Here is a 57671-nt window from a genome sequence, read left to right as displayed (position 1 = left end):
ATTTATACTAATTTGTTGGTATATAGAATAAAAGATAATAATAATGTCATATTTAGAAATCAAAATTAAAAATAGCTTATTCACATTTTTAGTAACTATAGTTGGTATTACTTTGATGAATGCGCAGCGAACTACCAGTGAAGAGAGTAAGCATGCTACTTATGGTACCGCAACTATCAAAAGTTTTTATGATGAAAATGATGTGCTAACACAAAAAATGATTTATACTAAAGACACACTTTTAACTAAAGGAAATGAAGAAATAGGCGAAGTAATCTACTATTACGAAAATGGTAATATACAAGCAAAAGGAAATTTTATCGGAGTAAATAAAGCTAGATTCTTTGGAGCGAGTCTTTCTAGAGATAAATATGGAGCGTGGTCATTTTTTAATAAAGAAGGTACTCTGGCAGGAACTATTAACTATCAGGATGATAGAGAAGAGGGAGCGTATACATATTATCATGCAAATGGAAAAATATCTCATTCCGGGAACAATACAAAAGGCAATAATGATGGAGTAGAAAAAGCCTTTTTTTATAATGGACAATTACACAGGTCTGTCAAATATATAAAAGGTAAAGTAGATAATGTATTATCTTTTTATGACATACATGGTAATAAAATAGATCATGGTACACTAAAAGATGGTCAGGGTACATTAAACGTATTCGATTTAGAAACTGGTAAGCTAAAGAAAACTAGTACTATAGAGAATGGAGTGGTGCATAATATAGAAATCAGTATACAAAAAACTGATAATGGCGATATTATTGAAAAAAAGTACAGATATAATGATACGATAGTTGAAAAAATTGTCCGAATGCGTAATGATACCCTAGAGGGATTACAAGAATTTTTTAATACTGAAGGAATCCTAATTGAATCTGTAAATTATAAAAAAGGTTTAAAAAACGGTAAGCATATTAAGCTTGATGAGGATGGATTACTATTTTATGAATACACTTATAAAAATGATAAAAAAAATGGTCCTTATAAATATACACCAGAAGGGTTTAAGGATACATTTTATGTATTAGAGGAAGGTACTTATGATGAAAATCAAAAGCTAACTGGTGATTTTAAACAATACTTACAGGATAAAAAAAAGGTATTAACTCTTGGAAAAATGGATGGGAGTAAAATACTTATTAAATCGGGAACATATAATCAGGGAAGAAAGATTGGTGTTTGGCAAATTTTTGATAGCAAGGGTATACTGGTAGAAAAAACTGATTATTCTGAGCAGAAAGAAGGATTGTATGTCAATAAAGAGTTTTTTGAAAATTCAAAAAAAGTATCATCTATTATCGAATATGATAAAAAAACTTCTACTGGATTTGAAAAGACATTTTATATTAATGGTCAATTGAAATCTTTGACAAATTTTAAAGAAGAGATTGCAGATGGACCTTATGAAGAATATTACCAAAACGGACAACTAAAAACGATTGGACAGCGAAAAAACGGAGATAAAATTGGTAATTGGAAAGAATTTAAGAAAAATGGTTTGATTTTACACGATCATATGTATTCTGGAGGATGTTGTTTTCCATCAAAAAGAATAGATTATTACTATAATAAACAAGGAGGAAAATTATCTTCAATCATTATACAGGATCATAAAAAAAAGAATCCTTTAAATGAGAATGAATCTTATTTTGAAACTACTATAACAAAAGATTTCTGGGACAATGGTGAGTTAAGGGAGCTTCAAACAAAAAGGAAATATAATTACAAGTCGTACAATGTAAAAGAAGGGCCATATCAACGTTTTGATAGAGATGGTCATACAGAGGTTGAAGGTGTTTATAAAAATGATAAAGAAGAAGGAATCTGGAAATACTACGATTACTACCATAGGCTAAGAGATAAAAAAACGTATGTTTCTGGAAATAAAAGAGGACCTTTTGAAGAATATAAATATTATGATGATACAACTGTAGTTGAAAAAAAGTATGAGGGAGTTGCTTACGAAGATAAAATGGAGCAAACAATTACCTATTTCTATAATACGGGTAATATAAAACAGACAGGAAAGTATATTCACACTTATAAAGAACAATTTAGAGGAAGAATAGGCCTGTGGAAAGCCTTTTATGAAAATGGTAAACTTAAAGAAGAAGGTATGTATGAAAAAGGTAAGAAAGTAGGAGTCTGGAAACAGTATAACAAGAAAGGTAGGATCTCTGATAGAACAAAATATTAAACAGTATCCATAATTTTCTGTAAATAGAATTTAGACGGTTCTTATATGTTTTCTTTCAAATAAAAGTAGTTCTAACTTATATTTTACTCATTTATCATTAAGAATAAACTCATCAAATAACTGTTGTTCAACCTGCATATTTTCTGGCATGTCGAGTAGCTTTCGATCGCTCATTCCTCGAGGAGAATAGAAATAGGTTTTCCAAATTGGTCTATGTTTGATAAAAATATGAGTTGAGAAAAATTCATCGTGTTCATATAATCCCACCCAAAATTTAGTAAAAATGAGGAATACAATTGTTAATGCTATAGTCGTTGTTTTTTTCAATCCTTCTATTGTTAAACATTAATAGATAGTATCAAATTGTTCTGATTTTTCATACTGTTGTATTCCATTTACATAGATGGCAGAAGTTCCTGCACCAGTACCAAAATTGTAATCTACTCTAATGACCTCTTCGGTCATTGAATTATAGGTGATTGTACCAAATGAAGTTAATGCTCTTCCTGCAGAGTTACTATACACTAATTCATACGTTTGTGTATCTTTCTTGATTTCAACATTATAATATGGATACGTTCCAAAATATAAACCATTATCATCTTCGCTATAATTAAATGCTACCTGTTCTAAATGATACTCATCATTTTCGTATATAAATTTTCGGGATACACTGATAGGAACCTCTATATCAGAATAGTATTTCTTTACTTTATCCAGGAACTCCTTTTCAGATTTATTTAAGGAACCGTCTTCATTCTTTATACAAGTTATACCTATTTGTGGTTTCTCTATTGATGCTACTATTTTCAGGCTATCAATAACTTTCATTTTTTGATATTTCTCAGTTAATTCTTGTATTACTATGGCTGATTCTTCTTCACTTTTACTTTGATAATAAGCTTTACTAAGTGACCAACTGCAAATAAATGAAATGAGTATGCCAGTAATTACAAGTAGGTTTTTCATGCGTTGCGAATTATTTAATAATAGTATTAGACAGTTCTGTATTCCAGTTTTCTCCTAATGTATTTCCAAGATTTCTGATTGTAATTTCATTATATACTCTTCTTACTAACCAGTATCCTTCTACATTTTTAAATAAATAATAATCCGAGTAAGGGGTGTTATCAATACTACATTGACCTCTATATCCTGTAAAAGTGCCTAGCAGCTCTATATCCTTACTTTTAATAATTTTTCTATGATCAAGATATAGATAATTAGCATCTTTTGTAAAACCATTAAAATTTTCAATTGTATTACTATCTATTCCTTCTATTATACTAAACCCTTTTGTTTGATCGATCATGTATACATGATTAAGATCCTTATAATTACGTCCGATTGGACTAAAGGTAGAGGCATCAGCAATGGTTTTTCTTTGTTTCCAGTATATTATATTTGCCATCAGGGTTACTCCATTAGAGTATTTTTTTTCTATAGGTGCTATATGACCATAGAGTTTATTTTCTTTAGCCAGTTGTATTTGTTCATTAGTTAGGTTAAGATATAAAATTTCTTTAGAGAAGTCATAGACTTGGTTTTCATAAATGATATAGCTGGTTTTTTCTGGTATAATTGTGTTTTCTAGATGGACGGTATTTTTATAATGAAAAGGTATTTTTTTATGGATAACATCAGCTATTTCCTTATCCCATTTTCTATAGTATACTCCGTTTTTATCAAAGTAATAATTGTCAGAGTTCGCGAACATTCCAAAAGTTGTTGCATCTAATTCATTTTGTATGTTTCCATCTTTATAATAGATATGTTGTCCATCAGACAAAAAGGCGTCGTTTGTCTTTTCCCAGATTTTTATATTTTTTAAGTATTCACGTTTTACTGGCAGAACAGTATCCAGGTAATACACGTGATTTTTGTCTATAGCATAAGACTTTGATAAACTCTTTAAGGTTGCAGCATCAGCATTTTTATATAAGATAAAATCATTATTTCTTCTTGTTAATACGTGTGTGGAAGTTTTGTAAAATGTATTATTAACAGGTGTAATTCTTTTATTTTCATAAGTTATAATTTCTCCTTTTAGATATGAGTTATTTTTATCAAAAGTAAAGTTTTTTATAGGTGTATGAACAGTTATGCCATCAGAGCCTTCTATTTTTTTATCAAAGTAATAAACAAAAAAGTCATCTCTAAAATAGTCATCCCAAAATGCCCCAGTAGCTTGAAAAGTTTTTACATGAGCCACCTTTATTTTTTTAGTATTCTTATAAACGGCGTTTTTTGTTTTCCATAAAAAATCATTACCTCCTCTATGATACTTTTCTCCTATTATTTGAAAGCCAGTAGTGTCCGTTTTGATTTTTACACCTCTAAAATATATTGCTTCTTTATCTAAGGCAAATGGTATTCTAATTTTATTGTCAGTAGAAAAACTACGAAAAGAAGGTATATCTGGATAAAAAACAGTGCGATTATTACAGTCTTGATAGATTACCGATGTTTTGTTGAGAATAAAAAACGGAGAATCACAATACTTACATTCACTGAGTGAAGTTACCTTCATGAGGCTATCCATAGTAGGCTCTACTATCTTGATAACAGGAGTTATAATTTCTTGTGAAATTATAGTAATTGGTACTAAGAGTATCCATACAATATATTTGATCATTTAGTATAACTTTATAAGGATTTTATTAATCATTTAAGTTTAAAATCAAGGAGTTCCGTTTTCCAGTCAGTATCCAGTGTATCTCCTAAACGTCGGATTATAATTTCACTTACTAGTTTTTTTACTAACCAGTATCCCTCTACATTTTTAAACAAATAAAAATCAGAAGATGGATTGTTGGACTGACTACTATATTCTTTATTTCCAGTAAAAATTCCTAATAATTCTATATCCTTGCTTTTGATGATTTTTCTATTCGCTGTATATAGATAGTTGGTATCTTTTATAAAACCATGAAATTCTTCTATGGTATGGCTATCAATTCCTTTTATGCTGGAGAATCCTTTTATTTTATCAATGATATAAACGTGATTAGCATCTTTAAAACTACCCTCAATAAGAGGACTAAAAGTTGTAGCATCTGCAGCTGTTACCGTCTGATCCCAATATATTTTATTTTTGATTTTATAAACTCCATCGCCAAACCCTTGGTCTATTGGTAACAACTGCGGAGAAAGCTTATGTTCTTTAGCTAGTTGTATTTGCTCCTTTGTTAAGTTAAGAGTAATAGTTTTATCCCATGTATGATACAATTGATTTTTATAAAGTACATACCAGCGGTATTCAGTTTTAATGATGTCTTTTTGACTTATGGGAGTGTTATAAAGGAAAGGAATCTTTTGATGTATGACTTCCATGGTATCAAAATCATATTCTCCATAATAGATTCCGTTTTTATCAAAATATAATTCACAAATTTCTTCTGTATTTTCCAGACGCTCAAAAGTTTTTACATCAAGATCTTTTTGAAGAGTTCCTTTTTCGTAATACAGATATTCTCCATCAGAAAAAAAGGAATTAATTCCTATTTCCCATACTTTTAGGTTCTGTAGCTGATCTGATGTTAGCGGTAATGCATAATTCATATAGTATGCATTGTTTTTGTCTATTGCATAATAGGAGGATAAGCTTTTTAAACTTGGAGCATCGATATTTTCAATAACGGTAAATTCATCATCGCTTTTTGTTAATACATGAGTAGTAGTTTTATATAACGTATTATTAACGGGGATTATTTTTTCATTTTCATACTTAATGATTTCTCCATTGAGATATGAGTTATTTTTGTCAAAAGCGAAGTTTTTACTAAGATTAGCAGTTTCTATGGTTGCAACATCGGCTACTTCAATTTTTTTGTCAATATAATAAACAAAAAAACTATCTTTAAAATAATTACTATTGTAAGAGCCTATTTGTTCAAAGGAGGCTACATCAGTTACTTCGATTTTCTCCGTGTTTTTATAGACGGCATCTTTTGTTTTCCAAATGTGATCATTACTATCTCCATAGTAACTTCCTCTTAGTACTTGTAAGTCAGTAGTATCAGTTTTAATTTTGGTTCCCATAAAGTAAACTGCATCTTTATCTACAGCAAACATATTTTCTCCATATCTATTATAAGTGCGAAAAGAGGCTATATCCGGATAAAAAATAGTGTGATTATTGCAGTCTTGGTAGATAACATATTCTTTATTGATTATAAAACCAATATTATCACGATAATCGCATTCGCGACCTGAACCGATTTTCAGGTCAGGATCAATTGTAGGTTCTATTATATGAATAGCTGGAGTTTTAATTTCTTGTGAATATATAGAGTATGGTATGAATAGCATCCATATAATATATCTGATCTTGTATTGTAATTTTTGATATAATATTCTTATCATATGCGAAAACCCTTATGGGATCTTTTATTTAATTAATAGCTATTTGTTTTCGAAAAGTAAAATAACTGTAGCTAATGTAAGTTCATTTTTTGATTTTTTTTTACAGACTAAAATTCAAAAGATTCTTTTAAGTCAACCTCCTCCTGATCAATAAAATCATCTGTACCTTCTTTAAATAGAGTAAATAATGTTGCTACCCAAAACATCTGCCCAAACCCTTCTTTAGTTAAGCGGTAATACTTATCAATAATTTTATCATATAATGCTTGAGAATTTTCTTTATATGTAGCTAAGTGTTTCTCTATAAAATCTCCAATACCATATATAGGTTCTTCATCTTCAGCTTTTGCCCATGGAGTGTCCGTAGGTTTCTTATAAAGTACAGTATCAAAAGTAATGGATAGTATGTCTTCTGAAAATGATTTACCTGTTACAGCATCTATATTTCCTCCTAATAACTTAATTCTATCTAAAATTTCTTTTTGCATAAATTTTCTGATATTGAGATGTTTAAAAAAGGTGCTTTTAATTTTCGTCTATTTGTAAAGGAATATTTTGTCTTAAATCGAATACTTCTGTAATCACTTTTTCTGTCATAATTATGGCAGTTTTTACATCAGTTTTCAAGTTTTTATTAAATACACTGAATTCTCTAATTACCTCTTTTTTATTTGGATCATTTGACTTAACAACTTCAAACTGTACATCATATGGTAATAATGCTTTTTTAGCTTTGTTTATTTGTAAGGTATTCAATTGAATTGTAGGAAAGTCAAAAAATAATTCACTGTTTTTATCTAATGCAAACTGGATATAGTTATCTGAGGATAAAATATTTATAATTACATACGCATCAGCATTTTTTCTTTTTAGAAGAGCACGTAACGCCGTATTAATTTCTTCTTTTTGTTCTAATGAAAGTCCCATGGTTTTTTTAGTTTTTTGTAAAATAGGTATAGCAGTAGATTCTTTTTGTTCTGAATGATTTGTACTGTTAACCATAGTACAAGAAGTTATAATTGTCCAGGTGATTAAATAGATAATTTTTCTCATAAATTGTAACTTTTCTGTATACTAAACTTCTTGTCAAATACATCTACTGAAATCTGCAATCCAAATGTATATCTGTGTAAACTATGTATTTTATTTCGTCGAAAGACATCTGTATTAAATACCTTAACAATAATTTAACTTTTTAGAGAAAACTACTACTATTGCTTATAATGCAAAGACTCTTAAAGACCTTATTGGGTTAATTTTTGCATATAGTCTGACAGGAATCTGAATTAAAAACGTCCTAATAAGAGCAACACTAAAATTATTACACTATGAAAACAATTATAACTTTATGTATTATACTAGGTTTTAGTCTTACAATATCTAGTCAGGAAAAGTTTGATCATACCAGTTGGGATACTGCCTTATTACTGAACGTTTATGAAGATGGTAGTGTTAATTATGCTGGTTTTATGCAAGACAGTTCTTATTTATACAAATATTTTAAGGAGCTATCACAAAACAGACCAGATGCTAGTTGGTCTCGCAATGAGCAAATGGCATATTGGATTAACGCTTATAATGCCTATACCATCAAATTAGTTATTGATAGTTACCCTATAGAGAGTATTAAGGATCTGAAAAAACCTTGGGATAAGAAATTTATTAAAATAGATGGTGAATGGCTTAGTCTTAATGATATAGAACACAACATCTTGAGGAAATTCGGAGATGCAAGAATACATTTTGCCATTAATTGTGCTTCGATCTCTTGTCCTGTTATATCCAATAGAGCATATACTGCAGAAAACCTATATGAATTATTAGATATTCAAGCAGAAAGATTTATTAATGATCCAACCCGAAATACAATTACAGCTTCTCATATTAGTCTTTCAAAAATATTTTCCTGGTATAGAAAAGATTTTAAGGAAAATGGAGAAGACCTTGTAGGGTTTGTAAACCGATATTCTAGAATACCAATAACCAATCAAGATGATCTTGGACCTAAGGATTATAATTGGAGCCTTAATGAAGTAGAGCAATCTGTAAAAGGTTTTGCCTATGATTAAACCAATTGTAGTTCTTAGTATAAAGTTTACGGGTTAATTATAAACCGCATACGTATTATCTTGTACTCCGTCCCTAATTATCCTATTTTTACGAAGTATAAAATAGTATTGTGACGATAACAACCCAATTAGATTCGCGTTTTGAAGCATTGAATTGTTGTGTTTTAATTCCTACTTATAACAACCAGAAAACACTGGATGCTATTATTCAAGGGGTTTTAGAATACACAGATCGGATACTGATTATTAATGATGGTGCTACAGATACTACTGCTACTATTTTAGTACCTTATGAAAGTCAATTAGAAATCATAACTTTTCCTGAGAATAGAGGTAAAGGGATGGCATTACGTGAGGGTTTTAAGGCAGCAAATAGATTGGGATATGATTATGCACTCACCATAGACAGTGACGGACAACATTTCCCATCAGATCTACCTGTTTTTCTTAATGAATTAGAGCAACAAAATCCTGAAATACCACTTTTATTAATTGGTGCTCGTAATATGAAGGATCCATCTGTACCGGGCAAAAGTAGCTTTGGTAATAGGTTTTCTAATTTTTGGTATCATATAGAAACCGGAATTAAGTTAGAGGATACACAATCCGGTTTTAGACTCTATCCAATTAAAGAAATTAATAAATTACGCCTTTTTACAACTAAATTCGAACTAGAGATAGAAGTGATTGTAAAATTAGCTTGGCGTGGTGTCCAGGTTCGTAATATTCCGATTAAGGTTTTATATGATGAGAAAGAACGCGTATCTCATTTTAGACCTTTTCAGGATTTTACCAGAATCAGTCTGCTCAATACATGGCTGGTACTCCTTACGTTATTATTTTATCTTCCTAAGAGATTAGTACTCGGAGCAAAAAAAAAAGGGTTTAAAAAAATATGGAAAGAAGATATCCTGAAGAGTGATGAAGCTCCGTTACAAAAGGCAAAAGCTATTATGTTAGGGCTTTTTATAGGTATTGTTCCCTTGTGGGGATTTCAAACAGTTTTAGTAATCACCATGGCAAGTGTTTTTAAACTAAATAAAGCTATTGCCTTTCTTTTTTCTAATATCAGTCTGCCTCCAGTAATTCCATTTATTATTTACATCAGTTATCAGTTAGGAGCAATTGTTTTAGGTAAAAAAATAGATGCCACATTAAATATCGAAGATATACAATCAAGTACCGACGTCTTTACAGGATTGAGTCAATATATAATAGGTAGTGTAGTGCTGGCAATTGTCGTAGCATTGATTTCTGGAATCGTTGCGTATTTGTATTTTAGCATTCGCAATTCTAAACGTAATACAATTGATGCCTAACCTTTTTTTATCTGTATATCAACACATCAGACAATATAAATTAATTGCATGGCCAACAATTATCGCAGTTTTTGCAGTTTTTGCATTTCTGGCAAATCAAATTGATTTTAAAGAAGATATTACGGATTTAATTCCTGTCAATGATAAGTCAGAGACTATTAAAAAAGTACTACAACAGGTTTCTTTTTCGGATAAAATTGTAGTAAACATTAGTGTAAAAGAAGCAAACCCTGAAAAGCTGACAGAATATGCTGATCAATATATAGATTCCTTGCAGCGCCAGCTTCCTGATTATATAGATAAGATTCAAGGTAAAGTAGCAGATGATACAGTAATGGAATTATATGATTTTGTATACCAACATCTTCCTTTTTTTCTTACTGAATCTGATTATAAGTTAATTGCAAAAAAAATTAATTCTGATTCCATTACCAATATTTTAAACACGAACTATAAAACTCTGATTTCACCAGCGGGATTAGTGACTAAAAAGTTCATTGTTAAAGATCCATTGGCATTGACTCCGATCGGTTTACAAAAATTGGCACAATTACAGTTAGGAGATAACTTTGACCTTTATAACGGATATTTAATTACTAAGGACCAAAAAAACATATTACTCTTCATTACACCAGCATTATCGGCTAATGAAACCAGAGAGAATACTTTTTTTGTGGATGGATTAGAAAGCATTACTACTATATTAAACACAGCATATAACAATGAAATAAAAGCCACTTTGTTCGGATCTACTTTATATGCAGTTGCAAATGCTAAGCAAATAAAAAAAGATATACAGCTTACCATCAGCATAGCATTGACCATTTTGTTGCTGATTTTGATTGCGTTCTACAGAAAAATTACAGTACCACTCATTATTTTTACACCCACTGTTTTTGGAGCCATTATAGCCATTGCTATGCTATATTTAATAAAAGGGCAAATATCGGCGATCTCTCTTGGGATAGGATCAGTTTTATTGGGGATCACACTGGATTATTCACTACATATCCTTACACATTTTAGAAATAATAGAGATGTCACAGAGCTATATCGTGATGTGGCAATGCCAGTTTTGATGAGCAGTGCTACCACAGCAGTTGCTTTTTTATGCTTAATTTTTGTAAAATCTGAAGCATTACAGGATTTAGGGATTTTTGCAGCAATCAGTGTAGTAAGTGCATCTGTATTTGCATTGATTTTTATTCCACAAGTATATCGTTCATCTACAAAAGAAATAACTGAAAAGAAGACATTCTTAGATATCGTATCAAAAATTGGTTTTCATCAGTATAAAGTGCTGGTTGCTGCAGTGGTTATTATGTGTTGTATAGGACTGTTTTTATTTCATAAAGTAGAGTTTGATACAGATCTTAGTGCTATGAATTACCAACCTGATGGATTGGTAGAAGCAGAAACTGATCTTGATCGGATTAATAATACTACTGCTTCACAATCGATATATCTGGTTACTTATGGAACTTCTTTGAATGAGGCATTGAATACCAATAATACAGTGTATACCTTGCTACACAAAAAAAAGGAACAGGATGCACTGATGAATTATAGCTCGATTGGAGGTATTGTTTTATCTCAGGAAAAGCAGCAAGAAAAAATACGAATCTGGAATGAGTTCTGGACAAAGCAACGTACGGATACGATTATCAAACTATTAAAAGAGAAAGGAGTAGTATTGGGTTTTAAAACAAAAACATTTACACCGTTTTACGAGGTCTTACAATCTGATCATAAGACTATAGGTTTTGATCAATATAGAAAAGTCAAAGAATTATATTTAGATGAATTCGTTAGTAAAGAAGATGCATTTTCAACCGTAGTTTCTGCTATAAAAGTACATCCTGATCATGCAGATGTATTGACGAAGGAATTGAGTGGTATTCCTAATATGGTAGTGATTGATCGTAAGCAGCTCAATGAAGATTTATTAGGAAACTTAAAAAATGATTTCAATACATTGATAGGCTATTCTTTAATTGCAGTGGTGTTCCTATTACTGCTTTTTTATAAGGATACTATGCTTACCCTTATTACGGTACTTCCTATAGCAATTACCTGGATAATCACATTGGGAGTAATGCAGTTGCTTGGTATTAAGTTTACTATTTTTAATGTAATTATATCTACATTCGTATTTGGATTGGGAATAGATTATAGTATTTTTATTACCAATGGGTTGATAAAAGAGTATACTTACGGATCAAAAGAATTACCAACCTATAAAACCTCGATTCTTCTATCTGTCATTACAACAATATTAGGTGTTGGGGTTTTAATTTTTGCAAAACATCCTGCACTCAGATCTATTGCTGTCGTTTCTCTCATAGGTATTTTGGCAGCAGTTTTAGTAGCATTTACAATACAGCCATTGTTGTTTCATATACTGATTACCAATCGGTCAAAAAAAGGATTAGCTCCTTTGCAAGTATGGCAAACGTTTTGGTCCTTAGTAGGCTTTGGGTATTTTATCAGTGTAGGCTTTGTAGTATCTACGGTCTGTAGTTTGATAATTCCTTGGTTTCCCATAGCTACGAAAAAGAAAATGAGCTGGTATCACAAGCTAACTGCCAGATTAATGGCTTCTGTTCTTTACACCAATCCATATCTAAAGAAAAAAATAATAAATAGTAACAATGAGGACTTTAGCAACCCCAGTATTATTATTGCTAATCATACCTCATTCTTAGATATTCTTGCTATTGGAAGATTACATCCTAAGCTTATTTTTCTGGTCAAAGATTGGGTTTATAAAAATCCTGTTTTTGGCAAAGCAGCAAAACTCGCTGGTTTTTATCCCGTCTCTTCTGGGGTAGAAGATGGGATTACACACTTAAAAGAAAAGATAGCGCAAGGATACTCATTAGTTGTATTTCCTGAAGGTTCCAGAGCAGATAGAGCTAAGATGAGTAGGTTTCATAAAGGTGCTTTTTATATCGCTGAAGAATTAAACTTGGATATAATACCTGTGATACTTCATGGAAATTCCCAGATTTCGCCAAAAGGAGATTTTATAATCCGAGAAGGAACAATATGCGTGAAGATTTTACCCAGAGTTACCCCTGAGAATATAGACTTTGGAAGTAGCTATACAGAAAGAACAAAAAAAATGAGTCGCTATTCTAAAGAGCAATATATTGAGTTGCAAGGAGAAATTGAAGGAGTAGATTATTATAAAAAAGCATTTTTAAACAATTATCGTTATAAGACTTGTTTTACTGAAATGAAGAATGAATTTAGAAAGCAAAAAAATGTATATTACAGAGCTGCTACCTTTATTCAACCATCTGATAAAGTAGGTATGTATTCGGATGCGTATGGACAGTTCTTACTATACCTTAGTTATAAGAAACCGTACGCTAAATTAAAAGGAATACTTACCAATCCAGCGTATCTATCTGTAGCACAACATTGTTATGCTACACATAGACATAAAATTAATTTTGTATCTGATCAGGATAAAAATAGTACTGAATTTGATGTACTTTTGTTACAAACAGCCTCACCGGTTGCTATGGAACACTTAGAGAATTTAATAACTCCAAATACAAAACGAATTATTGTATTCTCAGAAGAAAGAGAATTAGTAGTGCGTATACCCCAGAATTTTAAGGTGGAGGTAGAAGAGTTAGGAATCACCGTTTTGAACAAGGCATAATCCATGCAGAAAAAATATGATTTTATAATAATTGGTAGTGGATTAGGAGGATTAGTAACAGCTACAATTCTTGCTAAAGAAGGCAAGCGTGTTTGTGTTTTAGAGAAAAACAATCAGTTTGGAGGTAATTTACAGACGTTTGTAAGAGATAAAAGTATTTTTGACACTGGTGTTCATTATATAGGTGGTCTGGATAGAGGGCAAAACCTGTATAAGTATTTTCAATATCTGGATATCATGGATGATCTTAAGATCAAACGTATGGATATGGATGGATATGATATAGTTACTTTTGGTGGAGATCCGATAGCATATCCACACGCGCAGGGGTATGATAATTTTATAAAGCAATTAGCCAGGCTTTTTCCCGAAGAAGAAACAGGGATTAAAGCATATATACAGAAAGTTAAAGATACCTGTTATGCCTTTCCTCTCTATAACCTGTCACCGGAGGAATTGAATTATGAAGATACAAGTCTAACTCTTAATGCAAAGGACTATATCGATAGCATTATCAAAAATGATAAGTTGAAGGCAATTTTATGGGGATCTAATTTGTTATATGCAGGGGACCCTAATAAAACTCCCTTTTACGTACATGCACTATCTGTTAATTCGTATATAGAAAGCGCCTGGAGATGTATTCAGGGAGGGAGTCAGATTGCTAAATTATTAATTAAACGTTTTAGAAATTTAGGGGGTGTTATTCATAAATATCAAGAAGTAAACGCTTTTAATTTTGAAGAAGATCAATTAGTATCGGTATCTACAAAACAAGGAGATACCTTTTATGGAGAAACTTTTATATCCAATATAGATCCCAAGCTAACGCTGAAAATTATTGGGAAAAATCGTTTTAGAAAACTATATTACAATAGAATCCAGCGAACAGAAAGTGTGATTTCTTCCTTTAGTTTATATATAGTGTTTAAGAAAGGAACATTTCCATATCAGAACAAAAATTATTACCATCATTCATCATTAAATGAAGTATGGTCTACACAGCAATATAAAGAGAAAGATTGGCCCAATTATTATTGGCTTTCTATGAATGAAGATCTTAAGAATCCGGGATATGCAGAGAATTTAACATCGATCGCTTACATGCGGTTTGATGAAACCGAAGCATGGGCGAATACATTTAACACAGTAGCATCCAAAAATAATCGAGGAGAAAATTATGAAGCTTTTAAACAGCGTAAAATAGAGGTGTATTTAAAAGAAATAGAAAAGAAATTTCCAGAGATTCGATCTTGTATTCAATCGGTACACGCATCTACACCGCTATCATATAGGGATTATATAGGGTGTCATGAAGGAGGAATGTATGGTTTTGTTAAAGATGCTAAAAGTCCAATGCGATCATTTTTGTCACCAAGGACTAAGGTTCCAAATCTTTTATTTACAGGACAGGGATTGAATATGCATGGGATTCTGGGGGTGACAATTAGTGCAGTAGTAACTTGCGGAGAAATACTAGGAAAAAAATACTTATTACAACGTATCAAAGAGTTATTGGAAGAAAAAGAAAGATTAAATAGTGTATGAAACAATTTTTACAACATATAGTAATATTGTCATTACTGATCCTGATTTCTTCTTGTGGGGTCAAGAAATCGCTTACTGATATACCAGATATTTCAGGAATACAACAGATTGATACCACTAGAATTATTCATAATGAGAATTTCTATACACTAAATAATAATCAGCTTCACAAAAATAAACACGGTCTGTGGGAATTATATCTCGAAGGAACACCCTTAGCAAGAGGAATTGCTGCAGGTAGCCTTACTCGAGAATTGATGAAATTACAAGAAGATGCTTTTCTGGGTAAAATAGAAGAATTGGTGCCTTCTGAGAGATATCGCAATTTTTTAAGTAAAATTATCGCTTGGTATAATAGAAAACTATATCTCCATGTACCCGAAGAATATAAAAAAGAGATTTATGGAGTTTCACGCTATGCATCTGATGATTATAATAATTTTGCAACACCCTATGTACGAATGTTGTATGCACATGGAGCACACGATATAGGACACGCATTACAGGATTTGATGTTGGTAGGTTGTACTTCGTTTGCTACGTGGGGCAAAAAAACGACAGACGGGCAACTGCTGATTGGTCGTAATTTTGATTTTTATGCAGGAGATGAATTTGCAAAAGAAAAACTAATCATGTTTGTAAATCCGGATCGGGGATATAAATTTATGTCCTATGGATGGGCAGGAATGATGGGTGTGCTGTCAGGTATGAATACAGAAGGGATCACCGTCACGATCAATGCGAGTGCTTCTAAGGTCCCTACAATCGCAAAAACACCAATTTCTCTCCTTAGCCGTGAGATTTTGCAATACGCGTCTACGATAGAGGAAGCGATTGATATTGCAAAAAAAAGGGATGTTTTTGTTTCAGAATCTATTATGATTGGGAGTGCAAAAGATAAAAAAGCGGTTTTGATCGAAGTAGCTCCAGATAATTTTGGAGTTTATGAGGTTGCTAATTCGAACCAATTAGTATGTGCAAATCATTTTCAAAGTGAATCATATCATCGTGATAAACGAAATCTAAAAGCTATAAAAGAAGGGCATTCTTTATATAGATACCAGCGAATGACAGAATTAGTATCAGAAAATAATCAATTAGACCCTGAGAAAGCAGTCGCAATATTAAGGAATCGAGAAGGATTAGAAGATAAAAATATAGGCTACGGTAATGAGAAAGCTTTAAACCAGTTATTAGCCCATCACGGAATCGTTTTTAAACCAGAAGAATTAAAAGTATGGGTTTCTACCAATCCATACCAGATGGGAACATTTGTAGCATATGATCTAAATACTGTCTTTAAAAAATTGGAGATTACTCAGAAAGAGGTAGTAATTGCCTCAGAAGCACTAAATATTCCAGAAGATCCATTTATTCATACTAAAGAATATACCAACTATGAAAAGTTCAGAATGATTCGTAGCAAGATCAAAGAAGCTTCAAAAACCAGACAAATCATACCAGATGATGAGCTAAAGGAGTTTAAAACTTTAAATCCGGACTATTGGGCAACGTATTTTGTATTGGGTGAATATCACTATACTCAAAAGGAGTATGAGAAAGCATTCTCTGCTTTTGTGGAAGGAGAGAAAAAAGAAATTACTACAATACCAGATCAGGAGAAATTAAAAAAGTATATTAGAAAATGTAAACGAAAGATGTAGATTTTTTCACGTAATATCGAAGGTAGTAGCTCTTCTATTTACTGAATTTGTTGCAATGAAATCAAAACTTAAGAAAATTGCTCAGGACTGAAACCAAATTAAATTATGTATGAAAAAATATATATTTATTGCTATTCTGTTTTTGTGTTTTAAACCCTTTACGACAGGTCCTTCTTCGATAAGTTCTAAAATAAGACCTATTTCAATACACGAAAATGGTGATATTTTATGTAGAACACGTTTTACAAAAAATGATATGGGATCACATTCTTATACAGAAATAGAGTACGGATATTGCATTATATCTAAAGGAAAGATGATCCCTTACATATCAAAAAGAATAAATCCTCATAGTATGGACTATGATAGAGCAATAAAAAACATTAAATATTGGGATGCTCTTTTTGAGAGTTGTTACGCTCCGGAAAATTTATGCAAAGTGGGAAGAATGATTCAGAGCAAATACAATTTTACTTCTTGTAATGCTCAGGCTTATAGAGTGGATAAAATAATGAGTATATCAGAGTTTGAGAAAAAAACTAACATCCAACTTCATAAAACTTCTCAAACAGCATTAAAAGGAGCATCAAGTACAACCTACTATCCTGAGAAAAAAGTACATGTGTTATTTGATTTTGGGAAGGTCTTTATTTTTAAAAATACTGTATCCTATGATGATTCTGATGAAACATTGTATGTGGGAGCAAATTTTGATTATTTTAATCCTTGGCAAAATGAAAATGGAGTGTTAGAAAATATTGGGTATGATATAAGTACAATTAATGGAGTATTGATAAAAGATTGATTCGTATAAAAGTAATACTGCCAGACCTGATCCGGTGAATGTTTTATAAGAAGGCTAATACCGGTTAAGAATCAAAAAAGAAGTAAACAAATACATGACTAAAAACATAGAACGCGCAACACCAGAAGAAATAAAAACACTCCAGTATAAAAAGCTTCAGGAGATGTTACTTTTTGTATCAGAGCATTCTACCTATTACAAGAGGTCGTTTGCTAAGTGTTCTATTAATATTGATACAATTAAAACGACAGAAGATTTAGTACAACTACCATTAACTACAAAAGAAGATTTACAATCATTTAATGATGATTTTTTATGTGTGCCTAGATCTAAAATAATAGACTATGTGACGACATCAGGAACGTTAGGAAAACCAGTGACTTTTGCATTAACAGAAAAAGACTTACAGCGATTAGCAGATAATGAGGCTATATCTTTTGCTACCGCAGGAGTAACTAAAAAAGATGTAGTTCAGCTAACCACGACTATGGATCGACGATTTATGGCAGGGTTGGCTTATTTTTTAGGCACCAGAAAATTAGGAGCAGCCATGGTACGAGTAGGATCCGGGATACCAGAATTACAATGGGATTCAATTGCCCGTTTTCAGTCTACATATCTTGTGGTAGTACCTTCATTTTTATTAAAGCTTGTGTATTATGCAAAGACACATGCAATTGATTACCAGAATTCTTCGGTTAAAGCAGCTATTTGTATAGGCGAGCCCATAAGAGATCAGGATTTTAATTTAAATACACTAGGAAAAAAAATTAAATCAATCTGGGACATAGATTTATATTCTACTTACGCCTCTACAGAAATGAGTACCGCTTTTACAGAATGTGAAGCACATCAGGGTGGACATCGTCAACCTGAATTAATTATCACAGAAATCTTGGATGATATGGGTGATCCAGTTGCAAAAGGAACGGTAGGCGAGTTGGTCATTACAACATTAGGTGTAGAAGCCATGCCATTAGTACGGTATGCTACCGGTGATATGGTACAAGCTCATGAGGAACCCTGTAGTTGTGGTAGAAGTACCTTGCGTTTAAGCCCTGTGTTAGGTAGAAAAAAGCATATGATTAAATATAAAGGCACCACTTTATATCCACAAAGTATTATCGAGGTATTGACAAGTTATAAAGAAATGGGAATTTACGTTATTGAGGTAGTAACTGATGATCTGGGAACCGATAAGTTATTGCTTCATGTTGAGGACTCGATGAGTGCATTACAACAAAAAGAAGTAAAAGAACATTGTAGAGCCAATCTAAGAGTTGTACCCAATCTTGTACTACATCCTTACAAAAAATTGAAAACTATGAAATTTCCAGAGATGAGCAGGAAACCGATTTCCTTTATAGATTCCAGAGAAACGATCATATCCTGATTATGTATGCTCGTCTGGTCGACTGCTGCATTTTTTCTGTATGGTACCTGTTTAATTTGTATCAGAATTTCAATAATTTTGTTGAGTTTACTGAAGTTTCTCTTGAGTATCATTTACTTTGAAGACTATCGTGTATTTGTAAAACTATTTTTATCTCAATGATATATTTTGTTTGGTAATTTTTTTAGCCACCTTCCTTCGAAGGAAGGGTTGGGGATGGATGTTTAATATTCTCGAAGCAAGCGATCTTATTTGTTTTAGGGAACACCGATGATATCGTTTATAAAACAATGTCAGTATCTATTGTAGACACCACGTATAAATACCTGATTTTGTTAAAAAGTGATATCTTCCCTTATTTTATATTATTTTCATACGGTTTTCCTTAGTAATTATTATAAATTTATAGGATAATAATCTAAACCAAATATAAAAATGAGTAAAGAGAACCCGAATACAGAAAATACAGTTAGTAGTGAAACAGGGGCTGAGTGGACTGCAGCTTGGAGAAAAAGACACCCGAATGCTTGTAAGGCATTTTTAATACCTGCAGTAGATTTAATTGAAGTATTAAATGAAATGAATATTTTGACTGATAAGGTGGCTGCAGTTGCACAAAAACGGGCTAAACGTAATCAACTTAATATACGAGGGTATATGGCAATAGGTGCTGAACCACCGAGTGAAGAAAAAGAGGAAAGAATACTTCTAGTGGGTACTAAGGAAATAGATGGTGTTTATAGAGATATTATTGATGGTGAAATAGACGGAAAACCTGTTTTGATTGATGTTGACGGTGCTGAATTATTAATCAGTAGTGGTATTTATGATGCTACGTCACCATGTCCACCAGTATGTGATAGCGCAAGTCCACTAAATTAGAAAAATAGATGTTATTTTTAAAATGTTTAATATACATTGGGAATTTATTTTTAATTTTTAATACTATTCTTTATATAAAAGCCTTACATAGAAGTAAGGCTTTTATAATTTTTACAGTTTTTATTTTTGTTATTTGTATTATCCAAACTTGGATGACATTATCAAGTGTTATCTCACATAAGAATAATTTGTATTTGAATAATGTATTTTTTATTTCTCAATTTTTATTATTATCTATTTTTTATAAATTTTTAATAAAAAAGAAAATAGTATTATTTATTATATTGATTGTTCTATCATTTCTAGGATATCAATACTCACAAAATTATAGGTTATTTTTTATTTATAATTCTATTGGTATAACCTTGACTCAATCAATTTTAATAATATATTCATTATTTTATTTGTACCGATCGTTAATAATAGAAAAGCCAGAATTTTTATTAATTAATATTGGAATTTTTTTGTATCTCATATGTAGCACTCTAATTTTTGCATCAGGTAATTTAGTTTTTAATCTTAAAATTCCTAAAGATACTTATCTTTTACTTTTAAAGCTTAATGCTTTTATTTACATTATCTTCCAAATCTTAATTTTTGTTGAATGGAGAACGAATTATTACAAGAAGACGCACAAATAGTAGTTCTCATTTTGATCGCAATATCTGTATTGCTATTAATGGCAGTAGCATTAGTAGTATTTTTCTTCTTTTCTCGTAAAAAAATTATAGCAACAGAATTAGAAAAAAAAGACTTAACCATCTCTTACCAAAAAGAACTCCTGCACGCAACTATAGAAACTCAAGAAGAAGAGCGTAAGCGGATTGCCCAGGATTTACACGATGCTATTAGTGCTAAACTAAATGTAGTAAGCCTCAGTACCAATGTATTGATTGATGGTAGATTGAATCACAAAGAAAAAGAACAAACACTACAGCATATATTAGCTGTAACGACTAACACTCTGGAGAGTTCCAGACGATTAGCACATAATTTATTACCTCCGATTTTAGAGAATTTTGGTCTGCAGGCAGCTATAGAAGAGTTGTGCGATGAATTTATGAATAGTAAAAGTGTAACAATTGATTGTACCATAGCATATTCAAATATATTGTCTAAAAGCAACGAATTACATATTTTTAGAATTATACAAGAATTACTAAATAATTCGATACGACATGGAGAGGCAGAACATATTACTATACTATTAGAAAATAATGATGCCCAAGTAGATCTTAAATATATGGATCAAGGTAAAGGGTTTGATACTGGTTCTATTGATATAAAGAAAGGAATCGGACTCAGAAATATTGAAAGTAGGGTGGAAATGCTTAATGGAGAGCTAATCTATACAAGCGAAATTGGAAAAGGAGCAACGTTTACTATTAATATAGATTCAGTAAATAGAAATGATATATAACTCCTCTCTATTGAAGGAGAGATCGAGAGATGATATTTTTTGTAAGGAACCAATTGTATACTGTGTATATAATATTGTAACTAATATCAACAAAACATAACCAGTTTCTAAAATCTATCTCATGAAAAAAGACATTATAAAATTGGCGATTGCAGATGATGAGACCTTGTTTAGACAAGGAATTACCTTTATTTTAGATAAAGAAGTAAACATAGAAATCTGTATTCAGGCAGAAAATGGTAATGACTTAATCAAACAATTAGATCATACTAAAGAATTGCCAGAGGTAATTCTTATGGATCTAAAAATGCCAGATCTAAATGGAGTTGAAGCTACAAAAATAGTAAAGAAAAATTTTCCGGAAATTAAGATAATTGCTCTTACTAGTTATTATACAAAACCTTTTATACATAAGATGATACAGCAAGGTGCTGTGGCATATCTGGCTAAAAATGCTACGCCAACAGAGGTAATATATACCATTAATCAGGTCGCATTAAAGGGATTTTATTACAACCAACATGTAATGGAAATTTTAGAAGACGCTTCCTTAAAATCCACTACTAAAAGAAAAAATAGCGATGAGTTTTTGACTTCACGAGAACGCGAAATACTAAAGTTAATTTGTGAACAAAAAACAACAGCAGAGATTGGTGAACAATTGTTTATTAGTCCAAGAACTGTAGAAGGACATCGCAATAATTTATTAGTTAAAACAGGTGCTAAAAACATTGCAGGTCTTGTAATTCATGCTATAGAACATCAAATATTCGTTCGTAATGCAGAGATTTAGTGAATTAAGTAAGATATAAAGTACTGTAGCTAAGAAGTCCCTCTTCGAAGAGGTATTTAGGGAGATGTATTCTCTAAGTACAACCTAAGTATTGATGATATTTTTAGACTTTACTACAAACCAAAACTACCTTTTCATTAGAACTATTTGTTGTAAAGAATAAATATATCTGTCCGCCATCTTTAATTTTAAATTTCTTTCTGATACTAGCTACAGATTCTGGAAAATTGCGCGTTGTAATATTTGCTTTGGTAATGTTAGCTTTTTTTAGAAGTTTTTTTTGATAAGGCATGATCGTCTGTATCGTAAAACACCTTCCTGGAAAATCAATTACTTCATCTGAAGTATATAGATGTGAATTGATATGCAATTTTGAGAGCCCATACTCTTTTGCAACACTCAGGAAACCGCCACTTTTTAGAATTGCAGCATTGGGCTCATAGATATATTTTTTTGGTAAAGAAAATTTTGGGTTTATTAGAGATTCCTCTTGTAAAAAAAATGAAAATACATCCCTAACACCTTTAATCAAATTCACACAGTGAATTTTAGTAGGTTGATTTGTATCTTTTTCTAAAACCCACAACAATTCTTTTACCTCATTATGTAGCGCAACAATATGGATTTCTTTTACATATTGAAGTGACTGGATACCCGCATTGATATCCAGTAGCGGTGATGTTTTTAGTAGAATATTATTGCTTTTAGAAAATAGTACCTTCAAATGTTTGGGAACGTTGGGCAAACAGTCTTCTAAAAAAAATACTTTACCCTTGCTATCATGTCTTCTGGATGGGTCAATATATATCCAATCTATTGTTTTTTGTTGTGTTAAAATTTCTAACCCATCTTGAGTGACAACCTCTATGTTTTCTGCTTGTAATATTTTAAAATTATATGCAACAATGGCACTTAACTCAGCATTCAGTTCGCAATGAATTACCTGAGCAACTTTTTTAGAAAAATAATAGTCGTCAATCCCAAAGCCTCCTGTAAGGTCGATTAATCGCTCTCCTGAGACTAATTCACTTTTATATAATGCAGTAGCCTCAGAAGAAGTTTGTTCTAGATTCAGAATCGGCGGATAATAGATATTCTTAGTCTGATACCATAGTGGGAGTTTATCTTTGGCTTTACGTCTTCCATTAATTTGTTGTGCTAACTCTTGAATTGTAATTTCAGTAAAAGGACTTCCTGAAAGAATAAGTGTATTAATATCAACGTTACTTTTTGATTTTTCTATTATAAAATTCTGTATGTATTTATGTACTATTTTTAAGTTCAAGAATTGGAGTCAGTATTAGATTAGTAATGAGAATAAAAGATTATATATAAAAGTAAATAATAAGTAATTATAGTTCCTTTGTCAACTGTTTCACGATTTTGTATTCAGATAAAAATTCTTTAGCAACTACTTTAATCGCTGTGTAAAAAGGTACTGCGACAATCAATCCTCCAATCCCAAAGAGCGCTCCAAAAATTAGAATAGCAAGAAAAATTTCCAGTGGATGTGATTTTACACTGTTTCCAAAAATTAGAGGTTGATTCAGGAAATTATCTATAAGTTGGATTACGATATATCCAATTAATATATAGGTCAGTTTTGGTAAAAGTACTGTAGAAAAATCAAGTTCGAGGTGACTTGTCGTTGCTAATATAAGGACTAAGGCTCCACCAAAAAGAGGACCTATGTAAGGGATTAAATTAAAAATAGCTGCGATTAATGCTACCGCAATAGGATTATTTACACCAAAAACTAAAAGTAGAATGGCGTATAATATAAATAATATAAGTACCTGAAGTAATAAGCCCACAAAATATCGCGATAACAAATCTTTGATTTTAGTAAAAGCTCTTTTAAATTTCGTTTCGTCTTCACGCTTAGCAAAAACCAACATACTATTTTCCAGAAGTCGGCTGTCTTTTAATAAAAAGAATGAAATAAATAGCACAGAAAATAAGCCAATCATAATTCCTCCAAAAGCATTTAAAAAGGTATTGATAATATCAGGAATAGCTTTGAGGTCAAAGAATTCCATGAATTCTGTTTGTTTGATTAGCTCTGGGAAATTGATTTTTTCTATAGAAAAATAATCGCTGGCATCTTGATTAAGACGATCAAATTTTTCTCCTATCTGGTAGATGTCAATTTCACCAATCAGCCTACCTTGATCGGTAATGATAGGTACAAAAAGTAAAAATATACAAAAGAATAGTGCTATGGTTATTAATAGAGTGCAGATGACAGCAAGTAGGTTATTAAATTTTAGTTTTCTCTTAAGAAAAAAGACGAATGGTCTTCCCATTAAAGAAATCACTGCAGCAAAAGTGATGTATAAGAGGATAGACTGTATTTTATATAAAAAAAACAGCAATAATAAGACACCAACGATCACAGCTATTGCTCTGAGAATACCATAAGCAATTGTTTTAGAATTCATGAGTTAGTCATTAAGAAATTAGTATTGGTTACAAAGTATTCAGTTTTATGCATGTTCTTGTATTTTTAGCTACCATTAGCTATAAAAGATGCTAGTCAAAAAAGTTATCAGTCACCTCTGGCAGCCAGTTGTTTCGTAATCTCATATAGAGCTATGCCTGTTGCGGTAGCTACATTCATACTACTATTAATACCATACATGTTAATATGTACGGTTTGCGTTATTTTTGTTAAAACTTCTTCTGAAATTCCATTTTTTTCTTCTCCTATTATTAGTGCTATTTTAGAGTCAGGGTCAAAATTATATTCAGAGATAGGAACACTATTCTTAGTAATTTCTAATCCAAAAACGATGTATCCCTGAGATATTAGTGTATCAATTACCGAAATTATATTTTCTTTTTGTTGATACGGAATGATTTCGTGAGTAGCTCTTGCTGTTCGCTGCATGCGTTTACTTTCTACAGAAATATCAGTACCACAAAAATATATTTGTGATACCCCAAAACTATCTGCAGTTCTAAAAATACTACCAATATTAGCAGGAGAATTTACTTGATCACAGATGATGATAATAGGAAATTTATTTTTGATAAATACGGTATTATCGTGATGTAGTTGTTCTGCCATTGTTACTAATTCTCAAAAGCATACTTAATAATATTCGCTCCCATTTTTAGCGCTTTTTGGCGGACTTCTTCGGGATCATTGTGGATCTCAGGATTTTCCCATCCATCTCCAAGATCACTTTCAAAAGTGAATAGTAATATTAATCTACCTTCATGACTAATTCCCAACGCCTGAGGTCGAGCTCCATCGTGTTCATGTATTTTAGGTAATCCTTTTGGGAAATCAAAACTGCTCGAAAAAATAGGGTGGGAGACGGGTAATTCTGTTAATTCTTTATCAGGAAAAACTTTGACTAATTCTTTTCTGATGTAAGGTTCCATTCCATAATTGTCGTCAATATGTAAAAAACCACCACTTAATAAGTAATTTCTTAGATTTTCTGCATCCTGTTCTGTGAAAAACACATTGCCATGACCTGTCATATGAATATAAGGATACTGAAAAATATCAATACTTTCTGGTTTTACCGTTTTGTGTTTAGGATCAATAGCAGTCTTAATATTTTGATTACAGAAAGCGATCAGGTTAGGTAATGCTGTAGGGTTACTGTACCAGTCACCACCACCATTATACTGTAATACTGCAATATCCTGAGCAAATAAACTTGTTGAGAAAAATAACAAACATAAAAAAGATGTAAGCTTTATAATCATGAGCGTCTAAATAATAGAATCTAAAAGTACTAAAATAAACGAAATGATACAGCACCTTTTGACACTATTAACGCTCATTATTTCTATAACAGGAATAGCACAGGATGATGATAATGCAGTCATAGTAATGGAACTGTTTACGTCTCAGGGGTGTAGTAGTTGTCCTCCAGCAGATGATTTATTAGAGGAAATCAAAGATACATATAAGAATGATCAGGTATTTGTATTATCATATCACGTGGATTATTGGAATCGTCTGGGGTGGAAAGACCCATTTAGTCAGACAGTATTTAGTGATTATCAACGGGAGTACGCGCAAAAATTTGACAGTAGATCTATGTATACACCACAGCTGGTAGTAAATGGAAGCGAACATTTTTCAGGTTCTGATAGTGTCAAAGTGCAGAATGCTTTACAAAGATATGCTGGTATAGATGCTGTAAATGAAATATATCTGACCAATGTAGAAAAAGAAAGCACCAGCATTGCCTTAGAATACTTAGTAAAAGGCGATGAGTTTGCCAGGTTAACGCTTGCATTAGTTATTTCAGAACGTATAACCAAAATAGGAAGAGGCGAAAATCGAAATAAAACCCTTAAAAACACCAATATCGTAGCCGCTCGTTTGGTAGAAACAAAAAAATCTGGTGGTGTTTTATTAGGAATACCTGATTGGATGAACGATACAGATGAACTTTCTGTTATAGGGTATACCCAGGATACAACTATGAAAGTTACTGGTGCATTCAAAATTGAATTATAAATGCTCTGGTTCATTTTAGTGTTGACTAAATAATAGTTCAATATCCCTGTTCTTATATTTTGAAGTATGTATACATTTAGAAACCAGAGATAAATAATATTCTTATAATACATGCAATACAAGGAAGGAAGTAATAATTAGAAGTTTCTTCATATCTTGCTCATTATTACATCTTTTTATAACTATAGAAAGTCTTTAAAAAAATCCCTATTTATGATACTGGCATTTGATACATATTATTATGATAACAAAGCTAAAACGGTATGTCTTAGCTTTGAAGAATGGACTGATGATACGCCCGTACAGATTTATTCTGAAGTTATAGAAGATATAGCTGAATATGAACCGGGAGCATTCTATAAAAGAGAAATGCCGTGTATACTTAGTTTATTAAAAACCATAAACCTGAAAAATGTAGATTGTATCATTGTGGATAGCTTTGTCTTGCTTAATGATGAAGGTAAATTAGGGTTAGGTGGTCATTTATATAAAGCTTTAGACAATAAGATACCAATTATAGGGGTAGCTAAATCCGGGTTTCATGAAAATAAAAGAAATGTAAAAGAATTAATACGTGGAGAAAGTAAAAAGCCACTGTATGTATCTGCTATAGGAATCACATTAGAAACAGCTTACCAATTGATAAAAAAAATGCATGGAGATTATAGAATGCCAACATTACTACAACTATTAGACAGACATACTAAAAACGAATTAATATGATATATTTTAAACTATGATTAAAAATATTTTTTTACTTTTTGGATTGTTTATGGTTTCTTGTCATATAAATCCGGATTACAGCTCAAATATCTCTCCTGATTTTGTTTCTATTGCTCCTCCTGATACAGAAATGATGAAATTTCCTTACCAGGTATTTTTTGAATCATTAAAAATGGATCAATTAACGGATACTATACTGGTTCAATCCAGGGTAAGAGTATTTGGTTGTGGAACTGCTGCTATTCAATATGCAGAGAATTTAAGAAAATCTAATTTGCAAAAATTTTATGATCAATATGGAAATATTTTGTCAGATAAAAAATGGGTATCCCGATTTGAAAAAAATAACAATCTTAAAATAATATGGGTTTCTCGTGGTAATGAAGGAGAACTTTTGCAATTAGAAGATGAAAAATTACATATAAATCATTCACTAGAGGAGAGGCTACTTAGCGAAAAGTGTTTTGTTAAATTTATAGAGGAACCAAGCAGCCTGAAGAAATTACAGATCAAAATGACCGTTGCTTTTCCGCAAAAAGAGAAGGCATTATATACCGTTCACTCTTTAAGTAAACAAAAAGGTATATGGAGTATTGATGCTATAGATAAAGAAGAATGGAGTGGACATAATTTTAAGAGAGCCTACTACCCCTGATCAATTGTATTAGTAACATCTACATTTTTTAATCAGTAGAATTCCTCAAGGATCCGTCTGTACTGTAGTCCATAGAACCAAGATAAAGAAGTCTTATTTCCTGATTCTTATAGTGAATTGGTCTCGTTTTTCTTACCTCGCACCCTTAGGTCGACGTAGTTTATTTTAATCTTACCAGAAAATAGGCTTAAATGAATATTAGCGATACATTATGAGTGATAAAAACGGAAGTATATTTATCAGGTAAAATTTTTTAAAAAGTTAAATTTTATTAAAAACAGGTAATCTATTGTTAACTATACACTCTAAGAGAAGTAATAAAAATGATTTTTGTATTCTAGGATAAAGTTAAAAAAGATATTTAGTAACTTTCATAAGCTATAACTGTTTATTAGTTAAATAATTAAAGATGATACAAGTACAAGACCGTTTCTATATTATTTTGATCTCTGTCACCATACTGTTATTTTCTTGTAGAGATGACGACAAACCGGATACAAACACCAATATAATAGTAGTGGAAGGTCTTTCTTATACAAAAAGTTCGTTAAGTTTTCAGGAAACTGATGAGGCAATAAAGAATGCATTAGATGCAATAGCTCCCATAAGCATAGTTGCTGAGGTGAATCACAGTAATAACGCTACATCAGTAGATCAGGAATTAGATAGTACGAAGGTAATCTTATTTGGTAATCCGGCTTTAGGTACCTCATTAATGCAAGAAAATCAATTAGTGGGATTAGACTTACCACAAAAGCTATTTATTTTTAGAGATACCAAAGATACTTTGACAAATATACTAGTGGGATTTAATAATACCTCTTATCTCAAAGCTAGACACGGACTAATAAATAATGATACAATTTTAAATACAATAGAGACTGCATTGACTAATTTTGCATCCAGTGTATCTGATGAGGAATTGGTGATGATAGAGTCAGGTTCGATTACATTAGGGCAAGGCATTATTACAAAAACCAGCGCACAAAGCTTTGAAGATACTTATAACGGTTTAGTGACCGCTATTGATGGTAATGAAAATTTACGATTGGTAACAACTCTGGATCATCAGGCAAATGCTGCTACAGTAGATTTAGAATTAAATCCAACCAGATTGGTAGTTTTTGGAAACCCCAACCTGGGAACTCCATTAATGCAAAATTCTCGGACAACTGGTATTGATTTACCTCAAAAAATATTAGTATGGCAAGATGATAATGAGTTGGTTTATATCTCATACAATGATCCTGCATATTTACAATGGAGGCACGATATTACTGATAATGAAGAAATATTGACTACAATATCCACAGCACTTGATAATCTAACGAATGCTGCTGGCGGATTATAGTGTTTCTACTTCAGATACGTGTAAAGAAGTTTTTGTTAACTATAATCAAGCTAATAACCATATTAGTAAAGTAAGTTAATACTAGTTGCTACAACTCATTTAGAAAAGAAACACTGTGAGTTGCAACAATCGCAGCGGTTTCTGTTCTTAGTCGAGTTTCTCCAAGTGTTACAGCCGTATATCCAGATGTGAGTGCTAATTCAATTTCTTTAGTAGAAAAATCGCCCTCAGGACCAATGAGAATTGTCGTACAACTTTTTAGTTGGAGAACGTTTTTTAAAGATTGTTTTTTTGTCTCTTCACAATGTGCAATTAATAGCTGATCGTCGGTATGCTGAGCTATAAATTCTGAATAAGTGATTGCATTATGTAATTTAGGTAAATACGATTGTAAAGATTGTTTCATAGCACTTTGCAAAATACGTTCGAAACGATCGTGTTTTATTACTTTTCGTTCGCTATGATCGCAAATGATAGGGGTGATTTCATCAATACCTATTTCTGTTGCTTTTTCTAAAAACCACTCGTATCGGTCATTCATTTTGGTAGGTGCTACGGCAAGATGTAATCTATAGTCCTTAATAGGTTGTAGTTTTTTATGAAGTAGCTTGATAACACATTTATTGGGGCTGGAGAAAGTAATGATACCAGTAAATTGTAGACCTAATCCATTGGTGATATATAAAGTATCACCTTCTTTTTTACGTAAAACTTTGCTGATATGTTTGCTTTCTTCTCTGGAGAAACTAAATTCCCTATCAGATTCGGTAAGTTCCTTACTATAAAATAATTGCATGTTTACGTTGATATTTTTAAGTTTAATCGCCGAATTATTGATTTGTATACTCCGTTCAAAGTATGCTGTCGTTTTTATTCTTCTTTTACTAAAATGACTGGTTTTTTTTGTGTTTATCGTTCTTAAAATTTAATATATAATAAGGCATATTTACTACGATATTAGAACCTAAAATTTTGTTCTCGCTTTGGCAACTACGCTCATATCAGTAAATTCATTGTTAAGAAATTTTAGGTATCCTACAATTCCAATCATAGCTGCATTATCCGTTGTATACTCAAACTTAGGGATGAATGTAGTCCACCCATATTTTTGTTCACCATCTTTTAATGCTTTACGGATTCCTGAATTGGCAGACACACCGCCACCAATTGCAATTGATTTGATACCAGTTTCTTTAGAGGCTTTTTTTAAACCATCCATTAGGATGTTAATAATAGTATATTGTAATGAAGCACAAATATCTTCCAGATTTTCCTTTATGAAATTGGGATTTTCTTTAACTTGCTTTTGTATAAAGTATAATACATTAGTTTTAAGCCCGCTAAAGCTGAAATTTAATCCATTTACCTTTGGTTTAGTAAATTGAAATGCTTTTGGATTCCCTGATTTTGCATATTTATCAATTAATGGGCCTCCGGGATAGGGCAATCCTAGAGTTTTAGCACTTTTGTCAAATGCTTCTCCCACAGCATCATCTAATGTTTGCCCGATAACTTCCATTTGAAAATGATCAGTAACACGTACAATCTGAGTGTGACCACCACTAATAGTCATTGCCAGAAATGGAAAAGTAGGTTTTGTATAGTTTTCTTCTTCAATAAAGTGTGCCAGAATATGTGCTTGCATATGATCTATATCAATAAGCGGAATATCGAGAGCTAATGCTAACGACTTAGCAAATGAAGTACCTACGAGTAAAGATCCCATTAAACCAGGTCCTTTGGTAAAAGCAATAGCACTTAGTTGAGATTTGCTGATACCTGCCTGTTTTAATGCTTGATCAATTACAGGAACGATGTTCTGTTGATGGGCTCTGGAGGCCAATTCTGGAACCACACCGCCATACTGTTCATGGATTTTTTGGGTAGCAACAACATTTGATAATACAGTACCGTTGTATAATACAGCAGCCGCCGTATCATCACAGGAAGACTCAATACCTAGGATATATACATTTTGTGAGCTCATTGTGAGGAAAAGGGCATAGAAATTGTTAATATTGTCAGCAAAGTTAAAACAATAAAACGTATCAAAAAATTAGTTAATATATTTAAAAGGGGTATAACTATCTTAATTGTACTTTTTGTGCTAATGGTGATTATGTTTTCAATTCCTTCGGTACAGACTTTTTTTGGAAAAAAAGCTACTAATTACTTAAATGATAGATATGGTGTCGATATTAACGTAGGGCGTGTATCATTAGGGTATGACGGAGATATTGAACTACGTGACATCTTTATAAAAGATCACCATCAGGATACGTTGATTTATGCAGAGAGTCTTGCTACTTCTATTCTTAATATTAATGAAATAGCCAACAGGCAACCCGAATTAGGGGATGCTACTATAGAAAAGTTGATTCTTAGAATGAAGATGTATAAGGATGAGACCAGTGACAATCTTATGATTTTTGTGCGTAAGTTTAATAGTAATAAGCCTAAGTCTGATTCTAAATTTGTATTGACAACAGCAAGTGTATTACTGAGTAATGGAGAATTCAGTTACATAAATGAAAACCTGAGTAACCCTGAAGCTTTAGTACTTAAAGATATTTCTCTGGATGGAGAAAGTCTGAAAGTAGATGGTCCCAATTTTTATATAACATCAAATACCTTAAAGTTTACAGAGAACCGCGGACTCAATATATCCAATCTGAGTACAAAATTTTCTCTTACATCGGGTGAAATGAAGTTCAATGATCTCAGTTTAGAGACCAATGATTCTAAAGTTAAAGGAACAATATTGTTTTCATATCTTCCTGAGGAAATGTCAGATTTTGTAAATAAAGTGAATATTACTGCCACTCTGGACGATGCAATTATTTCTACTAATGATTTGATACCTTTTTATAAAGAATTTGGTGACAATGAAGAAATTAAAGTAAGAAATACAACATTAAGTGGTACGCTTAACGATTTTGAAATTAAAAATTCGGATATAACCGGATTAGACAGATCCATTATCAAAGGAACTATAAGAATACAGAATGCTGTAACCGATAATTCTAAACTCAAGCTAGAAGGTGATTTTACAAATCTTACTACTAATTATTATGATTTAGTCAATCTCTTACCTCGTATTCTGGGAGAATCGTTGCCTAAACAATTATATCAATTAGGAAGTCTAAAAGCAGTAGGTAATGCAATAGTTACTGCGAGAGATCTTGATATTGATATGGATGTTTTTTCGCAATTGGGAACAATTAATGCCTTCGTTATTCTTGGAGGGTTGGATAATGTAAAAAAAGCAACGTATAATGGTAATATAATCTCTAATAATTTTAATCTGGGACAATTACTGGGCAAGAAACGTTTAGGCACTGCATCTTTTGATATTCATGTAGATGGAAGTGGATTTACCCTAAAAAACCTAAACACTAAACTAGAGGGAGATATTAGAAAATTTCAATTTAACGGATATACCTATACGAATCTAAAGGTCTTAGGAAATCTAAAAGATCCGGTTTTTGATGGTGAACTGACCTCAAATGACCCTAATGTTAAGTTTAAATTTAATGGAGTAGCAGATTTATCAGAAGAAATTAATAATTATGATTTTACTGCAAATGTCGATCATATAGATCTGAAAGCATTACATATTTTTACCAGAGATAGTATAGCAGTATTTAATGGTGATGTATATATGAATATGCAGGGCACTAGTGTGAATGACGCTTTTGGTACAATTGCTTTTGCCAAGACATTATATAAGAATCAAAATGATAGTTATTATTTTGAGGATTTTGAGATTACTTCCAGTTTTGATGAAGAAAATATCCGTACTATTAAAATGGATAGTCCCGATATTATTGATGGTAGTGTAAGGGGAGTGTTTAGATTCGAAAATGTATATGATCTATTTCGTAATTCTATTGGTAGTCTCTATGCTAATTTTGAACCAACTGCCATTACGGATAACGAATTTATGGAATTTAATTTTAAGATTTATAATAAAATTGTTGATGTATTTTTTCCCGAAATAGAGTTTGCTCCCAATACCTTTATGAAAGGCAAAGTAGAAAGTAATGATTCTGAGTTTAAGCTTAGTTTTAAGTCTCCATCTATAAAGGCTTTTAATAATTATATGGAAAAGGTGGATATACAGGTGGATAATAAAAATCCTCTGTTTAATACCTATATTGCAATTGATAGTATTGACACAGAGTATTATGATGTTTCTAAATTTAGCTTGATTAATGTAACGCTAAAAGATACACTGTTTATGAGATCAGAATTTAAAGGAGGGAAGAATAATGTAGATGCTTACAATTTAGAATTGTATCATACCATTAATGAAAATAATAAATCAGTTATAGGGCTTAGGAAATCAGATTTTACTTTTAAAGGATATACTTGGTATGCAAACCCTTATAAGAGTAAAAGCAGTAATCAAATAGTATTTGATAATAATTTTAAAAATGTAGATATACAATCTATATTATTTAAACATGAGGATGAAGAAGCAATTATATCCGGTACTATGGAAGGATCGGATCATAAAGACATAAAAGCAGTTTTTAAAGAAGTCGATCTTAATAAAATTACACCGTCTATAGAAAATCTGGCTTTAGCAGGATGGGTAGATGGAGATGTAACTTTATTTCAAGACGAAGGAATATATTTTCCCAGTTCTACGATTATCATTAATGATTTCATGATAAATAAATCTCCTATTGGAGAATTAAGAGTCAATGTAGCAGGGAATGAATCACTTTCTGAGTACAAAATAAACACCAGGCTGGTGAATAATGATAATATCAAAACATTATCTGCTATAGGTTCTATCAATATGGCTGATAATAGTTCTAACATGAATATCGATGTTTCTTTAGATCAATTTGATATAAAAGGTTTTAGTGATCTGGGAGGTATTGTCTTATCAGATCTTAGAGGATTAGTAAGCGGACAAGCTAAAATTACTGGAAACTATACAAATCCATCAATAGCAGGAACGCTTAAGCTAAATGAGGCAGGTCTTAAATTCCCATATCTGAATGTTGATCTTAATTTGAAGAAAAACTCTCGCGTGGTATTAGATGAACAACAATTTTACTTTGATCAGATTGATATTACCGATAGTAAATATAAAACCAAAGGTATTCTTGATGGATATATAAGTCACAAAGGGTTTAAAAAATGGAATCTGGGATTAGATATTATTGCCAAAGATCGATTATTGGTGCTAGACACAGAAGAAACGGATGATGCACTTTATTACGGAACAGGATTTATAAGAGGAGATGCTACTATTAATGGCCCTACTGATGAATTAGTCATAGATGTAAATGCCAGAACACAAGAAGGAACTGTTTTTAAAATACCCTTGAATGATTCAGAATCCATAGGGGATAATTCATACATTCATTTTTTGAGTCCTGAAGAAAAGCAAGCACGTCTGGAAGGAAAAGAAGTTATTTTAAATGAGATTAAAGGGCTTGCTTTAAATTTTGAATTAGATGTAAATAAAAATGCCTTGGTAGAAGTCGTAGTAGATAAAAATACAGGTAGTTCTCTAAAAGGTAGAGGAGCAGGAACATTGCTTATCGAAATAAATACCAACGGTAAATTTAATATGTGGGGAGATTTTGTTGCCTATGAAGGGAGTTATAATTTTAGATATGGAGCGTTTTTAGGTAAAGATTTTACCGTAAGGTCTGGTGGAAGTATTAACTGGGATGGCAGTCCTACAAGAGCGGTTCTGGATCTAAGTGCCGTGTATAAGACCGAAGCTAATCCAGCTATTTTATTAGAGAATGCGTCTGTAAATCGTAAAGTACCTGTTGAGGTTGTAGTAGATCTTAAAGGAGAACTAACACAACCGGATTTAGAGTTCAATATAGAATTACCAAGCTTAAGCTCTGTAGCAAAAAGTGAAATAGAATATCAGTTAGAAGATCAGGCAACAAAAGAACTTCAGGCACTCTCATTAGTAACGCAGGGGCAGTTTTATAGCGGAAATCTCGACCCTACTTTCATAACAGGAAATCTGGTAGAGCGTGCTACGGGATTGGTGAATGGTATTTTTGCCGGAGATGATGATAAATTTCAGATAGGTTTAAATTATGTGCAGGGTAACAGGACCATTGATGACGAAGCTTCAGATCAGTTTGGTGTCACCTTATCTACACATATTAATAACAAAATACTTATTAACGGAAGTGTAGGGGTACCTCTGGGAGGTGTGAGCGAATCTGTGGTAACCGGTGATGTAGAGGTGGCTTATTTATTTAATGAAGAAGGAACTTTTCGTGGAACCGTGTTTAATAGACAAAATGAAATTCAATTTATAGGAGAAACGCTAGGATATAAGCAAGGAGTGGGACTCTCTTACGCAGTAGATTTCAGTAATTTTAATGAATTATGGAGAAAAATTTTTAGAACTAAAAAAAATCAAGATTCAACAGCAGTTAAAATTAAGGATACAATGAATCTAGAAACACCAGATTATATTAATTTTACAGAAAAGAATCAATAAACATTACTAAAAGAATATAAATCAATATGGCAAAAGAAATTGGAACTATAGGTGTGATGACATCAGGAGGAGATTCTCCAGGAATGAATGCTGCCATAAGAGCGGTTGCTCGTGCTTGTTCGTATTACAATGTGAAATGTATAGGCTTTTATAGAGGCTACCAGGGAATGATTGAGAATGATTATTGTGAAATGAATGCCAGAAGTGTACGCAATATAATCAGTAGCGGAGGTACCATTCTAAAATCAGCACGTTCTGACGACTTTAGAACTGCAGAGGGAAGAAAAAAAGCCGCAGATAATCTAAAAGAAATTGGAGTAGATGCTATGATACTGATAGGAGGTGATGGAACATTTCGTGGAGGGAAGCTTTTTAGTGAAGAACATGGTATTTCTGTTATTGGAGTTCCTGGGACGATTGATAATGATATTGCAGGGACAAATTTTACAATTGGGTATGATACTGCATTAAATACAGTTGTAGAGGCGATTGATAAAATACGAGATACAGCAAGCTCACATGATCGGTTATTTTTTGTAGAAGTCATGGGGCGTGATGCTGGATTTATTGCTTTGAACAGTGGTGTAGGAGCAGGAGCAGAGGAAATTTTAATACCAGAAGAAGATCTGGGACTAGACCGATTATTAGAGTCTTTAAAACGTAGTAAAAGATCAGGAAAAACCTCTAGTATTGTTGTGGTAAGTGAGGGTGATAAAATAGGAAAAAATGTGTATGAATTGGCTGATTATGTGACAGAAAATTTACCTAATTATGATGTTAGAGTAACAGTATTAGGGCACATGCAAAGAGGAGGTACGCCTACCTGCTTTGATAGAACGCTGGCTAGTAGATTATGCGTACGAGCTGTTGAATTGCTGCTGGATGGTGAAAAAAATGTAATGGTAGGTTTGATTAACAATAAGATTACTTTTACTAATTTTGAAGAAGGTTTAAAAGAAGATCACGGAATTAATAAAGAATTATTGCGTATCTCTGATATTCTTTCTGTGTAAAGAATTATCTAATCATTCCAAAAAGAGATTTTAAAAATTAAGTAATAAAATAGGTATGACCATAGCAATTATTGCTCACGACGGTAAAAAAGCGGAAATGGTGCAGTTTCTTAATGAACATCAGGAAATTCTGCATTCTAAAAGTATCAAATTAATTTCTACGGGAACTACGGGAGAAAAGGCAGCACGAGCTGGTTTTGAAGTAGAAGCACTATTATCGGGACCTCTGGGAGGAGATGCGCAAATTGCTGCCGCAGTAGCAGAAAAAAGAGTAGATATGGTTATCTTTTTTAGGGATCCTCTAGCTAAACATCCGCATGAACCTGATATTTTTATGCTAATGCGATTATGTGATGTTTATGATGTTCCATTAGCAACAAATCCCGCAACAGCAGAGTTGTTATTAAAAGCATTATAAAAGTATTATCTCATTTAGATCGGGACTGAATATGTATTTTTTATAATGCCCATAACAAAAGTGCTATGAGCACTCCCTATATTTTTAATGGAGCCTAACTCATTAATGACAAAATTTTGATAATCCTTCATATTTTCTACCACTATTTTTAGCAAAAAATCAAAATCACCAGAGATGTTATAACACTCTGTTACCTTGTGTAATGAAGTAATATCTTTGACAAATTTATTTCCTATTTCCTTAGTGTGCTCTTTTAAAGTGATATTGCAAAAGACTGTAAGAGATTTACCTACTTTTTCAGCATCTACTAAAGCAATATATTTTTTAATCACACCATTTTTTTCCAGGCGTCTTATTCTTTCATACACTGGAGTGTGAGATAAGTTAACCTGACCTGCTATTTCTTTTGTAGTAAGTTTACCATTCTTCTGAAGGATTTCTAATAATTTTAAATCAATATCATCTAAATTATGCATAGATAAATTTTCTTTTAAGTTAGAGGTAAAGATAGGTATAAAAATATTTTATCTATTATTTTTGTATTAAATAGTTTAATTATCTTATTATATATATTAATATAGATGTTATTTTTATGTTTTATAGATTTGAAAGAAATTTTAAATTCATAACATGAAATCAACTGTATTAGGCTACCCTAGAATTGGTGCACAAAGAGAACTCAAAAAATCGATTGAAAACTTTTGGAAAGAAAAGATCTCAGAGGAGGAATTATTTAAAATTTCTAAAGATGTAAGAACCAGAAACTGGATTATTCAAAAAGAAGCAGATATTGATATGATATCATCAAATGATTTCTCTCATTATGATCATATATTGGATATGTGTATCACTTTAGGTTGTATACCAGAAAGGTTTAAAAACCTAAAAGGTCTTCAGCAATATTTTGCTATGGCGAGAGGTCAACAAAAAGAAGGACTAGATGTAACTGCTATGGAGATGACAAAATGGTTTGATTCCAATTATCACTATATAGTACCTGAATTTGTCAAGCACCAAGAATTTTCTTTAAACACTAAAAAGATAGTTACTGAGTGGAAAGAAGCTTTAGCATTAGGAATAAAAACTAAACCGGTTATTGTAGGTCCCATCACATTTTTATTGTTAGGTAAAGAAAAGGAGAAAGGTTTTAATCGTTTAGAATTACTTGATAAAATTCTTCCGGTTTATGAAAAATTACTTAAAGAAATTGATTCTTTTGGTGTAGAATATCTTCAAATTGATGAACCTGTTCTGTCCTTAGACCTTAGTAAACAAGAGCAATTAGCAATTGTAAAAACGTATCAACATTTTAGTAAAATCAATGTTCGACTAAAAATTATCTTAGCTAATTACTTTGATTGTTATGGTGATAATTTGGATGTGGCAATCAATTTACCAGTAGATGTTTTTCACCTGGATTTAGTACGTTGTCCATTACAATTAGATGATATTCTTTCTCATCCTTCTTTCAGTACTGAAAAAATTCTATCATTAGGTGTCGTGGATGGTAGGAATATCTGGATCAATGATTTTGAAAGATCACTAAAGTATATTGAAAAAGTAACAGAGAAATTGGATAATCAACATATTTGGATAGCATCATCCTGTTCGTTTTTACATTGTCCCTATGATTTGGATTTAGAAAATACAAATAAAAAAATTGGCTTAGATGTAAAGCAGTGGTTGGCCTTTTCTAAGCAAAAGTTAAGAGAAATTTCTACATTAAAAGTACTAGCTACAACGCCGGGAAATGAGGATGCAAATAGTATTTTTAACGAAAATAAAAAGGCAAATCAGAATAGAAGGAAATCTGAGCTAATACATAATACTCTTGTAAAAGAACGTATTGATAAACTTACTAACTCTGATAGTCAAAGAATTTCTCAGTTTTCAGATCGACAATTACTACAAAAGGAAACTCTTGATTTACCATTATTTCCTACTACTACTATAGGTTCTTTTCCGCAGACTAAAAAAATAAGACAAACAAGAGCAAAATTAAAAAAAGGAGAGGTAACGCAAGAAGTATATGATGAATTTATTAGAAATGAAACAGAAGTAACTATTCGTTTTCAGGAAGAAGTTGGTTTAGATGTTTTAGTTCACGGAGAATTTGAACGAAATGATATGGTAGAATATTTTGGTGAGCAATTAGAGGGATTTGCATTTACCCAATATGGATGGGTACAAAGCTATGGTACTCGATGTGTTAAACCACCAATTATTTACGGGGATGTTTCCAGAGAAAAGGAAATGACAGTAAAATGGTCTTCATATGCACAATCTCTTACCAAAAAACCAGTAAAAGGCATGTTGACAGGACCTGTAACTATTCTTCAATGGTCTTTTGTAAGAGATGATCAGCCAAGATCTGTAACTTGCAATCAGATCGCATGCGCAATTCGTGATGAAGTAAAGGATTTAGAAAATGCAGGTTTAAAAGTTATACAAATAGATGAGCCTGCTATTAGGGAAGGATTACCATTGAGAAAAGAGGATTGGAAAAATTATTTGAATTGGGCAGTTAAGGCATTTAGAATATCTTCTAGTGGGGTAAAGGATGATACACAGATTCATACACATATGTGTTATTCTGAGTTTAATGATATCATTGAAAGTATTGCAGAAATGGATGCTGATGTAATTACGATAGAAACTTCTCGTTCTGAGATGGAATTGCTCGATGCATTTGTAGATTTTAAATATCCTAACGAAATTGGTCCTGGAGTATACGATATTCATTCTCCCAGAGTTCCAACTCAAAAAGAAATAGAAAATTTACTGGATAAAGCTTGTGACTTACTCCCGTATGAAAATATTTGGGTTAATCCAGATTGTGGATTAAAAACAAGAGATTGGCCTGAGACAAAATCGGCACTAGAAAATCTTGTTAAATCTGCTAGGAGTATGAGAGAAAAAATGTTTCAGTTAGTATAATGAACCTACACAATAGTAAAGATTCTGCTATTGCAAAACAGCAGAATCTTTATTTTAACAAATTTTATAAGATTGAGTTTAAAGAGTTATAATTAATTAAGTTGTTAAACTTTTTGATCATTGTACTGCTATTACAGATATTTCTACATTTACAAATTTAGGTAACGCAGCTACAGCAACGGTTTCTCTAGCAGGAGCAGTTGCATCATTAAAATAACTTCCATATACTTCATTTACTTGAGCGAAATTATTCATATCACTTAAAAAAATAGTAGTTTTTATAACATTTTCGAAACTCATATGCACCTCCTCCAGTATAGCCTTTAGATTTTGCATAACTTGTATCGTTTCTGTTTTTATATCATCTAATACCAGTGCTCCCGTTTCTGGATGAATTGCGATCTGACCTGAGGTATATAAGGTATTACCAGTTAAAATAGCTTGATTATAAGGACCTATAGGAGCAGGGGCTTTTGTAGTAGTTATTATTTTTTTCATGAGATAAAAATGATTTTAGTAGTATTATTTTAAACTTAAAAATGTTGAACAAATAACGCTAATGGCTTATTATATTACTTTTGAAAATAATTAATCTTTAGTAAAATTATAATTCTCTATCGGTTTCTCTTCTTTTATCGTATTTAATATCACTAAGAACAGATGATTTAATCCCTACAAAGAAATTCCAGGAAGTTCTGTCACTAAACGGAATCCAGTTAAAACTCATAAGCCAGCTATCAAGATCTCGTTGAAATCTTAAATTTGTATAAGTAAAGCCCGGATCCTTAAGGTCATATCCAGATGATACACCTACAGACCATTTAGGCGCCAATTCAACATCTCCAGAAAACATAATAGAATGGGATGATATTTCATTTTGTCTGGTACTATTACTATAATTTACGGCATAAGATAAACGTAATGACCATGGGATTTTGTAACTATAATGCTTAATATCTTTATTGGTTCCTTCTTTTTCTTTATCGAAGCTTCTTTCTTCACCAAAATCAGTACCACCACCAAAAAGATTATCTTGCCGTCCTCCATTTCTCAATGTTTGATTTTCTAAGGGATCTTCCTCTTTATTTCCCTTTTCAAAATCTGTGTTCGAAAAGGAGTATCCGAAATTAGCACTGGCAGAGGTTAATCTAAACAAGCTACCACCATTATTAATATTCCATACATCAATCTTTTGGTTATTATTATCTAATGCATATGGATCTAATTGTGTATTAAAGTTAATGTCTAGTTTATTTTGAATAATAGGAATATTTCCGCTTATTGATAAAGGGCTTAATTTTAGAGAGTCTCCTGCGATATTATAAGAAGTACTAAGACTTAAATTATTAAGAATAACTATTTTTTTTGATTCTGTAGCCGTAGTATCTTTACTTCGTACTTTAGCTTCAAGGTTATTGCTTAAAGAAAAACCAATACTACTGGAGAAAACATTACTTGGTGCTCCATAAAATCCACCTTCAAATCTTGAGTATTCCACAATTTCTTCTGTTTCTACAATATCAGGAGTATCTGGGTCATCTTCTACAGGTTGTGTGTACGTATCATAAAACTGATCAAAGGCAGGATTGATACTGTAGCTGATAGATGGACGCATAGTATGTCTAATTGCTTGTATCTTTTTACCTTCTTTAAATTTAAATGTCCCATAAATACTAGTTCCAAGACTAGCAGAAAAATTATAAGTTCTGTAAGAATCAAAACCTTTAATAGTATCTTGTACTACCTCTCCAGCTCCTTCATTAGCCGTTTCATCATAACTTTGTTTGATTGTTTCAAATACCCAATTCTCTTCAAAACTTGTTCCCATAGAAGCACTTAAGTAGTTGAAAATTTTAAAATTGGTACTTATGGGTATAGAGTGTTGCATTCCTATTTGTGCATCCTTGAACATATTGGATTTAAAAAGGAGACTATCCTGAGTAACTATTTTATTTTCACCTCTAAAATTATATTGTGTATTAATATTTTGGATGATTCCTTTTTTTGTACCAACCTTTGGAGCAAAAGGAAAAACTCTTGATACACTCGCACTTACATTAGGAAGTGATAAATTAACCACTTCAGTATTAGAGTTAGAGTTATGGGTTGCTGCAGCATTAAGATTTACCTGAGGGTCTCCCTGAAAAGTTTTAGAATATGAGATAGAAGAACTAATCTGGTTATTCAGGAAGTTACCAGTATTCAGTTGATTAGTAGATTGCCTGAAATAATCACTACTTCCAAAATTTACAGAAGCTGAGAAACGAGAATTAGGACTGGCTTTAGCATCCTGAGAATGTGTCCACTGAATATTGTATGCAGTAGATTGAGTAAAATCAGGAAACCCTCGTTCACTATTTAAATTGTTTTCATATCGCACTCTAAAATTACCTCTGTATTTATATCGTAAAGCATATGCTGATTCTGTTCTTAGGGTGTAACTACCATTAGTATAATAATCAGCAGTAATAGTTAGATCCGCATAATCACTTAATGCAAAGTAATATCCTCCATTCTGTAAAAAATATCCTCTGGTGTTTTCATCCCCATAGCTGGGAATCAAAAAACCAGAAGTTCGATCTTCTTCTAAAGGAAAATACCCAAATGGTAATCCTAAGGGCGTGGGTACATCAGCAATAAACATATTCACCAGACCTGTCACTATTTTCTTTTTAGGCACTAGTTTTATGCGTCTTGCATAGAAGTAATAATCAGCATTGTCAACATCCTCTGAGGTAGTAAACTTGACATTAGTCATATAAATAACAGAATCGTTAACTCTTTTTGATACTTCACCTTTTACATTCATTTCCCCTTGTTTTGTACGAGAATTATAAATAAGTGCTTTTTCTGTATCAAAGTTAAAACGGATAGAATCTGGTTTTACTTCGTTTTGTGCCTGTTTAAAAACAGGTGTTTGTGTATACTCACCAAGAGAATCTTTAATACCATATGCATACACTTCATTTTTTGAATTGTCTACAATAATAAGTCCGGCATTCATTTGTACATCACCATAGATAATTTCTGCATCTTTATAAAGATACATTTTGTTCTCTCTACGACTCAATTTCATATAGTCCGTAGCTTTATAGGTGACTTTATCTGTAAGCACAGGCGGTACACTATCTTTTTTGGTGGTATCCTGATCTTTTTCATTTAGAAGTAACTCTGCACTAGGATCAACAGTCTTTTTATCTACAGAAATTGTATCCTGTTCTTCCTGTATCGGTTTCTCATTTGTTTTTTCAACTTTTTGTGCACTTGTATAAAAAATACAGAATAGTGAAAAACTTAGTGAATAAAGTATGTTACGTACCGTTGTTTGCAATGGTTTAAATCCTATTTTTGTAAAACTATGGCTTAGTTTTTGAAGTCTCAAAATTACGTATATTTTTAATGTAGCAATTGTAATTATTAAAAAAATAAATTTTTATATCAAATAAGATAGTTCTACGTTATTTAAATAAAATTGGTTTGTACTTTAAAACAGTAGTAGGTACTACGGCTTTAGGATACTATATTAAATACGGAAACTATTAAGTAATGTTTCAAATAAAGATAGAATTTTATAAATGATGAGTAAGAATAAAATAATATATAACAATTTATGGGCTGTTTTAATTTGTGTGTTATCAACATATGCTAACTCTATCTATGCTTTAGATAATGACGATAATGATAAGTTTGTGGTTGTATTAGACGCGGGGCACGGAGGTCACGATCCCGGGAATAGGGGGAACGGTTATAAGGAAAAAGATATAGCACTAAAAGTCGTTTTATCTGTAGGTAAAGCATTAGAGGACGATGGAAGGTTTAAAGTAGTATATACGAGAAAAACAGATGAATTTATAGAATTACACGAAAGAGGAAAAATAGCAAATAAAGCAAAAGCAGATTTATTTGTATCCATCCATTGTAACTCACATAAATCTCAAGCTTTTGGAACAGAGACTTTTGTATTGGGATTGCATGCTAATGATGAAAATTTTAATGTAGCAAAAAATGAAAATTCCGTAATTCTCTTAGAAGATAATTATGAAGCAAATTATGAAGGATTTGATCCTAATTCTCCAGAATCATTAATAGGCTTAATGATTATGCAAGAAGAATATCTTGATCAAAGCCTTACACTAGCAAGTTTTGTACAGAATCGTTTTACTAAAACTTTAAAAAGAAAGAGTAGAGGTGTAAAACAAGCTGGTTTTGTAGTACTTCATCAAACATATATGCCAAGTGTTTTAATTGAATTAGGTTTTTTAACTAATAATAAAGAAGGAAAATATTTAAATTCTAAAAAAGGTCAATCTGACATGGCAACTTCTATTATTACTAGCATAGTTGATTATAAAGAAAGTCTGGATGCAGCATATTATATTCCTGAACCTGAAAAACCAGTTGTTTCTGATACGGTTACCAATAATTTTCCTATTGCAGAAACTGAAACTTTATCTGATGAAGAAGTAAATGTTAATGGAATCATATTTAAAGTTCAGATTTCTGCAGGGTCCACAGACATAGAATTACAACCTCAAAATTTTAATGGATTGGATCAGCTGTCTAAAGTTCAGGTAGGAGATGTATATAAATATTATTTTGGTAGTACGGGTAATTATAATTCAATCAATGAATTAAAAGCTACTGCAATCAATAAAGGTTTTGATTCTAGTTTTGTGGTTGCCTTTAAAAATAATGAACTAATTCCGCTTGATGAAGCCCTAAAAGCTGGGGCTGCTTCTAACTAATCTAAATAAATACTGATAATTCGTTTGTTAATAATCTACAGAAGTATATTTTTTATTCTAACTTTGTTTTCTAAAAATAAGCTATTTTGAAATTTACTCGCGAAGTTAAAACAGGAATTTTAGCACTGGTTGCTATTGCACTTTTGATTTTTGGTTATAGTTTTTTAAAAGGTAATAACCTTTTGAAAAATGACCGTACCTTTTATGCACTCTATGATAATGTAGAGGGATTGATTCCCTCTTCTCCTGTTACCATAAATGGATTGGTTGTAGGAAAAGTAATTTCGATTGATTTTGCTGATACCAGAGGAAAACTGGTGGTAGAATTCAATGTGGATAATGATTTTTCATTTTCTAGAAATAGTGAAGCCAAGGTGTATGGAGGAGGACTTATAGGAGGAAAATCATTAGCAATCATACCTGTTTATGAACAAGGGATGGAGGCTAAAGATCGTGATACACTTCCTGGTCGTGTGGAAGCTGGTTTGTTAGAATTAGTAAACGAAAAATTAACTCCGTTACAAGCAAAGTTAGAAACAGCAATATCAGATGCAGACACATTATTGACATCTGTAAATACAGTTCTATCGATAGATAATCAAAATAATCTAAATGCTATATTTAAGGATCTAAGCGTGACCGTCAAAAATTTCAAAGGAGTTTCTGGTTCTCTTAATAATTTATTATCTGGTAATCAAAATAAACTCGACAGAACATTCACCAATCTTGATGAAATGTCAACAGAGTTGAAACAATTTACAGGGAATCTATCAAAGGTAGATGTAGATAAGTTAGCATCTAATGTAGAAACTGTTCTGAATAATATAGATAAGACTGTTGGGAATTTAGATAATGGAACTTTAGGTAAACTTATGAAGGATGAAAAACTATATAACAATTTAGAAAAATCCACCAGACAATTAGAGTTATTACTACAAGATCTTAGATTAAACCCAAAGAGGTATGTTCATATTTCCGTATTCGGAAAAAATAACCAGCCTTATGAAAGTCATACAGATTCAATAAATTAGACCCAAATTATGCAGTATATTCCTAATATTTTATTTGTAATCGCATTAGCAGTAGGAGGTGGATATTTTACTCTTAATATTCGTAAAGTTATCCGTAATATTCGATTAGGTAGAGAAATAGACAGAACTGATAATAAAGGAGAACGATTTGGTAATATGGCTCGAATTGCCTTTGGTCAATCTAAAATGGTAAGAAGGCCAATTTCTGGATTATTACATCTGGTAGTTTATATTGGATTTGTGATTATAAATATTGAGGTTTTAGAAATTGTAATTGACGGAATTTTAGGAACTCATAGGATTTTTGCTTTTCTAGGTGGTTTTTATGACTTTTTAATTGCATCTTTTGAAATATTAGCCTTTTTGGTTCTTATTGCAGTAATCGTATTCTGGACGCGTCGTAATATTATTAAATTAAAACGTTTTTTGAGTCCTGAAATGAAAGGATGGCCTAAGAATGATGGAAACTTAATACTGTATTTTGAAGTAGTGTTGATGACATTATTTTTATGTATGAATGCTGTAGATCTTCAGTTACAGAATATGGGAGCTGAGCACTATGTTAAAGCTGGTTCTTATCCTATTAGTCAATATATTTCTCCACTGTTTAATGGATTGTCTGAAGGAACTTTAGTGCTCATAGAGCGGAGCGCGTGGTGGTTACATATTTTAGGAATTCTGGTTTTTCTCAATTACTTGTACTTTTCTAAACATCTCCATATTTTATTAGCGTTTCCTAATACTTATTATGGTGATTTAAACGCTCAGGGAAAATTAGATAATCTGGAGGCAGTAACCAAAGAAGTAATGCTCATGATGGATCCTACAGCTGATCCCTATGCTGCTCCTGCAGAAAATGAAGCAGAAGAAGTTCCTGTAGCTTTTGGTGCCTCTGACGTTACAGATCTCAATTGGGTGCAATTACTCAATTCTTATACTTGTACAGAGTGTGGACGTTGTACAAGTGAATGCCCTGCAAACCAAACAGGAAAGAAATTATCTCCTCGTAAGATTATGATGGACACCAGAGATCGTCTTACAGAAGTAGGTGAGAATATTGATAAGAATGGTAGTTTTGTAGATGATGGAAAAAAATTATTAAATGATTATATTACACCAGAAGAATTATGGGCTTGTACAAGTTGTAATGCTTGTGTGGAAGCCTGTCCAGTAAGTATAAGTCCGCTCTCTATCATAATGGATATGAGAAGGTATTTAGTCATGGAAGAAAGTGCTGCACCTATGGATCTTAATAATATGATGTCTAATATAGAAAATAACGGAGCACCTTGGCCATTTAATCAAATGGATAGATTAAACTGGAGTAAAGAGTAAAGGAATTAACCAAAACTATTAACCCATTAATTAAAAATAACCACAAGTTTTAGAAATTATGAAGAAGGAAGAAGTAGAAAAATTATTGCACGACAAAGTAGAAGCAGGAGAACATATTAGCCCTGTTTTACCAGAAGGTATCAAAAATTATCTGATTGATATTGATGGAACTATCACAGAAGATGTGCCAAATGAGGAGCCAGAACGTATGGCTACTTGTGAGCCATTTCCTGATGCATTAATTACGCTAAATAATTGGTATAAAGAAGGACATATCATCTGTTTCTTTACTTCTAGAACAGAAGAGCATAGAGAAGTGACAGAAAATTGGTTAAAAAAACATGGTTTTGACTATCATAGTTTATTGATGGGTAAACCACGAGGAGGAAACTATCATTGGATTGATAACCATTTAGTAAAAGCTACACGCTATACAGGTAAGTTTACTGAGTTAGTGGAAAGGGTAGTTACTATTGAGGTTTTTGATGATGGTAAACATGATTAAACACAGTCTTTTGTTTAATTTATTTTAAGCAAAATTGATAAGTATACATAAAAAATAAATATGAGTGAAGCGCTAAAGGTGCCAACAATGGCAGAGTATATGGCTGAAGGTAAAAAGCCAGAAGTTTTATTTTGGGTAGGATGTGCTGGTAGTTTTGATGATAGAGCTAAAAAAATCACCAAAGCATTTGTGAAATTACTACATAATGCCAAAGTAGATTTTGCTGTATTAGGTACCGAAGAAAGCTGTACAGGTGATCCTGCTAAACGTTCAGGGAACGAGTTTTTATTTCAAATGCAGGCAGTTACAAATATTGAGGTAATGAATGGCTATGAAATCAAAAAGGTTGTAACAGCTTGTCCTCATTGTTTTAATACCTTAAAAAATGAGTACCCGGCGCTCGGTGGTGATTATGAAGTAATGCATCATACACAGTTTCTGAAATCATTATTAGATGAAGGAAGATTAAAAGTAGAAGGTGGTAAATTTAGAGGTAAACGAATTACTTTTCATGATCCATGCTATTTAGGTCGTGCTAATAATGTATATGAAGCCCCCAGAGATTTATTAACTAAATTAGAGGTAGAGCTTGTAGAGATGAAGAGAAGCAAGCGTAACGGACTTTGTTGTGGAGCTGGAGGCGCACAAATGTTTAAAGAGCCTGAGCCAGGAGCTAAAGACATTAATATAGAAAGAACAGAAGATGCACTAGAGACACAGCCCGATATTATCGCAGCGGGTTGTCCCTTTTGTAATACTATGATGACAGATGGTGTTAAGGGTAAAGAGAAAGAAGATAGTATTGATGTTTTAGATGTTGCAGAAATGATTGCAAGCGCTCAGGATTTGTAAAATGAGTAAATAATATCAGATTGATTTTTGATAATTTATGAATCAAATCAATGTAATTGAAAAAAGAGTTAATATGTTATGCATATTAACTCTTTTTTGTTGCAACAATTAAAAATAGTTTTTGTTATTTTAGGAAATAAAAAGAAAGCAGATGTTAGTAGAATTTAATAAACTACCAGAAACCTCTAAGATTTGGATTTATCAAGCGAATAGATCCTTTACACCAGAGGAGTTAGAAGAAATAAAAAATAAATTAGATCAATTCATTACTAAATGGACTGCGCACGGAGCTGATCTCAATGCTGGATATGAAATTAAGTATAAAAGGTTTATAACGATAGCTCTGGATCAAAATATAAATCAGGCAACAGGTTGCTCTATTGATGCTTCCGTACATTTTATTCAGCAATTAGAAACTGATTATAAGGTAGATCTTATGGATAAAATGAATGTATCTTATAAACAAGGAGAATATGTAGCATATAAATCGTTAACAGATTTTAGAAAGATGGCTAAAAATCGATCAGTATCGCCTAATACTATTGTTTTTAATAATCTGGTTAATACAATTGCTGAGTATCGTTCTGATTGGGAAGTACCTGCAAAAGAAAGCTGGCATAACCGTTTCTTAAATTAATTTTTGTGCAAAAAACTATCAAAAAGCAAATTTCTTATATTATTTTCATTTGTTCTATTGCCTGCTTTTCTCAACAAGCAAATCCATTGATTTTGGAAAAGGAATATGAATCTCAACAAAGATGGGTTGACAGTATTTATAATAGGATGACATTAAAAGAAAAAGTAGGTCAATTATTTATGGTTGATGTATTTTCTTCTAAAAGTAAACAGGAAACTGATAAAATACATAAATTAATAGAAGATTTTTCTATTGGTGGAATTATTTTTTCTAAAGGAGGACCACAAAGACAAGCAAAGCTTACAAATGAATATCAGCAACTTTCTAAAATACCATTATTAATCGGTATGGATGCAGAGTGGGGTTTAGCAATGCGATTAGATTCTACCAAAGCATTTCCATGGAATATGACTTTAGGAGCAATTCAGGATAATAGCCTTGTCGAAGAAACAGGGAAACAAATAGCAAAACATTGCAAAAGGTTGGGAGTGCACGTTAATTTTGCTCCCGTAGTAGATATAAATACAAATCCAAAAAATCCAATCATTGGGAATCGCTCGTTTGGAGAAGATAAAGATAATGTAACGGCAAAATCGCTTGCCTTTATGAAAGGAATGCAGACAGAAGGTATATTATCAAGTGCTAAGCATTTTCCTGGTCATGGAGATACAGATAGTGATTCACATAAAACCCTGCCTACAATCAGTTTTGACGAACATAGAATTGATAGTATAGAGCTTTATCCCTATAAAACATTAATTAATGAAGGATTATCTAGTGTGATGACTGCACATCTCAATATTCCAAGCTTGGAACCCAGATCAGGATATCCCTCATCAATTTCGGAAAATGTAGTTACTAAATTATTAAAAGATAGTCTTAATTTTAATGGTTTAATCATTACAGATGCCTTAAATATGAAAGGTGCTTCAGATTTTAAATCACCCGGAGATATTGATCTAGCGGCTTTTTTAGCAGGAAATGATATTCTACTGATTTCAGAGAATGTACCTCTTGCATCTCAGAAAATAGTGTCTGCATATTATTCTGGAGCAATCACAGAGGAACGTTTAGCACATTCTGTCCGTAAAATATTATTTGCAAAATACAAGGTAGGTCTTCATAAATATAAAGAAGTAGAAGCAGCATATCTAACTGAAGAATTGAATAGCATAGGTAATGAAGTTCTTCATGAAAAATTGGTAGAAAATTCGCTCACAGTAATTAAAAATGACCAGGCAATTTTACCTGTTAAGAACCTTAATCTTAAAAAAATCGCTTATGTTTCTTTAGGAGATGATTCTGGGGATATATTTTATGAAGAGATGAATAAATACACACAGGTGGATTGGATAAAAGGCGCACAGTTGTCCGATATTATTGAGAAATTAAAAGCTTATAATTATGTTATTGTCGGGTTGCATAAATCAAATGCAAATCCCTGGAAGGATTATAAATTTACGGATAAAGAATTAGTCTGGTTATATGAAATTGCACGCCTAAACAATACAGTTTTAAGTGTTTTCTCAATGCCCTATGCTGTGTTGGACTTACAAACAACTGCAAATTTTAAGGGTATTTTGATGGCATATCAAAATAGTAAAACAGCACAACAAAAAGCAGCGCAATTGTTATTTGGAGCTATTGAAGCAACAGGGAGATTACCTGTTAGTCTTGGAGAAGATTTTCCAGAGGGAACGGGATATGATACAAAATCATTAAAAAGACTTTCTTATGGGATTCCGGAATCTGTTGGTATGAATTCATATAAGTTGAAACGTATTGACTCTATAGTAGAAATAACTTTAAGTGAAAAGATGGCTCCGGGTTTACAACTAATTGTAGCAAGAAAAGGGAAAGTTATTTTTGATAAAAGTTATGGGTATCATACGTATGATCAAACCAGAAAAGTAAAGAGTTCTGATATTTATGATTTAGCATCATTAACTAAAATTTTAGCGACACTCCCAGTAACTATGGAGCTTACAGATAAAGGGGTAATCTCATTAGATTCTAAGGTAGGTAGTTTATTGCCTTCTTTTGTAGGATCTAATAAAGAACATATCACAATAAGATCTATGTTATCTCATTATGCAAGATTAAAAGCATGGATTCCATTTTATATAAAAACCTTAGATACAGTTACTTCAAAACCTGATAAAAAGTATTATACGAATAAAGCTTCAGAAGAGTTTGGCATTAAGGTTGCCAATAACCTGTATCTTAGAAATGATATGAAAGATTCTTTAATGTTAAGAATCAAGGAGAGCGAATTACGTGATCGATTAAGTTATAAGTACAGCGATTTGCCTTATTATTTGATGAAATCGTATATAGAAAATTATTACGGTAGTTCATTAGCAGAAATTACTCAAGAACATTTCTATGCTCCTTTAGGAGCAAATAATACAGGTTATTTACCATTAAATAGATTTGATAAAAAACGAATTACGCCTACAGAAAATGATACTTCGTTTAGATATCAGGTCATTCATGGATACGTTCATGATCAGGGAGCAGCCATGTTTGGTGGTGTTGGAGGTCACGCTGGTTTATTTGCTAATGCCAATGATGTAACAAAAATAATGCAGATGTATCTTAATAAAGGATACTACGGAGGGAAGCAATACATAAGGCAGGAGATATTTGATCAATTTAACACCTGTACATATTGTGATCGGAGGGTAAGAAGAGGCGTAGGGTTTGATAAACCTCAATTAGGTTCTTCAGGACCAACTTGTGGATGTATATCAATGGAAAGTTTTGGCCATAGTGGGTTTACCGGTACTTTAACATGGGCAGATCCAGAAGAAGAGATTGTTTTTGTGTTCCTTAGTAACCGTACATTTCCCAATGCAGAAAATCGAAAACTAATATATAATAATATTAGATCAGAGATTCAGCGGGTTATTTATGAAGCAATCGATTATTAACTATTATACGTTAGATATTTAATTTGGTCATAGTTAATATACAAATCCCTTTTTCATGACCATAACTTAAAGAATTATGAGCATGTTAATATCAGAAAAAGACCCAAAATTTTCTAGAATAGTGGCAGGATGTATGAATTGGGGCATACATTTATCTGTAGAACAGTGTCGTAAACTGATAGAAGATTGTCTTAGTATAGGTGTAACCACATTTGATCATGCTGATATTTACGGACATTATACTGTAGAAGCATTATTCGGAAATGCGATGAAAGGAGCATCTTCTATACGAGAACAGGTTCAATTAATTACCAAGTGCGGAATTCGATTGGTTACACCAAACCGTCCACAAAACTTGATTAAATCTTATAAAACTACCAAAACGTATATTATTGAATCTGTAGAAAGGTCTTTGAAGAATTTGCAAACCGATTATATCGATATGTTATTGATTCATAGACCTAGTCCTTTAATGAATCCATCAGAAATAGCAGAGGCATTCTTACTACTAAAATCGGAAGGGAAAGTATTGAATTTTGGAGTTTCTAATTTTACAGCTACCCAATTTGATATGTTGAATTCTTATGTCCATTTGCAAACCAATCAAATTGAGATTTCTCCGTTACAGTTAAGTCCATTCACAGATGGTAGATTAGATCAATGTTTATTACATAAAATCAAGCCAATGGCATACTCCGTTTTAGGAGGAGGTATATTTTTTGATAAAAGACCAACAGCTCAAGTAATGCGAATCAATACAGTGGTCAATCAATTAAACAAAAAATACAATACAACTTCTGATCAGATAGTATTGGCGTGGGTTATGAAACATCCATCAGGAATTTTACCAGTTATGGGATCTACAAAAATACATCGAATAGAAGCTGCAGTCGAATCGATGACTATTCAGCTAACCGATGAAGAATGGTTTATGATTTGGCAAGCTTCTGTAGGAGAGGAAGTTGCATAGAATTTAAAATTGTTTTGTAATAATTTTAAAAAAAAGATAAAAAAAAGTGGATTTATAGGGTAATAAAACTACTCATTAAGACACTTATATATAGGTAATGACAAATTTAAATACTGTGGTAGGCATTTAGGTTTATTATGTTGTTACTAAAAAAAATCAAGAGCTACAGTAGGAAATAGGGGTATGGACTCTGTAGCTCGATTTTTATGACAGTATCATAAAAGTACAATTCTTATTATTCTTCCTTATTGAAATTTAGTAGAAATCTTGATGTAATGTGTCATTACATTATTCAATCCTGATAGTCTTTGTAGTAATTTAAGTATATAGTATTAATCCAACACCCAATAAAATACCAAAAAGAGGAATTAATTTTTTTCGTTTATTCTTTTCTTTAAATATGAGTCCTCCTGCGATTACCGCGATAAATATTTGACTTCTTTTGATAGCAGATAATAACATGATTAAAGCCTCGGGGTCTTGTAATGCTTTAAAATAAAAATAATCAGCAGCTTGTAATAAGATACCTACGATCGGAATACTCCATCTCCATATAAAAGTGCTTCTTTTCTGTGGGAATGGAAACCAGGTAATAGTTAGTATGCCTAAAAGTATCAGTACAACATACAAACAAAACCAAAATTGGAGGGTCTGAGGTTGTAGTCCTTGATGTTGTATTAAAAATTTATCATACAATCCACTGGAAGCTCCTAAAAATGTAGCGCCAATAATTGCAAATATCCATTTATTTTTTTTAAAATTAATTCCTTCTTTCTTACCAACCTTAGCATATAAAAACACAGAAAGTAAGATTATAAAAAAACCTATCCATTGCCAGAAATTAGGGCGTTCTTGATATATAAAAATAGCACCTATGAATGTGAAAAAAGGACCTCCAGAACGTATTGGGGTAACGATCGTAATGGGCAGGTGCTTAAGGGCTTGATATGCTAATACCCAAGAGCACGCCATAATCACAGATTTTATAAATATAAATCCGTGTACTCTCCAGGAAACTTCAGTAATATAAAAACCATATTGCTGCATATGTTCTGGTAAAAATCTAGAAAGTACATACACAGGAGCAAGTAATAATAAGCCAGATAACGTGGTACACAGAAGTACTGGAAATGCTTCATTACCATGTACTGCATGTTTCTTACAAAGATTGTGTAAACCTAAAAATAAAGCCGATAATAAACCCAAATACATCCACATGGGCGCGAAGATACTTCTTTGAGTTTTTTTGCCAAATTAACAAGAAATTTATTTTTAAATAAGTAGTTTTTTCAAAGTTATTGACGTAAACAGTAATTTTTGAAACCATTCTTTAATGGAAATAAATCTTGAAAAATCTATAGTTTTGAAAGATTTGTAAAAAAAGTCACTTTTTAGGGGTAATAAATTAACTATATAAGATGATTATAATGAAACCGGACAATTTGTAATTAACTAATGCAGAAAAAGAAAATAAATAAAATATTGATCATTGCAGTAGCTTTAATTTGGGGAGTGGTAACTTATAAATTTGCAGCTCCTTATTTTATGACAACTGATACTGTGGTAACTGCAGATGTATTGGTAAAACCTTCACAAACATTTTTGCGTAAGAAGGATACATTCCGTCTTACTATTCCGGAACGTGATCCATTTTTAGGAAAAATAAGACGCGAAAAGAAAAAAGTAATAACTACTTCATCAAAACCCAGAAAGGTCTCTAAAGTAAAGTCATCAAAACCTTGGCCAAAAATTGAATATTTAGGGTTTGTTAAATCCAAAGAAAGTACTTCTAGATTAGGACTTTTACGAGTGAATGGTATTTTAAAGCGAGTACGTAATAGAAGTCAGGTAGGGGATATTATTGTTAAAAAAATAAGCAAAGACAAGATATCTATTCAGTTTCAAAAAGAGATTAAAGATTTTAGAAAATAATTGTACTATCAATTGAATTCAGGATTTATAAGAAAGGAGATTTTTTGTAACTGATAAAGATTTAATGACCCTTCTCTTAACAGAACATCATATCTATGGAAGTAACCGATTAGGACTAGAAGAAAAACGAATCAAGGTTGAAGAAGGGAGCACATTGATCAAAAATATGTTCACTAATGTGGTAGGAGATAAACGGTATGAATTATCTAATCACTTAGGTAATGTATTAAGTGTAGTTACTGATAGGAAATTAGTATCTTTACAGAGTGGAGTAACAAGTTTCACTCCAGACGTTCTTACATATAGTGACTACTATCCTTTTGGGATGTTACTGCCGAATAGACACGGTAACAGTGCAGATTACAGGTATGGCTTCCAGGGACAGGAGCTAGACAATGAGATCAAAGGGGAAGGGAATTCTGTAAACTATAAGTTTAGGATGCACGATCCTAGAGTGGGTAGATTTTTTGCTGTGGATCCATTGGCTAAAAAGTATGCGTATAATTCTCCATATGCATTTTCTGAAAATAGGGTAATAGACGGTTATGAATTGGAAGGTCTTGAAGTTATAGTTGATAATAATGGTAAAGGAACAGAATATGGAGTTCAAGATGGAGATGGTCCAACTCAAGTAGCGAAAGAAGTAAATGATTTTGCAGAAGCCCATAATTTACCAGCGGTTACGTGGCAAGATATTGTAGCTTGGAATAGAAGTGATTATATATCAAAAGGAGATTGGAAAAATACGGAGAATCTGAGTGATGTAAATAGTAGTGTATATAGAAATCTAAATATTAATGAAGGAGATGTTTTGAATTTATACCTAAATTATCCTAGATCTGAGGTTTATATTAATCCAGAGCCTATGAATTCTGGTTTTACAACTATGATTGGTAGTGAAGATGTAGCTGGGGGATTTGGATTAGGTGCCTATGCAGGAGCTATGGGGTTTCTTGTTCCTGAAAAGTTGCCGTTTTGGGAATCAGGATCATTTGTTTCAATATCTTCTGCTGGGCTTGCTATGGCAATTGCAAAATCTCCAGGAGCAGATGCTTCTGCTCAATTGGGGGCAATAACTTTTTTGGATACACAAGCAGTTAGTTTGAAAGGTTTGTTGGAAAAAACTCAATCCATTACTATATCAGGTCAATTCATTTCCCCTTTAGGAGTTGGGGGTAAATATACAAATGTTTCCACAGTAGGAGATGTTTATAATATAAATATGGCAGGAGTAGCTGTTGGGGTTCCTGGGGGAGGAGTTTCTATTTCGGATTCAAAGAATGGTATAAGTAAAGTTGAGGTTAGTGGTTTACAAACTGAATTGGATTCAATTTTGCGGGTACAAGAGATATTGATATATCATCAAGATCACCCTGTTTTTAATAAGTGGAATAAAGAAAACATAGAGAAAAGAATCAAAAGCGGTGAGTTTAACAGAATTAAATTGTAGTTATGAATTTTAAAAATTGTTTTAATTTTTTTATTTATTTCATCATTTCAATTTTCGTTTTTAGTTGTGGAAATATGAGGATGGAAGATTTAAAAAAAGATGTTTACTTGGAATTAGAAAATTTAGGTATCAATGCTAATGTTATAATTGATGAGATAGATGAAGGTATTCAGGTATCAATAGCAATTAAAAAGCCTTATAATATATTAGAGACTGATTTTCAAGATATTTTGATTTCTTACTTAGTTTATAAATTAAAGGATAGTATAGGCTCAGATGAAACCATAAAGTTTGTTGTTTTTTTAGATAAAGAGGAAAAAATAAATGTTAGGGAAGTAGGTTATGATTTTAAAATGATACAAAACCTAGAGTATTCTAGTAATGTTAGCTTTCTTAATTTAATTAATAATTGCTTGAAGAACTTTGAAAAAGGAGATGTAACTAGGTTTAATTATTCTATTATCTCTATGAGTAATAATTTTCCAGAGGTTGTAGAAAAGAAAACTTTTTTTAATTTGTTATATGATTTTTCAAAAAATAATGATAAAACCCCTGAAAGTAATATTGATGAGTCAACTTTAATACTGTTATATTTTTATTATCTAGACACTATGAAAGAAGTGGATGATTTAGAATATGTTAAAAGTGCTAAACGAATTGTGAAAATAATTCCAAAATTATGGTATATTAAAAAAGGTACAGATATTAATGAAGAAGAGTATAGGCTTTCAGAAATTTTATTAAAAAATAAACGTAATAAAGATTATGTCCGTTCCTCCGCTCGTTCTAGTATGCCATGATGGCTAGTGCCAGTTTGCAACTGGTACCGTCAGAGCTTGGTAGAGTAATAAAATAAAGAATATATAAAAGCTGCTTAATGATAAGTAGCTTTTTTTAAATAATTAATTAAAATAAATAAAAATGATTAGAGTATTAAAGTATGGATTAGTAGTGTTGATACAGGTTTTGATTTTTCAAGCATGTAGTAAGGATGATGGCGGAGATTCTGATACTACTATTGAAGAAGAAGTTGTAAGTGTAGAGGAAAAGATATATACAGGTAAT

The 57671-nt window shown here is 31.9% G+C and carries 47 protein-coding genes (1 of these 47 cut by a window edge); 31 read left to right on the top strand and 16 right to left on the bottom strand.

Annotated features, from left to right (window positions below; translation table 11 throughout):
- Window positions 1-43: 43 nt before the first annotated feature.
- Window positions 44-2209, top strand: a complete 2166-nt coding sequence (locus ABD816_RS09640; protein WP_344926830.1) for a toxin-antitoxin system YwqK family antitoxin — start codon at window positions 44-46, stop codon at window positions 2207-2209.
- An 87-nt stretch (window positions 2210-2296) separates the two neighbouring features.
- Here ABD816_RS09640 and ABD816_RS09635 read toward each other — a convergent pair whose 3' ends face one another.
- The 6 genes from ABD816_RS09635 to ABD816_RS09610 all read right to left on the bottom strand — a co-directional run bounded on the left by ABD816_RS09635 (window position 2297) and on the right by ABD816_RS09610 (window position 7627).
- Window positions 2297-2536: a hypothetical protein gene (locus ABD816_RS09635; RefSeq protein WP_344926828.1), complete on the bottom strand. Its 240-nt coding sequence runs from the start codon at window positions 2534-2536 to the stop codon at window positions 2297-2299.
- An 18-nt stretch (window positions 2537-2554) separates the two neighbouring features.
- Entirely contained in the window at window positions 2555-3178 is a 624-nt protein-coding gene (locus ABD816_RS09630) for a hypothetical protein (RefSeq protein WP_344926826.1), read from the bottom strand.
- A gap of 10 nt (window positions 3179-3188) precedes the next feature.
- Window positions 3189-4844 carry a DKNYY domain-containing protein gene (locus ABD816_RS09625; protein ID WP_344926824.1) on the bottom strand — a complete coding sequence of 552 codons (1656 nt, stop codon included), beginning with the start codon at window positions 4842-4844 and terminating at the stop codon, window positions 3189-3191.
- A 29-nt stretch (window positions 4845-4873) separates the two neighbouring features.
- Complete coding sequence (locus tag ABD816_RS09620) at window positions 4874-6574, bottom strand: DKNYY domain-containing protein (RefSeq protein WP_344926822.1); 1701 nt, start codon at window positions 6572-6574, stop codon at window positions 4874-4876.
- A gap of 107 nt (window positions 6575-6681) precedes the next feature.
- Window positions 6682-7062 (bottom strand): hypothetical protein, encoded by a 381-nt coding sequence (locus tag ABD816_RS09615; RefSeq protein WP_344926820.1) that lies wholly within the window; start codon window positions 7060-7062, stop codon window positions 6682-6684.
- Window positions 7063-7099: 37 nt separating this feature from the next.
- The gene (locus ABD816_RS09610) at window positions 7100-7627 is read right to left on the bottom strand and encodes a hypothetical protein (protein ID WP_344926818.1); all 528 of its coding nucleotides are present in this window, start codon (window positions 7625-7627) and stop codon (window positions 7100-7102) included.
- A 275-nt stretch (window positions 7628-7902) separates the two neighbouring features.
- On the opposite strand from ABD816_RS09610, the gene ABD816_RS09605 reads away from it, so the two are divergent.
- From ABD816_RS09605 to ABD816_RS09560, 10 genes are all read left to right on the top strand, one after another.
- The gene (locus tag ABD816_RS09605) at window positions 7903-8643 is read left to right on the top strand and encodes a DUF547 domain-containing protein (RefSeq protein WP_344926816.1); all 741 of its coding nucleotides are present in this window, start codon (window positions 7903-7905) and stop codon (window positions 8641-8643) included.
- Between the two features lie 110 nt (window positions 8644-8753).
- The gene (locus ABD816_RS09600; RefSeq protein WP_344926814.1) at window positions 8754-9962 is read left to right on the top strand and encodes a DUF2062 domain-containing protein; all 1209 of its coding nucleotides are present in this window, start codon (window positions 8754-8756) and stop codon (window positions 9960-9962) included.
- Complete coding sequence (locus ABD816_RS09595) at window positions 9955-13635, top strand: MMPL family transporter (protein ID WP_344926812.1); 3681 nt, start codon at window positions 9955-9957, stop codon at window positions 13633-13635. The genes ABD816_RS09600 and ABD816_RS09595 overlap by 8 nt, the downstream gene beginning before the upstream one ends.
- A gap of 3 nt (window positions 13636-13638) precedes the next feature.
- Window positions 13639-15183, top strand: a complete 1545-nt coding sequence (locus ABD816_RS09590) for a phytoene desaturase family protein (RefSeq protein ID WP_344926810.1) — start codon at window positions 13639-13641, stop codon at window positions 15181-15183.
- The gene (locus tag ABD816_RS09585) at window positions 15180-16847 is read left to right on the top strand and encodes a C45 family autoproteolytic acyltransferase/hydrolase (protein ID WP_344926808.1); all 1668 of its coding nucleotides are present in this window, start codon (window positions 15180-15182) and stop codon (window positions 16845-16847) included. The genes ABD816_RS09590 and ABD816_RS09585 overlap by 4 nt, the downstream gene beginning before the upstream one ends.
- 109 nt (window positions 16848-16956) lie before the next feature.
- Complete coding sequence (locus ABD816_RS09580; RefSeq protein ID WP_344926807.1) at window positions 16957-17652, top strand: hypothetical protein; 696 nt, start codon at window positions 16957-16959, stop codon at window positions 17650-17652.
- A gap of 94 nt (window positions 17653-17746) precedes the next feature.
- On the top strand, window positions 17747-19045 hold the full coding sequence (gene flxY, locus ABD816_RS09575; RefSeq protein WP_344926805.1) for a flexirubin biosynthesis putative acyl-CoA ligase FlxY: 1299 nt from the start codon (window positions 17747-17749) through the stop codon (window positions 19043-19045).
- A gap of 435 nt (window positions 19046-19480) precedes the next feature.
- The gene (locus ABD816_RS09570; protein ID WP_344926803.1) at window positions 19481-19927 is read left to right on the top strand and encodes a hypothetical protein; all 447 of its coding nucleotides are present in this window, start codon (window positions 19481-19483) and stop codon (window positions 19925-19927) included.
- 604 nt (window positions 19928-20531) lie between these two features.
- On the top strand, window positions 20532-21347 hold the full coding sequence (locus ABD816_RS09565; RefSeq protein WP_344926801.1) for a sensor histidine kinase: 816 nt from the start codon (window positions 20532-20534) through the stop codon (window positions 21345-21347).
- A 121-nt stretch (window positions 21348-21468) separates the two neighbouring features.
- Window positions 21469-22140, top strand: coding sequence for a response regulator (locus tag ABD816_RS09560; protein ID WP_344926799.1), 672 nt, complete (start codon window positions 21469-21471; stop codon window positions 22138-22140).
- Window positions 22141-22243: 103 nt separating this feature from the next.
- Here the strand turns inward: ABD816_RS09560 and ABD816_RS09555 are convergent, their stop codons facing one another.
- The 4 genes from ABD816_RS09555 to ABD816_RS09540 form a co-directional block, all read right to left on the bottom strand.
- Window positions 22244-23425 carry a THUMP-like domain-containing protein gene (locus tag ABD816_RS09555; RefSeq protein WP_344926797.1) on the bottom strand — a complete coding sequence of 394 codons (1182 nt, stop codon included), beginning with the start codon at window positions 23423-23425 and terminating at the stop codon, window positions 22244-22246.
- 67 nt (window positions 23426-23492) lie between these two features.
- Window positions 23493-24581 carry an AI-2E family transporter gene (locus ABD816_RS09550; RefSeq protein ID WP_344926795.1) on the bottom strand — a complete coding sequence of 363 codons (1089 nt, stop codon included), beginning with the start codon at window positions 24579-24581 and terminating at the stop codon, window positions 23493-23495.
- Window positions 24582-24688: 107 nt separating this feature from the next.
- Window positions 24689-25210 carry a TrmH family RNA methyltransferase gene (locus ABD816_RS09545; protein ID WP_344926793.1) on the bottom strand — a complete coding sequence of 174 codons (522 nt, stop codon included), beginning with the start codon at window positions 25208-25210 and terminating at the stop codon, window positions 24689-24691.
- A gap of 5 nt (window positions 25211-25215) precedes the next feature.
- Complete coding sequence (locus ABD816_RS09540) at window positions 25216-25863, bottom strand: DUF4159 domain-containing protein (RefSeq protein ID WP_344926790.1); 648 nt, start codon at window positions 25861-25863, stop codon at window positions 25216-25218.
- 43 nt (window positions 25864-25906) lie between these two features.
- Here ABD816_RS09540 and ABD816_RS09535 point away from each other — a divergent pair, with 43 nt between their 5' ends.
- The 4 genes from ABD816_RS09535 (at window position 25907) to ABD816_RS09520 (ending at window position 29355) form a co-directional block, all read left to right on the top strand.
- The gene (locus tag ABD816_RS09535) at window positions 25907-26626 is read left to right on the top strand and encodes a DUF1223 domain-containing protein (protein ID WP_344926788.1); all 720 of its coding nucleotides are present in this window, start codon (window positions 25907-25909) and stop codon (window positions 26624-26626) included.
- Between the two features lie 156 nt (window positions 26627-26782).
- The gene (locus tag ABD816_RS09530; protein ID WP_344926787.1) at window positions 26783-27349 is read left to right on the top strand and encodes an endonuclease V; all 567 of its coding nucleotides are present in this window, start codon (window positions 26783-26785) and stop codon (window positions 27347-27349) included.
- Window positions 27350-27362: 13 nt separating this feature from the next.
- The gene (locus ABD816_RS09525; RefSeq protein ID WP_344926785.1) at window positions 27363-28004 is read left to right on the top strand and encodes a hypothetical protein; all 642 of its coding nucleotides are present in this window, start codon (window positions 27363-27365) and stop codon (window positions 28002-28004) included.
- Between the two features lie 409 nt (window positions 28005-28413).
- Window positions 28414-29355: a DUF302 domain-containing protein gene (locus ABD816_RS09520; protein ID WP_344926783.1), complete on the top strand. Its 942-nt coding sequence runs from the start codon at window positions 28414-28416 to the stop codon at window positions 29353-29355.
- Window positions 29356-29443: 88 nt separating this feature from the next.
- Here the strand turns inward: ABD816_RS09520 and ABD816_RS09515 are convergent, their stop codons facing one another.
- Complete coding sequence (locus ABD816_RS09515; protein WP_344926781.1) at window positions 29444-30151, bottom strand: 16S rRNA (uracil(1498)-N(3))-methyltransferase; 708 nt, start codon at window positions 30149-30151, stop codon at window positions 29444-29446.
- 168 nt (window positions 30152-30319) lie between these two features.
- The gene (gene tsaD, locus ABD816_RS09510; protein WP_344926779.1) at window positions 30320-31342 is read right to left on the bottom strand and encodes a tRNA (adenosine(37)-N6)-threonylcarbamoyltransferase complex transferase subunit TsaD; all 1023 of its coding nucleotides are present in this window, start codon (window positions 31340-31342) and stop codon (window positions 30320-30322) included.
- Between the two features lie 132 nt (window positions 31343-31474).
- On the opposite strand from tsaD, the gene ABD816_RS09505 reads away from it, so the two are divergent.
- Genes ABD816_RS09505 through ABD816_RS09495 form a run of 3 tightly spaced genes read left to right on the top strand, consistent with a single transcriptional unit; the run spans window position 31475 to window position 37279 of the window.
- A complete protein-coding gene (locus ABD816_RS09505; RefSeq protein ID WP_344926777.1) occupies window positions 31475-35848 on the top strand; it encodes a translocation/assembly module TamB domain-containing protein in 4374 nt (1457 codons plus the stop codon).
- Window positions 35849-35874: 26 nt separating this feature from the next.
- Window positions 35875-36861 carry a 6-phosphofructokinase gene (gene pfkA / locus ABD816_RS09500; protein ID WP_344926775.1) on the top strand — a complete coding sequence of 329 codons (987 nt, stop codon included), beginning with the start codon at window positions 35875-35877 and terminating at the stop codon, window positions 36859-36861.
- Between the two features lie 55 nt (window positions 36862-36916).
- Complete coding sequence (locus ABD816_RS09495; protein WP_344926773.1) at window positions 36917-37279, top strand: methylglyoxal synthase; 363 nt, start codon at window positions 36917-36919, stop codon at window positions 37277-37279.
- 14 nt (window positions 37280-37293) lie between these two features.
- Here ABD816_RS09495 and ABD816_RS09490 read toward each other — a convergent pair whose 3' ends face one another.
- Window positions 37294-37755 (bottom strand): Lrp/AsnC family transcriptional regulator, encoded by a 462-nt coding sequence (locus ABD816_RS09490; RefSeq protein ID WP_344926770.1) that lies wholly within the window; start codon window positions 37753-37755, stop codon window positions 37294-37296.
- Window positions 37756-37909: 154 nt separating this feature from the next.
- Between ABD816_RS09490 and metE the strand changes: the two genes are divergently transcribed.
- The gene (gene metE, locus ABD816_RS09485; RefSeq protein ID WP_344926768.1) at window positions 37910-40216 is read left to right on the top strand and encodes a 5-methyltetrahydropteroyltriglutamate--homocysteine S-methyltransferase; all 2307 of its coding nucleotides are present in this window, start codon (window positions 37910-37912) and stop codon (window positions 40214-40216) included.
- A gap of 117 nt (window positions 40217-40333) precedes the next feature.
- Here metE and ABD816_RS09480 read toward each other — a convergent pair whose 3' ends face one another.
- Together ABD816_RS09480 and ABD816_RS09475 are read right to left on the bottom strand one after the other, a co-directional pair.
- Window positions 40334-40714 carry a RidA family protein gene (locus tag ABD816_RS09480; protein ID WP_344926766.1) on the bottom strand — a complete coding sequence of 127 codons (381 nt, stop codon included), beginning with the start codon at window positions 40712-40714 and terminating at the stop codon, window positions 40334-40336.
- A gap of 106 nt (window positions 40715-40820) precedes the next feature.
- Window positions 40821-43598, bottom strand: a complete 2778-nt coding sequence (locus ABD816_RS09475) for a putative LPS assembly protein LptD (RefSeq protein WP_344926764.1) — start codon at window positions 43596-43598, stop codon at window positions 40821-40823.
- A gap of 196 nt (window positions 43599-43794) precedes the next feature.
- Here ABD816_RS09475 and ABD816_RS09470 point away from each other — a divergent pair, with 196 nt between their 5' ends.
- The 8 genes from ABD816_RS09470 (at window position 43795) to ABD816_RS09435 (ending at window position 53224) form a co-directional block, all read left to right on the top strand.
- Complete coding sequence (locus ABD816_RS09470; RefSeq protein ID WP_344926762.1) at window positions 43795-44961, top strand: N-acetylmuramoyl-L-alanine amidase family protein; 1167 nt, start codon at window positions 43795-43797, stop codon at window positions 44959-44961.
- An 86-nt stretch (window positions 44962-45047) separates the two neighbouring features.
- Window positions 45048-45992 (top strand): MlaD family protein, encoded by a 945-nt coding sequence (locus ABD816_RS09465; protein WP_344926760.1) that lies wholly within the window; start codon window positions 45048-45050, stop codon window positions 45990-45992.
- Between the two features lie 9 nt (window positions 45993-46001).
- Window positions 46002-47327 carry a 4Fe-4S dicluster domain-containing protein gene (locus ABD816_RS09460; protein WP_344926758.1) on the top strand — a complete coding sequence of 442 codons (1326 nt, stop codon included), beginning with the start codon at window positions 46002-46004 and terminating at the stop codon, window positions 47325-47327.
- Window positions 47328-47385: 58 nt separating this feature from the next.
- Entirely contained in the window at window positions 47386-47832 is a 447-nt protein-coding gene (locus tag ABD816_RS09455; protein WP_344926757.1) for an LNS2 domain-containing protein, read from the top strand.
- Between the two features lie 60 nt (window positions 47833-47892).
- Window positions 47893-48684, top strand: a complete 792-nt coding sequence (locus ABD816_RS09450; protein ID WP_344926755.1) for a (Fe-S)-binding protein — start codon at window positions 47893-47895, stop codon at window positions 48682-48684.
- Between the two features lie 151 nt (window positions 48685-48835).
- Window positions 48836-49321 (top strand): ABC transporter ATPase, encoded by a 486-nt coding sequence (locus ABD816_RS09445; RefSeq protein ID WP_344926753.1) that lies wholly within the window; start codon window positions 48836-48838, stop codon window positions 49319-49321.
- Between the two features lie 5 nt (window positions 49322-49326).
- Window positions 49327-52254, top strand: coding sequence for a serine hydrolase domain-containing protein (locus ABD816_RS09440; RefSeq protein WP_344926751.1), 2928 nt, complete (start codon window positions 49327-49329; stop codon window positions 52252-52254).
- A gap of 76 nt (window positions 52255-52330) precedes the next feature.
- Window positions 52331-53224: an aldo/keto reductase gene (locus ABD816_RS09435; protein ID WP_344926749.1), complete on the top strand. Its 894-nt coding sequence runs from the start codon at window positions 52331-52333 to the stop codon at window positions 53222-53224.
- 318 nt (window positions 53225-53542) lie between these two features.
- Here ABD816_RS09435 and ABD816_RS09430 read toward each other — a convergent pair whose 3' ends face one another.
- On the bottom strand, window positions 53543-54442 hold the full coding sequence (locus ABD816_RS09430; RefSeq protein WP_344926748.1) for an EamA family transporter: 900 nt from the start codon (window positions 54440-54442) through the stop codon (window positions 53543-53545).
- A gap of 237 nt (window positions 54443-54679) precedes the next feature.
- Here ABD816_RS09430 and ABD816_RS09425 point away from each other — a divergent pair, with 237 nt between their 5' ends.
- The 4 genes from ABD816_RS09425 to ABD816_RS09410 form a co-directional block, all read left to right on the top strand.
- Complete coding sequence (locus tag ABD816_RS09425) at window positions 54680-55156, top strand: hypothetical protein (protein WP_344926745.1); 477 nt, start codon at window positions 54680-54682, stop codon at window positions 55154-55156.
- 64 nt (window positions 55157-55220) lie between these two features.
- Window positions 55221-56606, top strand: coding sequence for an RHS repeat domain-containing protein (locus tag ABD816_RS09420; RefSeq protein WP_344926744.1), 1386 nt, complete (start codon window positions 55221-55223; stop codon window positions 56604-56606).
- 80 nt (window positions 56607-56686) lie between these two features.
- On the top strand, window positions 56687-57406 hold the full coding sequence (locus ABD816_RS09415) for a hypothetical protein (RefSeq protein ID WP_344926742.1): 720 nt from the start codon (window positions 56687-56689) through the stop codon (window positions 57404-57406).
- 121 nt (window positions 57407-57527) lie between these two features.
- Window positions 57528-57671 carry the 5' portion of a hypothetical protein gene (locus ABD816_RS09410; protein ID WP_344926740.1) on the top strand. The gene runs 765 nt beyond the window's last position, so the window shows 144 of its 909 coding nt (coding positions 1-144); it begins with the start codon at window positions 57528-57530; its stop codon lies off the right edge, out of view.

This window comes from Aquimarina addita, from assembly GCF_039539305.1.
GTDB classification, from domain to species: domain Bacteria; phylum Bacteroidota; class Bacteroidia; order Flavobacteriales; family Flavobacteriaceae; genus Aquimarina; species Aquimarina addita.
The sequence above is the reverse complement of the archived record's forward strand: the minus strand, read 5'-3'. Positions and strand labels throughout refer to the sequence as shown.

Coding starts and splice junctions, on each gene's coding strand:
- ABD816_RS09640 (WP_344926830.1), top strand. CDS start 44: ATGTCATATTTAGAAATCAAAATTAAAAATAGCTTATTCACATTTTTA.
- ABD816_RS09445 (WP_344926753.1), top strand. CDS start 48,836: ATGTTAGTAGAATTTAATAAACTACCAGAAACCTCTAAGATTTGGATT.
- ABD816_RS09570 (WP_344926803.1), top strand. CDS start 19,481: ATGAGTAAAGAGAACCCGAATACAGAAAATACAGTTAGTAGTGAAACA.
- ABD816_RS09495 (WP_344926773.1), top strand. CDS start 36,917: ATGACCATAGCAATTATTGCTCACGACGGTAAAAAAGCGGAAATGGTG.
- ABD816_RS09625 (WP_344926824.1), bottom strand. CDS start 4,844: ATGATCAAATATATTGTATGGATACTCTTAGTACCAATTACTATAATT.
- flxY (WP_344926805.1), top strand. CDS start 17,747: ATGACTAAAAACATAGAACGCGCAACACCAGAAGAAATAAAAACACTC.
- ABD816_RS09580 (WP_344926807.1), top strand. CDS start 16,957: ATGAAAAAATATATATTTATTGCTATTCTGTTTTTGTGTTTTAAACCC.
- ABD816_RS09455 (WP_344926757.1), top strand. CDS start 47,386: ATGAAGAAGGAAGAAGTAGAAAAATTATTGCACGACAAAGTAGAAGCA.
- ABD816_RS09565 (WP_344926801.1), top strand. CDS start 20,532: ATGGAGAACGAATTATTACAAGAAGACGCACAAATAGTAGTTCTCATT.
- ABD816_RS09560 (WP_344926799.1), top strand. CDS start 21,469: ATGAAAAAAGACATTATAAAATTGGCGATTGCAGATGATGAGACCTTG.
- ABD816_RS09415 (WP_344926742.1), top strand. CDS start 56,687: ATGGAAGATTTAAAAAAAGATGTTTACTTGGAATTAGAAAATTTAGGT.
- ABD816_RS09490 (WP_344926770.1), bottom strand. CDS start 37,755: ATGCATAATTTAGATGATATTGATTTAAAATTATTAGAAATCCTTCAG.
- ABD816_RS09435 (WP_344926749.1), top strand. CDS start 52,331: ATGAGCATGTTAATATCAGAAAAAGACCCAAAATTTTCTAGAATAGTG.
- pfkA (WP_344926775.1), top strand. CDS start 35,875: ATGGCAAAAGAAATTGGAACTATAGGTGTGATGACATCAGGAGGAGAT.
- ABD816_RS09605 (WP_344926816.1), top strand. CDS start 7,903: ATGAAAACAATTATAACTTTATGTATTATACTAGGTTTTAGTCTTACA.
- metE (WP_344926768.1), top strand. CDS start 37,910: ATGAAATCAACTGTATTAGGCTACCCTAGAATTGGTGCACAAAGAGAA.
- ABD816_RS09430 (WP_344926748.1), bottom strand. CDS start 54,442: ATGTGGATGTATTTGGGTTTATTATCGGCTTTATTTTTAGGTTTACAC.
- ABD816_RS09520 (WP_344926783.1), top strand. CDS start 28,414: ATGATACAAGTACAAGACCGTTTCTATATTATTTTGATCTCTGTCACC.
- ABD816_RS09470 (WP_344926762.1), top strand. CDS start 43,795: ATGAGTAAGAATAAAATAATATATAACAATTTATGGGCTGTTTTAATT.
- ABD816_RS09620 (WP_344926822.1), bottom strand. CDS start 6,574: ATGATAAGAATATTATATCAAAAATTACAATACAAGATCAGATATATT.
- ABD816_RS09535 (WP_344926788.1), top strand. CDS start 25,907: ATGATACAGCACCTTTTGACACTATTAACGCTCATTATTTCTATAACA.
- ABD816_RS09505 (WP_344926777.1), top strand. CDS start 31,475: ATGTTTTCAATTCCTTCGGTACAGACTTTTTTTGGAAAAAAAGCTACT.
- ABD816_RS09540 (WP_344926790.1), bottom strand. CDS start 25,863: ATGATTATAAAGCTTACATCTTTTTTATGTTTGTTATTTTTCTCAACA.
- ABD816_RS09450 (WP_344926755.1), top strand. CDS start 47,893: ATGAGTGAAGCGCTAAAGGTGCCAACAATGGCAGAGTATATGGCTGAA.
- ABD816_RS09525 (WP_344926785.1), top strand. CDS start 27,363: ATGATTAAAAATATTTTTTTACTTTTTGGATTGTTTATGGTTTCTTGT.
- ABD816_RS09595 (WP_344926812.1), top strand. CDS start 9,955: ATGCCTAACCTTTTTTTATCTGTATATCAACACATCAGACAATATAAA.
- tsaD (WP_344926779.1), bottom strand. CDS start 31,342: ATGAGCTCACAAAATGTATATATCCTAGGTATTGAGTCTTCCTGTGAT.
- ABD816_RS09550 (WP_344926795.1), bottom strand. CDS start 24,581: ATGAATTCTAAAACAATTGCTTATGGTATTCTCAGAGCAATAGCTGTG.
- ABD816_RS09590 (WP_344926810.1), top strand. CDS start 13,639: ATGCAGAAAAAATATGATTTTATAATAATTGGTAGTGGATTAGGAGGA.
- ABD816_RS09545 (WP_344926793.1), bottom strand. CDS start 25,210: ATGGCAGAACAACTACATCACGATAATACCGTATTTATCAAAAATAAA.
- ABD816_RS09420 (WP_344926744.1), top strand. CDS start 55,221: ATGACCCTTCTCTTAACAGAACATCATATCTATGGAAGTAACCGATTA.
- ABD816_RS09480 (WP_344926766.1), bottom strand. CDS start 40,714: ATGAAAAAAATAATAACTACTACAAAAGCCCCTGCTCCTATAGGTCCT.
- ABD816_RS09630 (WP_344926826.1), bottom strand. CDS start 3,178: ATGAAAAACCTACTTGTAATTACTGGCATACTCATTTCATTTATTTGC.
- ABD816_RS09425 (WP_344926745.1), top strand. CDS start 54,680: ATGCAGAAAAAGAAAATAAATAAAATATTGATCATTGCAGTAGCTTTA.
- ABD816_RS09610 (WP_344926818.1), bottom strand. CDS start 7,627: ATGAGAAAAATTATCTATTTAATCACCTGGACAATTATAACTTCTTGT.
- ABD816_RS09515 (WP_344926781.1), bottom strand. CDS start 30,151: ATGCAATTATTTTATAGTAAGGAACTTACCGAATCTGATAGGGAATTT.
- ABD816_RS09585 (WP_344926808.1), top strand. CDS start 15,180: ATGAAACAATTTTTACAACATATAGTAATATTGTCATTACTGATCCTG.
- ABD816_RS09460 (WP_344926758.1), top strand. CDS start 46,002: ATGCAGTATATTCCTAATATTTTATTTGTAATCGCATTAGCAGTAGGA.
- ABD816_RS09615 (WP_344926820.1), bottom strand. CDS start 7,062: ATGCAAAAAGAAATTTTAGATAGAATTAAGTTATTAGGAGGAAATATA.